The 57,671-nt window shown below is 40.9% G+C and carries 48 protein-coding genes (1 of these 48 cut by a window edge); 26 read left to right on the forward strand and 22 right to left on the reverse strand.

The window, feature by feature from the left end:
• The 7 genes from atpF to rlmE all read right to left on the reverse strand — a co-directional run.
• Positions 1-187, reverse strand: partial view of a F0F1 ATP synthase subunit B gene (gene atpF / locus RHO15_00510; protein ID WVD64029.1) — the 5' end (the start) only. The gene continues 284 nt to the left of window position 1, outside the view; only the first 187 of its 471 coding nucleotides appear in the window; it begins with the start codon at positions 185-187; its stop codon lies beyond the left edge, outside the window.
• A gap of 73 nt (positions 188-260) precedes the next feature.
• Positions 261-497, reverse strand: a complete 237-nt coding sequence (gene atpE / locus RHO15_00515; protein ID WVD64030.1) for a F0F1 ATP synthase subunit C — start codon at positions 495-497, stop codon at positions 261-263.
• A 43-nt stretch (positions 498-540) separates the two neighbouring features.
• Positions 541-1,332 (reverse strand): F0F1 ATP synthase subunit A, encoded by a 792-nt coding sequence (atpB, locus tag RHO15_00520; protein WVD64031.1) that lies wholly within the window; start codon positions 1,330-1,332, stop codon positions 541-543.
• 360 nt (positions 1,333-1,692) lie between these two features.
• Complete coding sequence (glmM, locus tag RHO15_00525; GenBank protein ID WVD64032.1) at positions 1,693-3,030, reverse strand: phosphoglucosamine mutase; 1,338 nt, start codon at positions 3,028-3,030, stop codon at positions 1,693-1,695.
• Positions 3,031-3,318: 288 nt separating this feature from the next.
• Positions 3,319-4,155, reverse strand: a complete 837-nt coding sequence (folP, locus tag RHO15_00530) for a dihydropteroate synthase (protein WVD64033.1) — start codon at positions 4,153-4,155, stop codon at positions 3,319-3,321.
• A 137-nt stretch (positions 4,156-4,292) separates the two neighbouring features.
• Positions 4,293-6,191 carry an ATP-dependent zinc metalloprotease FtsH gene (ftsH, locus tag RHO15_00535; protein ID WVD64950.1) on the reverse strand — a complete coding sequence of 633 codons (1,899 nt, stop codon included), beginning with the start codon at positions 6,189-6,191 and terminating at the stop codon, positions 4,293-4,295.
• 88 nt (positions 6,192-6,279) lie between these two features.
• Positions 6,280-6,906 carry a 23S rRNA (uridine(2552)-2'-O)-methyltransferase RlmE gene (gene rlmE, locus RHO15_00540; GenBank protein ID WVD64034.1) on the reverse strand — a complete coding sequence of 209 codons (627 nt, stop codon included), beginning with the start codon at positions 6,904-6,906 and terminating at the stop codon, positions 6,280-6,282.
• A gap of 102 nt (positions 6,907-7,008) precedes the next feature.
• Here rlmE and yhbY point away from each other — a divergent pair, with 102 nt between their 5' ends.
• Entirely contained in the window at positions 7,009-7,302 is a 294-nt protein-coding gene (gene yhbY / locus RHO15_00545) for a ribosome assembly RNA-binding protein YhbY (protein ID WVD64035.1), read from the forward strand.
• An 84-nt stretch (positions 7,303-7,386) separates the two neighbouring features.
• Here the strand turns inward: yhbY and greA are convergent, their stop codons facing one another.
• Complete coding sequence (gene greA, locus RHO15_00550) at positions 7,387-7,863, reverse strand: transcription elongation factor GreA (GenBank protein ID WVD64036.1); 477 nt, start codon at positions 7,861-7,863, stop codon at positions 7,387-7,389.
• A 230-nt stretch (positions 7,864-8,093) separates the two neighbouring features.
• On the opposite strand from greA, the gene RHO15_00555 reads away from it, so the two are divergent.
• From RHO15_00555 to RHO15_00580, 6 genes are all read left to right on the forward strand, one after another.
• Entirely contained in the window at positions 8,094-9,767 is a 1,674-nt protein-coding gene (locus tag RHO15_00555; GenBank protein WVD64037.1) for a hypothetical protein, read from the forward strand.
• Positions 9,768-9,906: 139 nt separating this feature from the next.
• Positions 9,907-10,950 (forward strand): methylated-DNA--[protein]-cysteine S-methyltransferase, encoded by a 1,044-nt coding sequence (locus tag RHO15_00560; protein ID WVD64038.1) that lies wholly within the window; start codon positions 9,907-9,909, stop codon positions 10,948-10,950.
• 140 nt (positions 10,951-11,090) lie between these two features.
• Positions 11,091-14,570 (forward strand): DNA polymerase III subunit alpha, encoded by a 3,480-nt coding sequence (gene dnaE, locus RHO15_00565; protein ID WVD64039.1) that lies wholly within the window; start codon positions 11,091-11,093, stop codon positions 14,568-14,570.
• A gap of 227 nt (positions 14,571-14,797) precedes the next feature.
• Positions 14,798-15,757 carry an acetyl-CoA carboxylase carboxyl transferase subunit alpha gene (accA, locus tag RHO15_00570; protein ID WVD64040.1) on the forward strand — a complete coding sequence of 320 codons (960 nt, stop codon included), beginning with the start codon at positions 14,798-14,800 and terminating at the stop codon, positions 15,755-15,757.
• 345 nt (positions 15,758-16,102) lie between these two features.
• Entirely contained in the window at positions 16,103-18,238 is a 2,136-nt protein-coding gene (locus tag RHO15_00575; protein ID WVD64041.1) for a YgiQ family radical SAM protein, read from the forward strand.
• Between the two features lie 77 nt (positions 18,239-18,315).
• Positions 18,316-18,687, forward strand: coding sequence for a diacylglycerol kinase (locus RHO15_00580; protein ID WVD64042.1), 372 nt, complete (start codon positions 18,316-18,318; stop codon positions 18,685-18,687).
• Between the two features lie 167 nt (positions 18,688-18,854).
• Here RHO15_00580 and qseC read toward each other — a convergent pair whose 3' ends face one another.
• The 5 genes from qseC to syd form a co-directional block, all read right to left on the reverse strand.
• The gene (gene qseC, locus RHO15_00585; GenBank protein ID WVD64043.1) at positions 18,855-20,240 is read right to left on the reverse strand and encodes a quorum sensing histidine kinase QseC; all 1,386 of its coding nucleotides are present in this window, start codon (positions 20,238-20,240) and stop codon (positions 18,855-18,857) included.
• Positions 20,237-20,899 carry a winged helix-turn-helix domain-containing protein gene (locus tag RHO15_00590; protein ID WVD64044.1) on the reverse strand — a complete coding sequence of 221 codons (663 nt, stop codon included), beginning with the start codon at positions 20,897-20,899 and terminating at the stop codon, positions 20,237-20,239. Before RHO15_00590 ends, qseC begins: the two co-directional genes overlap by 4 nt.
• 196 nt (positions 20,900-21,095) lie before the next feature.
• Complete coding sequence (locus tag RHO15_00595; GenBank protein WVD64045.1) at positions 21,096-22,445, reverse strand: MATE family efflux transporter; 1,350 nt, start codon at positions 22,443-22,445, stop codon at positions 21,096-21,098.
• A 157-nt stretch (positions 22,446-22,602) separates the two neighbouring features.
• Positions 22,603-23,793: an amino acid aminotransferase gene (locus tag RHO15_00600; protein WVD64046.1), complete on the reverse strand. Its 1,191-nt coding sequence runs from the start codon at positions 23,791-23,793 to the stop codon at positions 22,603-22,605.
• Positions 23,794-23,937: 144 nt separating this feature from the next.
• Complete coding sequence (syd, locus tag RHO15_00605) at positions 23,938-24,510, reverse strand: SecY-interacting protein (protein ID WVD64047.1); 573 nt, start codon at positions 24,508-24,510, stop codon at positions 23,938-23,940.
• Between the two features lie 5 nt (positions 24,511-24,515).
• On the opposite strand from syd, the gene ppnN reads away from it, so the two are divergent.
• The 3 genes from ppnN (at position 24,516) to aqpZ (ending at position 27,947) form a co-directional block, all read left to right on the forward strand.
• Positions 24,516-25,970 (forward strand): nucleotide 5'-monophosphate nucleosidase PpnN, encoded by a 1,455-nt coding sequence (gene ppnN / locus RHO15_00610; protein WVD64048.1) that lies wholly within the window; start codon positions 24,516-24,518, stop codon positions 25,968-25,970.
• Between the two features lie 219 nt (positions 25,971-26,189).
• The gene (locus tag RHO15_00615; protein WVD64049.1) at positions 26,190-26,813 is read left to right on the forward strand and encodes a Fe-Mn family superoxide dismutase; all 624 of its coding nucleotides are present in this window, start codon (positions 26,190-26,192) and stop codon (positions 26,811-26,813) included.
• 444 nt (positions 26,814-27,257) lie between these two features.
• Positions 27,258-27,947 carry an aquaporin Z gene (aqpZ, locus tag RHO15_00620; protein WVD64050.1) on the forward strand — a complete coding sequence of 230 codons (690 nt, stop codon included), beginning with the start codon at positions 27,258-27,260 and terminating at the stop codon, positions 27,945-27,947.
• A 68-nt stretch (positions 27,948-28,015) separates the two neighbouring features.
• Here the strand turns inward: aqpZ and RHO15_00625 are convergent, their stop codons facing one another.
• Positions 28,016-30,031 carry an LTA synthase family protein gene (locus tag RHO15_00625; protein ID WVD64051.1) on the reverse strand — a complete coding sequence of 672 codons (2,016 nt, stop codon included), beginning with the start codon at positions 30,029-30,031 and terminating at the stop codon, positions 28,016-28,018.
• 310 nt (positions 30,032-30,341) lie between these two features.
• Between RHO15_00625 and prfB the strand changes: the two genes are divergently transcribed.
• Together prfB and lysS are read left to right on the forward strand one after the other, a co-directional pair.
• Entirely contained in the window at positions 30,342-31,388 is a 1,047-nt protein-coding gene (gene prfB, locus RHO15_00630) for a peptide chain release factor 2 (protein WVD64951.1), read from the forward strand.
• Positions 31,389-31,408: 20 nt separating this feature from the next.
• Entirely contained in the window at positions 31,409-32,932 is a 1,524-nt protein-coding gene (gene lysS, locus RHO15_00635; protein ID WVD64052.1) for a lysine--tRNA ligase, read from the forward strand.
• An 82-nt stretch (positions 32,933-33,014) separates the two neighbouring features.
• Here lysS and pnuC read toward each other — a convergent pair whose 3' ends face one another.
• On the reverse strand, positions 33,015-33,743 hold the full coding sequence (gene pnuC, locus RHO15_00640; protein WVD64053.1) for a nicotinamide riboside transporter PnuC: 729 nt from the start codon (positions 33,741-33,743) through the stop codon (positions 33,015-33,017).
• A gap of 352 nt (positions 33,744-34,095) precedes the next feature.
• On the opposite strand from pnuC, the gene nirB reads away from it, so the two are divergent.
• The 3 genes from nirB (at position 34,096) to cysG (ending at position 38,624) form a co-directional block, all read left to right on the forward strand.
• Positions 34,096-36,621: a nitrite reductase large subunit NirB gene (nirB, locus tag RHO15_00645; GenBank protein WVD64054.1), complete on the forward strand. Its 2,526-nt coding sequence runs from the start codon at positions 34,096-34,098 to the stop codon at positions 36,619-36,621.
• 9 nt (positions 36,622-36,630) lie between these two features.
• Positions 36,631-36,957, forward strand: a complete 327-nt coding sequence (gene nirD, locus RHO15_00650) for a nitrite reductase small subunit NirD (protein ID WVD64055.1) — start codon at positions 36,631-36,633, stop codon at positions 36,955-36,957.
• A gap of 293 nt (positions 36,958-37,250) precedes the next feature.
• Positions 37,251-38,624: a siroheme synthase CysG gene (cysG, locus tag RHO15_00655; protein WVD64056.1), complete on the forward strand. Its 1,374-nt coding sequence runs from the start codon at positions 37,251-37,253 to the stop codon at positions 38,622-38,624.
• Positions 38,625-38,716: 92 nt separating this feature from the next.
• Here the strand turns inward: cysG and narL are convergent, their stop codons facing one another.
• Together narL and RHO15_00665 are read right to left on the reverse strand one after the other, a co-directional pair.
• Entirely contained in the window at positions 38,717-39,364 is a 648-nt protein-coding gene (gene narL / locus RHO15_00660; GenBank protein ID WVD64057.1) for a two-component system response regulator NarL, read from the reverse strand.
• A 47-nt stretch (positions 39,365-39,411) separates the two neighbouring features.
• Complete coding sequence (locus RHO15_00665) at positions 39,412-41,154, reverse strand: histidine kinase (GenBank protein WVD64058.1); 1,743 nt, start codon at positions 41,152-41,154, stop codon at positions 39,412-39,414.
• A gap of 343 nt (positions 41,155-41,497) precedes the next feature.
• On the opposite strand from RHO15_00665, the gene rplU reads away from it, so the two are divergent.
• The 3 genes from rplU (at position 41,498) to cgtA (ending at position 43,661) form a co-directional block, all read left to right on the forward strand.
• On the forward strand, positions 41,498-41,806 hold the full coding sequence (gene rplU, locus RHO15_00670; GenBank protein WVD64059.1) for a 50S ribosomal protein L21: 309 nt from the start codon (positions 41,498-41,500) through the stop codon (positions 41,804-41,806).
• Positions 41,807-41,821: 15 nt separating this feature from the next.
• Complete coding sequence (rpmA, locus tag RHO15_00675; GenBank protein WVD64060.1) at positions 41,822-42,079, forward strand: 50S ribosomal protein L27; 258 nt, start codon at positions 41,822-41,824, stop codon at positions 42,077-42,079.
• A 412-nt stretch (positions 42,080-42,491) separates the two neighbouring features.
• Positions 42,492-43,661, forward strand: a complete 1,170-nt coding sequence (cgtA, locus tag RHO15_00680; protein ID WVD64061.1) for an Obg family GTPase CgtA — start codon at positions 42,492-42,494, stop codon at positions 43,659-43,661.
• Positions 43,662-43,726: 65 nt separating this feature from the next.
• On the opposite strand, the gene RHO15_00685 is transcribed toward cgtA, so the two are convergent.
• Positions 43,727-44,614: a hypothetical protein gene (locus RHO15_00685; protein WVD64062.1), complete on the reverse strand. Its 888-nt coding sequence runs from the start codon at positions 44,612-44,614 to the stop codon at positions 43,727-43,729.
• 626 nt (positions 44,615-45,240) lie between these two features.
• Here RHO15_00685 and rppH point away from each other — a divergent pair.
• From rppH to thyA, 3 genes are read left to right on the forward strand one after another with little or no spacing between them, the layout of a single operon-like run.
• Positions 45,241-45,846, forward strand: coding sequence for an RNA pyrophosphohydrolase (gene rppH / locus RHO15_00690; GenBank protein WVD64063.1), 606 nt, complete (start codon positions 45,241-45,243; stop codon positions 45,844-45,846).
• A gap of 38 nt (positions 45,847-45,884) precedes the next feature.
• Positions 45,885-46,748 (forward strand): prolipoprotein diacylglyceryl transferase, encoded by an 864-nt coding sequence (lgt, locus tag RHO15_00695; GenBank protein WVD64064.1) that lies wholly within the window; start codon positions 45,885-45,887, stop codon positions 46,746-46,748.
• A 14-nt stretch (positions 46,749-46,762) separates the two neighbouring features.
• Positions 46,763-47,557, forward strand: coding sequence for a thymidylate synthase (gene thyA, locus RHO15_00700; GenBank protein ID WVD64065.1), 795 nt, complete (start codon positions 46,763-46,765; stop codon positions 47,555-47,557).
• 105 nt (positions 47,558-47,662) lie between these two features.
• Here the strand turns inward: thyA and RHO15_00705 are convergent, their stop codons facing one another.
• The 3 genes from RHO15_00705 to xthA all read right to left on the reverse strand — a co-directional run bounded on the left by RHO15_00705 (position 47,663) and on the right by xthA (position 50,968).
• The gene (locus RHO15_00705; protein WVD64066.1) at positions 47,663-48,646 is read right to left on the reverse strand and encodes an NADPH:quinone reductase; all 984 of its coding nucleotides are present in this window, start codon (positions 48,644-48,646) and stop codon (positions 47,663-47,665) included.
• A 166-nt stretch (positions 48,647-48,812) separates the two neighbouring features.
• Positions 48,813-50,150, reverse strand: a complete 1,338-nt coding sequence (gene xseA, locus RHO15_00710) for an exodeoxyribonuclease VII large subunit (GenBank protein ID WVD64067.1) — start codon at positions 50,148-50,150, stop codon at positions 48,813-48,815.
• Positions 50,151-50,161: 11 nt separating this feature from the next.
• Positions 50,162-50,968 carry an exodeoxyribonuclease III gene (gene xthA, locus RHO15_00715; protein WVD64068.1) on the reverse strand — a complete coding sequence of 269 codons (807 nt, stop codon included), beginning with the start codon at positions 50,966-50,968 and terminating at the stop codon, positions 50,162-50,164.
• Positions 50,969-51,174: 206 nt separating this feature from the next.
• Here xthA and RHO15_00720 point away from each other — a divergent pair, with 206 nt between their 5' ends.
• The 5 genes from RHO15_00720 to RHO15_00740 all read left to right on the forward strand — a co-directional run bounded on the left by RHO15_00720 (position 51,175) and on the right by RHO15_00740 (position 56,247).
• Positions 51,175-51,546 carry a rhodanese-like domain-containing protein gene (locus tag RHO15_00720; GenBank protein WVD64069.1) on the forward strand — a complete coding sequence of 124 codons (372 nt, stop codon included), beginning with the start codon at positions 51,175-51,177 and terminating at the stop codon, positions 51,544-51,546.
• Between the two features lie 251 nt (positions 51,547-51,797).
• On the forward strand, positions 51,798-52,427 hold the full coding sequence (locus tag RHO15_00725) for a YchE family NAAT transporter (protein WVD64070.1): 630 nt from the start codon (positions 51,798-51,800) through the stop codon (positions 52,425-52,427).
• A gap of 40 nt (positions 52,428-52,467) precedes the next feature.
• Complete coding sequence (gene tyrA / locus RHO15_00730) at positions 52,468-53,589, forward strand: bifunctional chorismate mutase/prephenate dehydrogenase (GenBank protein WVD64071.1); 1,122 nt, start codon at positions 52,468-52,470, stop codon at positions 53,587-53,589.
• Positions 53,590-53,827: 238 nt separating this feature from the next.
• Positions 53,828-54,970 (forward strand): N-acetylglucosamine-6-phosphate deacetylase, encoded by a 1,143-nt coding sequence (nagA, locus tag RHO15_00735; GenBank protein ID WVD64072.1) that lies wholly within the window; start codon positions 53,828-53,830, stop codon positions 54,968-54,970.
• Positions 54,971-55,017: 47 nt separating this feature from the next.
• A complete protein-coding gene (locus RHO15_00740) occupies positions 55,018-56,247 on the forward strand; it encodes an ROK family protein (GenBank protein WVD64073.1) in 1,230 nt (409 codons plus the stop codon).
• A 120-nt stretch (positions 56,248-56,367) separates the two neighbouring features.
• Here the strand turns inward: RHO15_00740 and asd are convergent, their stop codons facing one another.
• Entirely contained in the window at positions 56,368-57,471 is a 1,104-nt protein-coding gene (asd, locus tag RHO15_00745) for an aspartate-semialdehyde dehydrogenase (protein WVD64074.1), read from the reverse strand.
• Positions 57,472-57,671: the final 200 nt, after the last annotated feature.

Here is a 57,671-nt window from a genome sequence, read left to right on the forward strand (position 1 = left end):
CTGAAGTATTGGCTTTCGCTAACTCCAAATCTTTTTTGGCTGATTCAGCAGAAGCAAGGCTATCGGCAATTTCTTTCTGGCGTTTTTCAATCGCACCGATAATTGGCGGCCAAACAAACTTCATACAGAACCAAACAAACAGAATAAATGCGATCGCTTGGCCGAGGATTGTTGCATTCATATTCATGTGACAATTCCTCTTAAATTAATGTTTATATACCAGTGCAAAATTCTGCATTGACTATAACAATCCACACGAACTAAGCTGCAACAGCAAACGTGATATACAGTGCAATACCCACACAAATCATCGGAATCGCATCAACTAGGCCCATAACGATAAAGAATTGCGTACGTAACATAGGCATTAATTCAGGCTGGCGTGCAGAACCTTCTAAGAATTTACCGCCGAGTAAACCGATACCAATTGCCGCACCGATTGCAGCTAAACCCATCATAATTGCTGCAGCCACATACAACATACTTACATTATCCATCTTATACTCCAATAAATATTGATATTAAAAAACTTAAAGATAATTAATGATCTTCATCCGTTGCTGATGCCATCGATAAATAAACGATAGTTAACACCATAAAAATGAAGGCCTGTAACGTAATAATTAAAATATGGAAAATTGCCCACGGCAATGAAAGCACCCATTGAGACCACCAAGGTAATAAACCCGCGATCAAAATAAAGATTAATTCACCCGCATACATATTTCCAAACAGACGCAAACCTAAAGACAATGGTTTTGCTATTAAAGTCACGAGTTCTAAAACCAAGTTAATTGGAATAAAGATCCAGTGATTAAAAGGATGTAATGTATATTCCTTAATAAAACCGATACCACCTTTAAATTTAAAGGTGTAGATAATAATCAGGAAGAAGACACCAATTGCCATCGACATCGTTACACTTACGTCAGCAGATGGAACGACTCGTAGATGAGACACACCCATTTGTTGTGCAGCATAAGGTAAGAAATCAACAGGAATAAGATCCATTAGATTCATCAGAAATACCCAAACAAAAATCGTCAGCGCTAAAGGTGCAATTAAGCGACTTTTACCACTAAAAATTTCGCGGACATTACTATCAACAAAACTAATCACTAACTCAACAAAACATTGAAGCTTTCCAGGAACACCGCTTGTCGCTTTTTTGGCAACAAAGCCAAAAATACACAAAAACACAATCCCTAATAGGACAGAAAAGAATAATGAGTCGATATTTAACGACCAAAATCCATCACCGACCTGGAGATTCTGTAAATGGTGTTTGATGTACGCTTGGGTTGTTAAACCCTCTGGAGAAGAGACTGACATAATACCTCTTACCCTTAATCAAAAATAAAAAAAACCACTCATACAACGGTATGAGCAATCACTTTAATAATGTGTGTCTATTATTTGTAACCGTTTGCCCGATAATAGTCAATATCAGAATACCAAAATAACACAATAAATCACATTGCCATTAAACCTAATTCTGATAGAGGCCTGATTCTCAAAGTAAAAGATCAATTGTTTTTAATCAAACAGTTAATAAAAAACAGATAATCAAGTTTAACATATAATTAACAAATAAATGACACTTAATATACTAAAAGTAAATCAATCAATAACTACAACTGGTTGCTTTTCACTCACGCTAAATCAAGGTGAAAAATAACCAGTGCTGGATTATCAGTCGATATTTTTTATCACCGCGACGAGTTGTTCAGCAAATGCCTGCACCTCATCGATATTTTCACCTTCAACCATAACCCGAATTAAAGGCTCTGTACCTGATTTACGCAGTAATACCCGGCCTCGCCCGGCTAAGGCTTGTTCAATGTCAGCTGTCACTTGTTTGACTGCTGGATGCTCAAGCGGATCAGCCGTATGATTAAAACGGAGATTAATCAGAGTTTGTGGAAATAATTTCATACCACTGCACAGATCCACCAAAGACATGTTATTTCGAATCATGGCACAGAGGATCTGTAATCCAGCAATAATGCCATCTCCAGTTGTCGTTTTATCTAACAATAATACATGTCCGGAATTTTCAGCGCCTAATTTCCACTCTTTCTCAACAAGCATTTCAAGCACATAGCGATCGCCGACTTTCGCGCGACCGAACGGAATACCTAATTGCTTTAAGGCGACTTCAAGCCCCATATTGCTCATTAAAGTCCCCACCACACCACCTTTAAGCTGTCCTTGTCGTAATGCTTCTCGGGCAATAATATAGATAATTTGGTCACCATCGACTTTATTCCCCAGATGATCGATCATAATAATACGATCTCCATCGCCATCCAGTGCAAAACCAATATCGGCTGACTCGGCAAGTACACGCGCTTTTAAGGCATCCGTTTCTGTTGCTCCACAATCTTTATTGATATTCATACCATCGGGTTCGCAGCCAATTTTAATGACGTTTGCGCCAAGCTCACGTAGTACCTTTGGCGCGATGTGATAAGTTGCCCCATTCGCGCAATCAACGACAATCTTCAAACCAGCAAGACTCAAGTCATGATCAAAGGTCCCTTTACAAAACTCAATATAGCGTCCTGCAGCATCCGTAATACGACTAGCGCGACCTAATTTATCAGATGTCACACATTCCAGCGATTTGTCTAATTCTGCTTCAATCGCCAGTTCAATCTCATCAGGTAATTTCTTTCCTTCAGTTGAGAAAAATTTAATCCCGTTATCATAAAACGGATTGTGTGATGCAGAGATCACAATGCCAGCATCAGCGCGGAAAGTTCGCGTCAAATAAGCAATTGCCGGCGTCGGCATAGGACCTGTAAATGCAGCAGCTACGCCAGCTGAGGCCAGTCCAGCCTCTAGAGCAGATTCGAGCATGTAACCTGAAATTCGGGTATCTTTACCTATCAGCACGCGACCAACGCCCTCTTTCGCCAGAACACGACCTGCCGCCCACCCTAGCTTAAGGACAAAATCAGGGGTAATAGGATAATCACCAACACGTCCCCGAATCCCATCAGTCCCAAAATATTTTTGTTTGGACATTTATACATGCTCCTTATTGTTATAACCGACTTAACTTACTGATTGATTCACTAAAATATAGTGGTATTCTACTTTAATCACACGATATTATTCCAATCAAAATAAATAACATCATAAAAAATCGAAATAAGCTTATTTTTATTACGCCTAATATTACTATAATTATTGAAAAATATCCTTGTCGTTATTCAATCTACATCCTCTCATGCGGTCATATATTCAGATAGACAATCATGTTAGCAAGTATTCACCTATCAGATTAGATTATGCTTAAATATCGATGATTGATTAGTCTCTTTCAGCTAAAGTTGCCTGTACAATACGAAGCGCATCAAAGGTCTCTTTAACATCATGTACACGAAGGATCTGTGCACCTTGCATGGCCGCAATCACCGCACAAGAGACACTGCCTATCAGTCTTTCAGCTGGCGGCACATTTAAAATCTGGCCAATCATAGATTTACGTGACATGCCCACTAACAGAGGTAAGCCAAAGTGATGAAAATCACCCAGTTTAGCGAGCAGACGGTAGTTATGCTGTAAATTCTTACCAAAACCAAATCCAGGATCTAAGATAATTTTCTCTCTGGCGATCCCAGCAGCGATGCAGCGTTCAATCTGAGTTTCAAAGAAATGATCAACCTCAGTGAAGACGTCTTGTTGATAGATTGGTGCTTGCTGCATAGTAGTAGGTTCTCCCTGCATATGCATCAAACAAACAGGCAACTGAGTTTTTATCGCCGCTTCTAGCGCACCGGGTAGTGCCAATGCTCTCACATCATTAATTAAATGTGCACCGGCTTTTGCTGCTTCGGTGATGACTTCAGGTTTAGAGGTATCAACAGAAATCCAGACCTCAAAATATTGGGCTATTTTTTCAACTACAGGAATAACCCGAGATAACTCTTCGTCAACCGAGACCTCTGCTGCACCTGGCCGGGTCGATTCACCACCGATATCAATAAACGTCGCACCGGCCTGTAGCATGGTATCGACGTGGCGAAGTGCGGCATCTAACTGGCGATAGTGACCGCCATCAGAAAACGAGTCAGGTGTGACATTCAGTATCCCCATAATCTGCGGATAGGTCAAATCTATCACGGTGTCATTAAATCGAATATCCATACTACAAAACCCATTATTATGTAAACCAATATAGAAAAAGATCGTGCTATCATATTAGCGGCTTCACTACCGCAATGCACTGAAATAATTTATCACGCTATATGAAAAACGCGCCCTAAGGCGCGTTTTACTTTTAATTAACTTTGTTGGTTATCGTCTGGTGCAACATCACCACTATCGTCGGTTTTCACATTACTCCCAGAAACCGGTTGCTCATTAACCGCTTTTTCATCTTTATCAGTCCAGCCAGCAGGTGGCTGAACCGGTCGACGAGCCATTAAATCTGCCACTTGTGTTGCATCAATCGTTTCATACTTCATTAATGCATCTTTCATTGCGTGTAAGATATCAATATTATCAGATAAGGTCGTTTTCGCACGTTCATAGTTACGTGTAATAATTGCTCTGACTTCCTCATCAACGATTCTGGCAGTTTCATCAGAAATATCGCGAGTTTTACCCAAACCACTCTCTTCTGACTCATAAAACAGCGGGCCTAACCGTTCAGAGAATCCCCACTGCGTTACCATTGCACGCGCATACTGAGTGGCCACTTTAATATCACTTGAAGCGCCCGTTGAGATATTCTCTTCACCGTAAATTAATCCTTCGGCAATTCGTCCACCATAAATGGTTGCAATATCACCCTCGAGTTTGAGTTTACTCTCACTAACACGATCACCTTCAGGTAAAAAGAAGGTCACACCCAATGCACGGCCACGTGGAATAATAGTGACTTTATGAATAGGATCATGTTCAGGCATTAAACAACCGATAATGGCATGCCCAGCTTCATGATAAGCCGTCGAAATCAACTGCTCAGGTGTCATAGTCAATGAGCGACGTTCTGTTCCCATATTGATTTTGTCTTTTGCTTCCTCAAAATCATTCATCGAAACAACACGTTTATTTCTTCTGGCGGCAAATAGTGCAGCCTCATTCACTAAATTAGCTAAATCAGCACCAGAATAGCCTGGCGTACCGCGGGCTAATACATTGATATTCACATCTGACGCTAGAGGCACTTTACGAATATGTACGGCTAAAATTTGTTCACGACCTTTCATATCAGGTAAACTCACATTCACCTGACGGTCAAATCGACCTGGACGCAATAAAGCCGGATCAAGCACATCAACACGGTTCGTTGCTGCGATAATAATAATACCGCTATTAGGTTCAAAGCCATCCATTTCAACCAACATCTGGTTTAATGTCTGTTCGCGTTCATCATGACCACCAGCAAAACCGGCACCACGTTTACGTCCTACCGCATCGATCTCATCAATAAAAATAATACAAGGTGCATGTTTACGTGCTTGTTCAAACATATCTCTTACACGAGAAGCACCAACACCGACAAACATTTCGACAAAGTCAGAACCAGAAATAGTAAAGAAAGGTACATGAGCTTCACCGGCAATTGCTTTTGCAAGCAAGGTTTTACCAGTGCCTGGAGGACCGACCATCAAAATACCTTTCGGAATCCGCCCACCCAATTTCTGGTATTTACTTGGATCGCGTAAGAAATCAACGACCTCAACAACCTCTTGTTTCGCTTCATCATTACCAGCTACATCAGCAAAGGAGACTTTGATCTGATCAGGCGTCAGCATTTTAGCTTTACTTTTGCCCACCGCCATCGGTCCGCCTTTACCACCGCCTTGCATTTGGCGCATGATAAAAAGCCAAAAACCAATCAACAATAAAATAGGGAACCAGGAAATAAGAATAGTACTGAATAATCCAGGTTTATCATCTGGTGAACCATACACAGGCACGCGATTAGCCACTAAGTCATTGACTAACTGATCATCAATATAGGGAATATAGGTTGTATAATTATCATCGCTCTTGGTTTTAGCAACAATCTCTCGACCATTAATACGTACTTCTTTGAGCTTACCATTGGTAATATCAGAATTAAACGTAGTATAGTCTACTTGAGGACCTGTAGCTGACATTGAACCAAAATGATTAAACACAGCAATCAGTAGAACCGCAATTACGCCCCAAATAAGCAAATTTTTTACCATGTCGTTCAAAACATTAAACCTCTTAAAGAAAATATAACTACGACTTAATTCAAAACCGGATAATCATACTATAGATTTGTAACTGTGGCTACTTTAGCCCCATAGCAACAATGTAAACCTCACGCGACCTTGCACGGGAGGCTTCTGGTTTTCTAATTTTAACGATTTTAAACATATCACGAACTGTTTTCAGATACGCTTCAAAACCCACGCCCTGGAACACTTTTACAATAAAATTACCGTTAGGCGCCAAGACATCACGACACATATCCAAAGCAAGCTCGACTAAATACATGGCTCTGGGAATATCAACGGCCGGCTGACCACTCATATTAGGTGCCATATCAGACATGACGACTTGAACTTTACCCTCGCCGACACGCGCCATTAAAGCCGCCAATACCGCTTCATCGCGAAAGTCACCTTGCAGAAAATCGACACCGACAATCGGATCCATCGGTAATAGATCACAAGCGATAATCCGACCTTTCTGACCAATCACCGACGCAACATATTGTGACCAACCACCTGGCGCAGCACCTAAATCAACTACGGTAATGCCGGGTTTAAATAATTTATCCGATTGCTGAATCTCTTCAAGCTTAAACCAAGCTCTCGACCGTAAACCTTTTTTTTGTGCTTGTTGAACAAATTTATCTTTAAAATGTTCATCAAGCCAGCGACTAGAGCTCGCTGTACGCTTTTTTTTACTCATTTGTTTTCCAAAAAAAATCTGAACGGCACATTTCTTGATTGCCGTTTTAGTATATATGGCGTTAGAATAGCAGAATTACAACCCCTAATTAATAGTAATTTTATGAATTTAACAAATAAACAGAAACAGCATTTAAAAAGTTTGGCCCATCCCCTCAAACCGATCGTGATGATTGGTAGCAATGGGTTAACCGAAGGCGTCATCGCTGAAATTGAGCTAGCTTTAAACCACCATGAACTGATCAAAGTTAAAGTCTCGACAGAAGAGCGTGAGACTAAACAGTTAATCGCTTCAGCTATCGTGCGAGAAACGCAAGCGATTGAGGTGCAAATGATCGGTTCTATACTGGTGCTTTATCGTCAAACTACAGATAAAAAAATCTCACTGCCAAAATAGCAAAAAGGCATTCATTAATGCCTTTCAAATATTCAGATGTCGATGTATTAGCCTCTTAAATCAAGAGGCTTTCTTTATACTGCCTTAAATATACTCAACTTTAATAATATCAAACTCAACTTCGCCACCAGGTGTTGAAATCCGTACAGAATCATCCATCTCTTTACCAATCAAGCCTCGGGCTATCGGGGAGTTAACTGAGATCAGATTTTGTTTAAAGTCAGCTTCATCATCACCAACAATACGATAGGTGATCTCTTCATCGGTATCTACATTTATGACTGTCACTGTGGTACCAAATATCACTCGGCCATTATTTGCCATTTTGGTGATATCAATCACCTGCACATTAGCCAGTTTACCTTCAATTTCTTGAATACGACCTTCACAAAAACCTTGCTGCTCACGTGCAGCATGATATTCTGCATTCTCTTTCAAATCGCCATGAGCGCGGGCCTCCGCTATTGCAGCGATAATTTTTGGACGCTGGACTGTTTTCAACATTTCCAGCTCTTCACGCAATAACTCAACACCTCTAACTGTCATTGGGATCTGTTTCATTATTTTTGCTCTCTCCATCAAAAATTGGAATCACTTAATTTAACAAATAAACATATGACCACCTTTCCCAAGAAAGGAAGCTAATCATATTGGAACCATAAATAAATTTCGCTAAAACGCAAGTACTTAGCTTTTCAAATGAAATGTGCTATGCTTGCAGCTCACAAGCAGCAAATATTTTTATATAATTTACCGAATAAATAATAATAAGCAACAACAAAATAACGAATATGCTAATACGCCAACTTAAGCTCACTCTGATTCTACTAGTTACCCTCATTTGGTTTATTTTTATAATACCTTATTTTGTGGTGCAGACTGATTTTGGCGCTAACTTGGTATCCCGTTACCTATCTCAGCAAAGTCGCTATTCATTTAACATCGGCCATATCTCTCACTCACTGGCTTCACCAACTGAAATCACACTCAGCGATGTCTCGATTATCGATAAAACAACTGGCGTAATAACACTAAAAACTGAAAAAATGACTCTGGGAATAACGCCTGATACGCTGTGGCACAATGCTATTTTAGATTATCTGGTCATACAAAACGGTCAGATCAATCTGACTGAAAAACAGGCTATACCGGATTTACCGATACAACGTTTACAACTTAATAATATGTCTGGACAATTTGCCTATAACGATACAATGGTCGAGATAACGCATTTATCCGGTGGTTTAAAATCGGCGACCAAAGCCGCCTTAACCGATCCCCAACAAGCTGTTGAATTTGAATTTACTGCAGAAAAAGTAAAGATTGCCGATATTGATATTCAATCGTTTATTATCAGCGGGCTCAACAAAGATGATACGTTATTTTATAATAACTTAGGCGGTTCTGTTCAAGATGGCTTTTTTATTAGTAAAGGAAAAAGACGTCTCAATCAACCATGGCAAATTGATGAATTACAGATAAATCACCTTCATTTTCAAGAAGATATTAGCGTTGAACAACTGGCTAGCAAACTGAAAATGCAGATACCTTTTACGATAAATCATTTTAGTCTAACCGATAGTAGTGTGGCGCTGGCTGATTTCAACATTGAAAACGCCAATATAGAACTGAATAATGTCAGCTATGATCAGCAGTTTATCTGGCAAGATACCGAGCTTAAGCTTAATGCAACCAGCCTTATCTGGCACAATGAACTGTTTTTCGATCCGATGTTACAGATACAGCTCAACCCAAATCAGATCAGTATTCAAAAAGCGATGACTAAATGGCGTGAGGGTTTTATCTCTTTTGCGGGTAACTGGCACAATAACCAACTCACACTTACTCAATTATCACTGTTGGGCCTTAACACTGGCTTACCTGAAGACTGGCTTAATGATGTTATCACACGCAAATTACCCGATTATCTTAGCAATATCAACATTAAGCATCTTTCATTGGCGCCCAGTATTATTGTCGATACACAGGCCGTATTCCCGTCGCAATTTACCTATCTTGAGGCTGAAGGTCATGATCTAGTGATAGCACAGAGCCAACGATTAGATTTGTGGCAGGGAGATTTGACGATCAAGGCTAATCACGCCACCATTAATACCGTTACATTGCGCTACTTAGATATTGCTATCAAGGCGGATACCGAAAATAATCAGCGCCAGTTAAAGATGTCCTTAAATGCGCTCACCGACAGTGGAATGATTGATGCAGCCTTAACCGCCACTCCTGAAAATCAACAAATAACCAATCTAACAATACAGGGTGATGGCGTTGATCCGCAGCTTTTAAAGTTATGGCATGTCATTGAAAATCCCAATGAGCAGCACAATTTTACGCTCTCACTTAGCGGTCGTTACGCGCCTTTAAACCTTCATGGCCAGTTAACCAATAAAGCACTTAATCAACTCACCGATTATCCGGTCAAAGATAATCTTATCCTGTTAAACTAGCGATTTAACCATCTCGTCACCACCAGCCGATTAATCAAACATAAAGCAATATCACAAATAAAAATAGTTGTTAATTTTTCGGTTGTCATGATGACGGAAAATAAGCTAAAGTCATTTTAAAAATAGATGGAGGCAGGAAATGGAACTCAACAATCAGATTATGTATCAAGCATTTCTGGCAAAAGATAGTCAATTTGAAGGGCTATTTTTTGCCGGTATCAAAACAACTGGCATCTTTTGTCGACCGACTTGTCATGCCAGAAAACCCAAACCGGAAAACATTGAATATTTTCCAACATATCAAGCAGCGATCGAACAAGGTTATCGCCCTTGTAAACTCTGTAAACCACACTATTTACCGGATCAAACACCCGATGACATCATCCAGTTGCTAGAGGTGCTGGACAAACATCCTGATCAAAAAATTAAAGACAGCGATTTACAGATAATGGGACTTGAACCCAGTACTATTCGACGCTGGTTTATAAAGCATCACGGCATGACATTTCATACTTATCAGCGCACTATCCGGGTAAACTCTGCATTTAATAAAATTCAAGCTGGAGAGAGTATTCTCAATAGTGCTTATGAAAATGGCTTTGAATCACTTAGCGGTTTTAGTACTTCATTTAAGACTATCTTTGGCACCTCACCGTCACAGGTTAAAACGGATCAACGCATTTTACTCCATCGCATAGAAACACCGATTGGCGCAATGTTCACTGCCGCAACTGAAAAAGGGATCTGTTTACTCGAATTTCTCGATCAAAAACAGTTAGAAAGTGAACTGAAAACGATCAGCCTACAATTTAAAGCCGTTATTGTGCCGGGTGAAAATAGCCATATTATGCAGCTAAAACAAGAGTTAGCTGAATATTTCCAAGGCCATCGAATTCATTTTGATGTTGCACTGGATACCGCAGGCACCCCATTCCAACAGTTAGTTTGGCAAACATTACAGCAAATACCTTATGGCGAGACCTGTAGTTATCAGCAAGAAGCCAATCAGATGGATAAACCCACCGCGGTAAGGGCTGTCGCCAATGCCAATGGTAAAAATCGTATCAGTATCGTTATCCCTTGTCATCGCGTTATTGGCACTGATGGAACATTAACCGGTTATGCCGGCGGGGTCTGGCGAAAGCGTTGGCTGCTCGCATTAGAACAACAATATAAACCATAACACACGCAATCTTCGCTAAGATCAAATATCACTATTTGATCTTATTTGCCTATTTTGAGATCTGATTTCTGCAGGAAAAGCTGCTATAATTAAGGCTGTTTTTTAAATCTACTTTTAACCCAATATCTTTTACCCTAAATATGACTGAACCTAAATTTATACACTTACATGTGCACAGTGATTACTCGATGATCGATGGTGTCGCTAAAACCGATGTTTTAGTGAAACATGCCGCCAGTTTACAGATGCCGGCGATGGCGATTACCGATTTCACCAATTTATGTGGGTTAGTCAAATTTTATGGTTCATCTCTAGCTAAAGGGATTAAACCGATTATTGGTGCTGATCTGCGGATTTGTAGCCCCGACTTCGGTGATGAGCACTATTTATTGACAGTGTTAGCCGCCAATAATACTGGTTATCATAATTTAACTTTGCTGATATCTCAAGCTTACCAGAGAGGTTATGCCGGCGATGGGCCGATTGTTGATCTCGACTGGCTTATTACCTATCGTGAAGGCTTAATTATCTTAGCCGGCCGTCAAAGTGATATCGGTTTAGCCATCATTCGCAACAATCCGACCATCCTCGACAATAGTTTAGCATTCTATCAAACCCATTTTGCTGATCATTTCTATTTTGAACTGGTCAGGACAGGGCGACCTAACGAAGATCTCTATATCAAGCAAGCTGTCAACCTTGCTGAGCAGCATCAGTTACCTGTCGTCGCGACCAATGATGTCTGTTTTTTGCAGAGTAGCGATTTTGAAGCACACGAAATTCGGGTAGCCATCCATGATGGCAATACCCTCGATGATCCGAAAAGACCTCGTAACTATTCAGCTGAACAATATTTTCGTTCAGAAGCAGAAATGTGTGAACTATTCTCCGATATTCCGGAAGCCTTAGAAAACAGTATCGAGATTGCCAAAAGATGTAATGTTACCATTCGTCTGGGTGAATACTTTCTTCCACAATTTCCGACCGGCAATATGTCAACTGAAGAGTATTTAGTCCATCAGTCCCGTAAAGGATTAGAAGACAGACTGGTCATGCTTTTTCCGGATCCAGAGGTCAGAGCCAATAAACGCGCACCTTATGATGAACGTCTAGAAATAGAGTTGACGGTTATCAATCAGATGGGTTTCCCTGGTTACTTTTTAATCGTGATGGAGTTTATCCAATGGTCAAAAGATAATAATGTCCCGGTTGGACCAGGCCGTGGCTCCGGTGCCGGTTCATTAGTTGCTTATGCTTTAAGTATTACCGATCTCGATCCGCTCGAATTTGACTTACTATTTGAACGTTTTCTTAATCCAGAACGTGTTTCAATGCCTGACTTTGACGTTGACTTCTGTATGGAAAAACGCGATCAAGTTATCGATCATGTCGCCGATATGTATGGTCGAGATGCCGTTTCACAGATCATTACCTTTGGTACTATGGCGGCAAAAGCGGTTATCCGAGATGTCGGACGGGTACTGGGACACCCTTATGGGTTTGTTGATCGGATTTCCAAGTTGATCCCACTTGATCCAGGTATGACACTGGCCAAAGCATTTGAAGCTGAACCTCAGTTACAGATACTCTATGACAGTAATGAAGAAGTGAAAGCCTTAATCGATCTGGCCAGACAGCTAGAAGGTGTGACCCGTAATGCCGGCAAACATGCTGGTGGCGTCGTTATCTCACCAACTAAGATTACCGATTTTGCGCCAATTTACTGTGATGCCGAAGGACATAATCCGGTGACGCAATTTGATAAAAATGATGTTGAATACGCCGGTTTAGTCAAATTTGACTTTCTGGGATTAAGAACTCTCACCATCATCGATTGGGCATTAAAAATGATTAATGCCAGACGCGAAAAAGAGCATCAAGCCCCTATCGATATTGCTACGATTCCTTTAAACGATGAAACCTCATTCGAGTTATTACTTAAAGCTGAAACAACTGCCGTTTTCCAGTTAGAGTCGCGCGGCATGAAAGATTTAATTCGGCGCTTAAAGCCCGACTGCTTTGAAGATATGATCGCCTTAGTTGCGCTTTTCCGGCCAGGACCTTTGCAATCTGGGATGGTCGATAACTTTATCGATAGAAAACATGGCCGAGAAGAGGTTTCCTACCCAGATAAACAGTATCAACATGAGTCACTCAAATCGATACTCGAACCCACTTATGGCATCATTTTATATCAAGAACAGGTGATGCAAATCGCCCAAACCCTATCTGGTTATACGTTAGGGGGCGCTGACTTATTACGCCGCGCCATGGGTAAAAAGAAACCTGAAGAGATGGCCAAGCAGCGTTCAGTATTTAAAGAAGGGGCTGAGAGTCAGGGCGTTGATGGTGAACTTTCAATGAAGATCTTTGATCTGGTAGAGAAATTTGCCGGTTATGGTTTTAATAAATCACACTCTGCCGCTTATGCGCTCGTCTCTTATCAGACACTCTGGCTAAAAGCCCATTACCCCGCTGAATTTATGGCGGCGGTAATGACTGCCGATATGGATAATACCGATAAGATCGTCGGACTGGTCGATGAATGTCTACGGATGGGACTTAAAATTAATCCACCCGATATTAATAGTGGCCTCTATCATTTTCATGTTAACGAACGTGGTGAAATCGTTTACGGTATTGGTGCCATTAAAGGTGTAGGTGAAGGACCAATTGAGGCGATCGTTGAGGCTCGAAATGAAGGCGGCTACTTCAAAGATATCTTTGAACTCTGTGCGCGCACCGATATGAAAAAGATCAATCGCCGGGTATTAGAAAAACTAACCATGTCAGGTGCTTTCGATCGTTTAGGTCCACACCGTGCAGCAATCTTAAATACCATTAATGATGCTATGCAAGCCGCTGATCAGCATGCGAAAGCCGAAGAGATTGGTCAAACAGATATGTTTGGTGTACTCGCCGCACAGCCAGAACAAGTTGAACACGCTTATGCCAATGTGCCACAATTACCAGAACAAGTGTTATTAGAAGGTGAGCGAGAAGCGCTTGGTCTGTATCTTTCCGGTCATCCCATTACACAATATTTGAAAGAACTTGATCGCTATACCACGGGTGCACGCTTAAGTGAAGTGACACCGACGGATTGGGGAAAAATGGCTACCGTTGCCGGTTTAGTCATTAGTGCCCGTATACGACTGACGAAACGCGGTTCACGTATTGGTCTTTGCACCATCGATGATCGCTCTGGTCGACTTGATTTAATCCTGTTTGGTGAAACACTCGAAAAATATGAGCATTTGTTAGTTCAGGATAAAATTTTAATTGCGACAGGGCAGATCAGTGTCGATGACTTTAATGGCGGTTTCCGCATGTCGGTACGGGAACTGATGGAACTCAGCGAAGCGCGTGAAAAATATGTGCGTGGTCTGGCCATTTCGATTGAAGATAATCAAATTGATCGACCATTTTTACAACGGTTACAGCAATTATTTGAACCGCATAAAAATGGCAGTGTCCCCGTACATCTCTACTATCAGCGCAGTGATGCGCGTACTCGGCTCCGCTTTGGTACGCAATGGCGCGTGATCCCTAATGATAACCTCATTATCGATTTAAAAACACTATTAGGTAATGAACAAGTTGAGTTAGAGTTCGATTAGTACATGACGATTGAAAATAAAGTGACCTATTTTTATCGGGCTGGATTAAATAATCAGATCATAGGATAACGGGCTCTCAGCGAGCTCTGTTGTACTTAACTACAAAATATGATTTAATTTGTGGCGATCAATAACCATTACGTAGTAAAATCTACCGAATAAACTAAAAAACCTAATTCGCCAAGCTGTCGAATAAACGATGGCAAAAGCAATAATAGAGTATATATATGAATAATTTTCTTGATTTTGAAAAACCTATCGCAGAGCTTGAAGCAAAAATTGGTGCTCTACGTGATGTAGATTCACAAAACGTTCAGCTCGATGTGAATCTCGATGAAGAAATCAAACAACTGAATAAAAAAAGCGAAGAATTAACGAAGAAAATCTTTTCTAACTTAACCGCATGGCAAGTTGCCCAGTTGGCACGTCATCCAAATCGTCCTTATACGCTTGATTATATTCGCGAGGTATTTACTGATTTTGATGAGCTGGCAGGTGATCGTGCGTTTGCCGATGATAAGGCGATTGTTGGCGGTATTGCACGCATTAATGATCGTCCAGTTATGGTCATTGGTCATCAAAAAGGTCGCGAAACTAAAGAGAAAGTGCGTCGTAATTTTGGTATGCCGGCACCAGAAGGTTACCGGAAAGCACTGCGCTTAATGGAAATGGCCGAACGTTTCCATTTACCCATTATTACCTTTGTTGATACACCAGGTGCCTATCCCGGTATTGGTGCGGAAGAACGTGGCCAAGCAGAAGCGATTGCTCGCAATTTACGTGAAATGTCTCGCCTTAAAGTGCCGACTATTTGTACGGTCATTGGTGAAGGTGGTTCAGGTGGTGCTTTAGCCATCAGCGTGGGTGATAAAGTTAATATGTTACAATACAGTACTTATTCAGTGATCTCGCCAGAGGGCTGTGCCTCTATTTTATGGAAAAGTGCAGATAAAGCCTCAGTAGCCGCAGAAGCGATGAATATGACTGCGGACCGATTGAAGAAGCTAGGCCTTATTGATTCCATCGTGCCAGAACCACTAGGCGGTGCTCATCGTAACATTAAGAAAGTGGCTCAATCGCTCAAAAAACAGCTGCTATCAGATTTAGATGAGTTAACTGATCTCGATACCGAATCACTGCTTGAACGTCGTTATCAACGTTTAATGAATTATGGATATGTTCGATAAGCACTGCGAACAGAACGAAAACCGGCTTTAATGCCGGTTTTTTTATCATTACAATCACCAAGTATCTCTAACCTTATGATGATAAAAATTTCTGCTCTTTTTCCCTTACCATTATTCTCATCAGATTCTAATAATTAAAGTTCGCTGAGGATTAATTATCATCGATTTAACCCACCTTAAATGAAGCCTCAAGATACAATGAGCGTCTGAGTTGAGTAAATACCACGCTTGCAATATTCGCTCAATTCAACAAATAATCGAAAAAACATCATGTTATGATCTCTGCTAGGCTTTATGTTTGACGCGAGCTATAATGAGCGCTGCATTTTTACAGTTGGACAATTTATGAGCAATAATCGATTAGCACCGGAAACCGAACTCTTCTCCTATAAACCTTACTGGGCGGAATGTTTCGGTACTGCACCTTTTTTACCCATGTCTCGCGAAGAGATGGATAATTTAGGCTGGGATAGCTGTGACATCATCTTAGTCAATGGTGACGCTTACGTTGATCACCCAAGCTTTGGCACCGGTATTGTCGGTCGTTTTCTCGAAGCCCAAGGATTTCGCGTCGGTATTATTGCTCAACCAGATTGGCGTAACAAAGATGACTTTATGAAGTTAGGTAAGCCTAATCTCTTTTTTGGGGTTAGCGCCGGCAATATGGATTCAATGATTAATCGGTACACAGCCGATCGCCGTTTACGGCACGATGACGCTTATACACCAGATAATGAAGGCGGTAAAAGACCTGACCGAGCAACCTTGGTTTACTCTCAACGCTGTAAAGAGGCCTATAAAGATGTGCCCGTCGTACTGGGAGGTATCGAGGCCAGTTTAAGACGCATTGCCCATTATGATTACTGGTCAGACAATATTCGTCGCTCAGCCATCATTGATGCAAAAGCTGATATGCTCATTTACGGTAACGGTGAAAGACCACTGGTTGAGCTCGCCCACAGAATGGCCAACGGTGAAGATATTCACCATATAACCGATATCCGCAATACCGCCATCATTGTCAAACAGGCTCTACCTGGCTGGTCCGGTGTGGATTCAAGACTAATTGATAAACCGAGTAAAATTGATCCGATTATCAATCCTTATGGCGACTGTCATCAAGACAATGTGCCGGACCATACTCAAACGACGAAAATTACCATTCAACCGCCGAAACCTAAACCCTGGGAAAAACAGTACGTTCTGCTCCCATCCTATGAGCAGGTGAAACAAGATAAGGTGCTTTATGCCCATGCTTCACGTATTTTGCATCATGAAACCAATCCAGGATGTGCGCGCGCCTTACTACAGCAGCACGGTGATCAATATGTTTGGATCAATCCGCCCGCGATTCCACTTACCACCCAAGAGATGGATAGTGTTTTTGCGCTCCCTTTTCAGCGTGTCCCTCATCCAGCTTATGCCGGTAAACGCATCCCAGCTTATGAGATGATTCGTTTTTCAGTCAATATTATGCGTGGCTGTTATGGCGGCTGCTCTTTTTGTTCCATTACTGAGCACGAAGGTCGTATTATTCAAAGTCGTTCACAAGAATCAATTATCAACGAAATTGAAGAAATCCGCGACAAAGTACCCGGATTTACCGGTATAATCTCCGATCTTGGTGGACCCACTGCTAATATGTATATGCTACGCTGTAAAGATCCGAAAGCAGAAAAGACCTGCCGACGCGCATCGTGTCTCTATCCGGATGTTTGTGTCAATATGGACACTAATCATGAGCCGACGATTCAGTTATATCAACAAGCAAGGCGCCTACAAGGGATCAAAAAAATATTGATCGCTTCAGGCGTGCGCTATGATTTAGCCGTGCATGATCCTCGCTATATTAAAGAGCTGGCAACACACCATGTTGGTGGATACTTAAAAATTGCCCCAGAACACACTGAATCAGGCCCATTATCGAAGATGATGAAACCGGGTATGAGTACTTATTATCGCTTCAAGGAGCTGTTTGACCTCTACTCAAAACAAGCCAATAAAGAGCAGTATCTGATTCCCTATTTTATTTCGGCTCATCCAGGTACAACCGATATGGATATGATTAATTTAGCCTTGTGGCTAAAGAAAAATCGTTTTCGGTTAGATCAAGTGCAAAATTTCTATCCATCCCCCCTAGCCAATGCAACGACCATGTATTATTCGGGTAAAAATCCGCTCAATAAAGTAGGCTTCGACAGTGAAAATGTCTATATCGCCAAAGGCGATAAGCAGCGCCGGCTGCAGAAAGCGATTTTACGCTATCATGATCCAGAAAACTGGCCAGTTATCCGTCAAGTATTAACCGAAATGGGATTAACTGATTTAATTGGCAGCAAAAAAACTTGTCTGGTGCCAGCTGAATCATTTAAAGAGAAACAGCAGTCACGCCGAATGAGCCAAAACACGCGTCCCGCGCTGACTAAACATACAACACTCACACCGACTAAATCGGTAAACTATAAAAAAAGAGCAAAATAACCTATAATCTGGGGTATTTATTTTTTACCAAAATGGTATCATGCAGCAAGCTAAGGTTTTAAGATAAAAAATTGATTATGAGCAAAACAACCGGTTTTAACAGAATTATTAACGCCACCAAATACTCGTATTTGGGACTTAAAGCAGCCTTCAAACATGAAGCCGCCTTCAGACAAGAAATCGTGGCGCTGATTGCATCATGTATTATCGTGATGCTGATTGATTTTACGATCTATGAACGTATTATTCTTGTCGGTTCAGTGGGCTTTGTGATGATTATCGAACTCATCAACAGCGCTATAGAAGCGGTCGTCGATCGCATCAGTGAAGAGCAACATGAACTGTCTGGTCGTGCCAAGGACTTGGGTTCAGCCGCCGTATTTTTGTCAATTCTATTAGTCATCACGCTGTGGATTTATATCTTTGCCTGTCATTTTTTCCCAGGATAATATTGATATTTCATCATTTTTAGCTAAATAGGACGTTATCGTCCTATTTTTTTGCCCTTTTTTCAAATACTGCTCAGCCCTGTTAACAACAGGGATTAAAAACTATCAATCGAGCAAAATATCGGCAGAGTAAAGCGAAATCAAGCAAGCTTATCAGCTGAGTTTGCTTATCTCTTTTGGGCGGGTAAAATCCAATTCAGTTTAACGCAAAAACCATGTGCCGGCTGAACTTTATTCGCGAAGCTGACCGACAAATCATGCAACACGGCAATCTGTTTGACAATCGATAAACCCAGCCCGCTGCCATCAACTTTCTGTCCTGGTGGTCGGTAGAATCGTTCGCCAAGCCGCTGTATATAATCAGGCGATACACCTAAGCCATTATCTTCGACCACTAAACCATCACGATTTAATGTAATCGTAATTTGGCTGTGTGCAGGGATATAGCGAATCGCATTATTAATAATATTACGCATTAGCACACCCAACAGTAATCGATTACCCAGAATAGCAGGATTCGCATGACGTTCAAACCGAATCACAATATGCTTCTTGTCTGCTAATAATTGTAAATCTTCAATGACCTGTTCAATCAATTCAGCCCAGACAATGCTGGCAACATCGTCACTTAATAACAAAAAATCGAGTCGAGATAAGATTAAAAGCTGATCGACTAAGTGGGTCGTGCGATCAATACCTTTCAATAAATTATCTAACGCATGCTGCCTTGCCTTCGGATCATCATCAGATAATTGTGCAACCTCTGTCTGTACTTTTAAGGCAGCTAGCGGCGTACGTAGCTCATGGGCGGCATCAGAGGTGAATTGACGCTCATGCTGAATCATCTGAGTAATACGCGAAAATAACATATTCAGCGCGACGATAATCGGCTGCACCTCTTTCGGGGTATTTTTCAAATTAATCGGCGTATCTTCATCAGGCAATCTGGTGGAAATCTGCTTAGTTAACTGTTTCAATGACGCAAACTCTCGGCCGATGACTAAAATTAGAATACCGATAAGAATGACAAAGGTGATGAGCCAAGGCTTCATCTGTTCAAGCATCAACTCTTCTAATAACTCTTGCTGATATTTTAGTTCTTGCCCTACCGCAATAATAGAGTGGCGATCCAGACTGATTAACCAGACGATCCGCCATTTATCGTTTTCAGTAATAGCGAAGGGTCTGCCATTTTTAAAAATGGCTGGATTATAACGAAATTTTTCGCCATTTTCGCCATCATTGAGCAGCATCTCACCACGTCGGTTAAAGATAGCAAATGCCAGGGCATCATCATCATATTCCAGTTGCTTGATGATAGGCAGCTTGACATCCGGCAGCTCCGGGGTTAAATAAGGCCCCATTGGCCTAGCCAAACCGCGATTATTCATCACAGACAAACGTTTGGCAAAAAGCAGCTGCTGACTATCAAAGATCTCTCGCAATGAAGACTTCAACTCAAAGTACGTTAAACTCGAGGCAATACACCAGGCAACAAACAGTGCCGCACTGACGAGTAAGGTAATTCGGGCTCTTAAACTCAGTTTCTTCACTCAACTTTTCCTAACATATAACCACTACCATAAACGGTTTTGATAAACTGATTGCCCAATTTTTTACGTAAGTTGTGAATATACACCTCAACGGTATTACTACTCACATCGTCAGACCAGCTATAGAGTTTCTCTTGAATAAATTCGCGACTCAAAACACGATTTTCATTGAGCATAAATAGCTCTAACAATCGGGTCTCTTTGGTTGTGAGTATCACGCGTTCCCCTGCTTTAGTCACTTCATGGGAATGTGGATTCAAGGTCACATTATGATAGTGCAGTTCAGGCGTCACTTGTTGATGATTACGACGAATTAAAGCTTGTAATCTTGCGGCTAATTCACTGAGTGCAAACGGTTTACAGACGTAGTCATCAGCCCCAGATTGTAATCCGGTTACGCGCTCAGAAATCGCATCTCGTGCGGTCAGAATCAATACTGGGGTCATTAGTCCTGCTTTACGCCAGTCATTGAGAATAGCTAAACCATCTTTATTGGGCAATGAGAGATCTAACACTACCGCATCATAAGGTGCTAATGACAGGGCATTTTGTCCTTGATTACCGTCAGTAAACCAATCTAATGAAAAACCAAATTTCTTTAATCCCGCACAGATGCCATCACCAATTAAGGTATCATCTTCGATCAGTAGTATTCGCATATTAAGGCTCCCTGCATAGCTTGATAACTTGACTATAATGGCATTTATTTAAACAAGAAAAGATTAAGTAATTATTAATCTCATGAGCGATGCCCTAAAATAGCGCTTTTTATTCAGCATAACGAATCGGTAATACCTCGGTAAACAACGCATAGAAATCGACTTTTTCAGTCAAGTCGGTTTATCAGTTATCTACTCATGACTCAATATCCAGTCGTTTTGATTCCCAGCGACGTGAATACCACCGCGCGGCATTAATCAAACCTCGAATCCATTCATCGCAAGCAAAACCGATCCAGATACCCAGCAGTCCCATCCCCATTTTGATACCTAAAAAATAACCTACCGGTATCGCAAGACCCCACATAAAAATCAGTGCGGTATAAAAAGGAAATCTGGCATCACCCGTCGCACGTAGGGCGTTAACCATAATAATATTTAAGGTTCGACCCGGCTCGAGGAAAATGGATAATAGAAAGATCGGCAGTAAGATATTTAACACTTCCGGGTCAGTGGTAAAAGAGGTAAGTAATGGTTTACGCATTAAATAGAAACCAATCACCACCAAACCAGTCACAATTATGCTGATACCTAAACTATGGAAAGTTCGTTTATAGGCTTCATCAAAACGTTTGGCACCAACCAGATGACCAACGATAATCTCATTACCAATCCCTAATGCGATAGAAAAAAGCATCATAAAATAGGATAGTTGAAAATAGATTGAATGTGCAGCAAGTGATAACTGTCCCATAAGACCAATAAATGCGGTCATCACTAACGTTTGACCTGACCAGGATAGATTCTCTCCCGCCGAAGGTAGACCTATCTTAAAGATTTTTTTCAATAAGGTTTTTTGCCAATGGAAAAATAGCGACATTTCTAGCTTAATTCGTAACCCAAAAATCACTAAACATGATAATAAAATAATCCCCACAACTCGGCCTACCACCGTCGACCAGGCAACCCCGACCAGTCCCATCTGAGGCAGACCAAACAGACCATATAAGACCATAATATTGCCTAAGACCGTGACGATATTCATGATTAATGAAACATACATCGCCGCTTGCGAACGACCAAATACCCGTAAGCAGGAAGCCAAAATAATGGTTATCGCTTCAAACACTAAGCAAATACCTAGAATGTGAAAATAGTCATAACTTAATGGGAGAATTTCCGGCGGCGTATTCATCAAAATTAACGCACGGTAACCAAATAACGAGATAAACAGAAAACAAAACAGACCTAAAAGAAAATTAAATGCCACAGCAAGATGAATCACTCGACGCGCTTGTTCACGCTGACCAGCGCCGAGATATTGCGCGATAACCACACTACAGCCGATGCTAATAAAATTAAAAATAGGAATAAAAATATCAAAAAACTGATTGCCGACGGTGGTCGCTGCCACCATTGACATTGATACATGACTGATCATATAGGTATTGATCATTAATGTTGCCATGTGCAAAAAGATATCAATAAAAATTGGCCAACTTAATGAAAATAGTGACCGTTCAATCACTGAATCATGACTATGCATAACTTTCCCTGAAAATTTTTTAAATATGTTTGACGTTAATACAATCAATCCCCGTAATAGATAACACTATCAAGGGGATCAATCGGGGTGCTTGTCGATGGAAATAGCAAAATAAATCATGAGCCTTTAGGATGGCTCTAGTTCACGCTCGCTATGTCTAAAGCACTTTAATGATGGACTCACACAATAATGACATATTGTCCAGTGTCATACCGGCAACATTAATACGACCTGAATTAACAATATAAATACCAAAGTCGTTTCTGAGCATGGAGACTTGCTGCAGATTTAAGCCACTAAATGAGAACATCCCATTTTGCTGAGTAATAAAACTAAAATCTTGCTGTGCGCCTTTATCTTGCAGCGTTTTCACAAATAACTGACGCATACGATGGATACGTTGTCGCATATGGGTTAACTCACTCACCCACTCCTCTTTCAACTCTTCATCATTCAGGATATGGGCAACCACTATACCGCCATGAGCTGGTGGGTTGGAATAGTTTGCCCGAATGATGGTTTTTACCTGACTAAAAGCGCGTTCGGCAGTATCGGCGTCTTTGGCAACCAAACTAAATGCACCGACACGTTCATTATACAAACCGAAGTTTTTCGAGTATGAACTCGCCACAAGCACTTCCGGTAACTGGTTGGTAAAAATACGTAGGCCTTGCACATCCTCGTCGAGACCTTGACCAAAACCTTGATAAGCCAAATCAAATATCGGTAACCAACCTTGTTTCAAGGCCAATTCAGCCAGCGTTTGCCACTGTTCGGCCGTCGGGTCGATACCTGTTGGGTTATGACAACATCCGTGAAAGAGTACCGCATCCCCCGCTGGCACACTTTTCAAACAATCAATCATCGCCTCAAAATTAAGGTGATGTTTATCTGACGCATAGTAGGGATATTCACGCACTTCCAGACCTGAAGCCTGAAAAACACTGCGATGATTTGGCCAGGTAGGATCACTCACCCATATCCGTTTGACTTTAGTGCGACGCGCTAAAAAATCACCGGCAATACGCAATGCACCGGTTCCGCCAGGCGTCTGGGCAGTCTTGACCCGAAGTTCTGCCATCAACATACTATCAGCACCAAATAATAATGCTTGTGTTGCTTGTGCAAATGAAGGTAAGCCATCAATACTTAAATAAGTTTTGGTTTTCTCATGCTGTAACAAAAACTCTTCCGCTTTTTTAACACTATTTAAAATCGGCGTTAATCCAGTTTCATCTTTATAAACGCCAATACCTAAATTAATTTTATTGGTTCGTTCATCTGCCTTAAATAAATCAGCTAAACCTAAAATGGGGTCGGCAGGAGCGGCAGTTAAATCTTCAAACATAGATCACCTATTTATATTAAAAGTCACAAGAAGAATCCGAGGAGACATTACGCTATTATACGCCGAATACTTTTGAGGGTAAAATATCTCATTGAGTTTATATGATAATGCTATAAAAACCAAATCAATACGTCATGATTCTGCCTATTTATCCAGCGCCTTACTATCCGCTAAAACATCCGGTATTAACGCAGCTAAAAACTGATTCAGGCTCGAGGCTAAGATTTTCTGTTCACCAGAAATGAGATCTTCATAAACAACCGCACCACTCACATTATTCACTGATATTAGCGCATCATTATTCGTGACACTGGCGATAAACAACGTCGGCTGACGTTTTAACTTCTTTTGCATTTGCAAATGGGCAATTTGATTTTTTTCTAATCGCTGAAAATCTGCTTCGTTCCAAACTTGAATTAAACATACCGGCATATCATCGAATGTGGCTCGCATATCCGCGGCAAATTGTGAACCAAATAGCTGATGAATTTCGGGACGAATCACGATGCCAATTAGCGATTCAGCTATATATAAAGTTAAAGCGGGTTCAATCGGTACCGGTTGCCAGTAAACTGTCATATCGATAGTTTTAACAATACAAGGCGAGGGTATCGCATGGTACTGCGTCGAGATGGGACCATGCTCAAATGTGGTTTGCCATAATTGTGTATAACGCTGGGTAAATTGCTGCAAAGCTTGAACGGTATTATTATTCATTATCAGTGCCGATTTATCTTGTAAATTTGTTGGTTAATTTGCATGATATAATAACCAACAATTTGCTATTCGACTATAAAAAGGAGTGTATCTTGATTACTCAGGTTAATCCATTAGGATCAATGGAAATGTTGTCGCAGATAGAAGTGAATATGTTAAAACAATCTGCAAATAGTGAGTTATATCAACTTTTTCGTAACTGTTCACTGGCAACGCTCAATGCAGGCAGTAAAACAGATGATACCAAGGCATTATTGGAAAAGAACAAAAATTTTGATATCAATGTGGTCACACGTGAACGCGGCGTCAAGCTTGAACTGATCAATCCACCGGAAACCGCCTTTGTCGATGGTAAATTAATTACCGCTATTCAAGCCAATCTCTTTGCCGTATTGCGTGATATTCTGTTTGTTAATATACAAATTGCTGCGATGACCGGAATTAAAAATATTCATCCGGAAGGTTCCAGCAATATTACCAATCTGGTTTTCTCTATTCTCCGCAATGCGAATGCATTACATGTTGGTGAAGAACCCAATTTAATTGTTTGTTGGGGTGGCCACTCAATTAATGATACCGAATATTACTATGCCAGACAGGTTGGTACTCAGCTAGGTCTACGTAAACTGAACATTTGTACCGGTTGTGGTCCAGGTGTGATGGAAGCGCCGATGAAAGGTGCCGCGGTAGGTCATGCGCAGCAACGTTATAAAGAGAGCCGTTTCATCGGTATGACAGAGCCGTCTATTATCGCCGCAGAGCCACCCAATGCACTCGTCAATGAATTGATTATCATGCCAGATATCGAGAAACGACTTGAAGGGTTTGTCCGTATGGCGCATGGCATTATTATCTTCCCGGGTGGACCAGGCACAGCTGAAGAGTTGCTTTATATACTCGGTATTATGCTGAATCCTGAAAATAGAAAACAAGTGTTGCCACTGGTGCTCACTGGCCCCAAAGAGAGCCGTGAATACTTTAACGCACTGGATAACTTTATACGTAACACTTTGGGCGAACAGGCCTGTGATCTATATCAAATCATTATTGATGATCCGCAAGAAGTTGCCCGCGTGGTTGCCAAAGGCGTCAATACGGTAAAAGCCTGTCGTTTGGCCACCAGCGATTCCTATGGCTTTAACTGGCTATTAAAAATCAATCCAGCGTTACAACATCCTTTTAATCCGACTCATCAAAATATGGCTAGCCTCGACTTACATAAAGAGCAGCCCGTTGAATCACTGGCTGCAGCGCTACGTCAGGCATTCTCCGGCATTGTTGCGGGTAACGTCAAAGAAGCGGGTATGAGGGCAATTGAAAAACATGGCCGTTATAAATTAAAGGGCGATCCGAATATCATGAAACAGTTAGATGATTTATTACGAAGCTTTGTTGAACAAGATCGGATGAAATTACCGGGCGGCACGGCATATCAGCCTTGTTATGAGATTCATTACTGATTTTCGATTATTTTTCAAACAGGTCAGTGGGCAATTAATAATATGGCTCACCCCTTTTTAGTGCACTATTTAAACGATTTTAATGGTCTGAATTGGATAAGTAATAGCCTGAATCAATCTGATCGATAGCTTGAGAATCGTTTTTAGCACGCTTATACTGAACAAAATATCCACATCAATTTATGGATGATTATTATTCTAAAATAAAGGAGCAACGTCATGGCTTATACCCTTCCGGCATTACCTTATGCATACGATTCTTTAGAGCCTTACATGGATGTTGAAACAATGCATATCCATCATGATAAGCATCATCAAACCTATGTTAATAATGCCAACGCCGCGGTTGAAGGACTGCCAGCTGAACTACAAGCATTATCCGCTGAAGAACTATTAATGAATTTAGATAAAGTACCCGCAGAAAAATTGACTGCAGTAAAAAATAATGTTGGTGGTCATGTTAACCACAATTTTTTCTGGACGCTCTTAAAAGTCGGTACAGAATTAAAAGGTTCATTGAAAGCCGCAATCGAAAAAGATTTCGGTTCAGTGAATGTATTTAAAGAAGAATTTGCTAAAGCCGCAGCAGGACGTTTTGGTTCGGGCTGGGCATGGCTTATTAGTAAAAATGGTAAGTTATCTATCGTCTCCACCGCCAATCAAGATTCACCTATTATGGGAGAAAAATTTGCCGGTGTTGCCGGTAAACCACTCTTAACGATTGATGTTTGGGAACACGCTTATTATTTAAAATATCAAAATCGTCGCCCAGAGTTTATCACTAACTTCTGGAACATCGTTAACTGGGATAAAGTTGCCGAACTCTTTGAAGCAGCAAAATAATCTTGCATTAAAGAGATGATTTAATCTTTAAAAGACACGTTAAATTCAATCATTAACGTGTCTTTTTTATGTTGAGACTATTTTGTTAGAGCCGCTGTTTTACCTCAAATTGATTATCCAAGCCTAAGTAGTCGATAAGTACATCAATCTTTGAATAAGCTGGAATCAGACTATTTTCAATCAATTGCCTCGCCTTTCAAATTCGAGTAAGCTGAATATCAGCACTCTCATCATCACCTAGGTGATACAAATACAGTCGATCCTAGTCATGCGCAGAGAGGCTATTTTAATCTGCCGAAATTGACTAATATTCATAACCATGCCTATAATAATTTACACTTAATTTTCATAATTAACGTTTAGATTAAGATTGCTTTACATTAAGTGATTTTATTCTCCATTTCAGATTAACAATTATAATTATTATAAAGATAAGGGTTTATTATGTTTTCGCTAAAAACAAGATGTCTGGCTGAAACCTTCGGGACTTTTTGGCTAGTTTTGGGTGGATGTGGTAGTGCAGTTTTCGCAGCACCACATATTGGTATTCTTGGTGTTGCACTGGCATTTGGATTAACGGTTTTAACTATGGCCTATGCAATTGGTCATATTTCAGGCTGTCATCTTAATCCCGCAGTGACGATTGGTCTATTTGTCGGAAGACGTTTTCCAGCCAAAGAAGTGGTACCTTATATTATTGCCCAGCTCATTGGTGCAATTATTGCTGCTGCGGTCATTTATTTAATTGCTTCGGGTAAAGCAGGTTTTTCATTAGCGGATGGTTTCGCCGCTAATGGTGTTGGTGAGCATTCACCAGATAAATACTCAATGCTGTCAGGTTTTGTTTCTGAAGTCGTGATGACATTTGCATTTTTAATGATCATTATGGGTTCAACACACGGTAAAGCGCCAGTGGGCTTTGCACCTATCGCGATTGGTTTAGGCTTAACCCTGATCCATTTAATTAGCATTCCTATCACGAATACTTCAGTCAATCCTGCCCGTGCAACAAGCCAAGCACTATTTGTACAAGGCTGGGCACTTGATCAATTATGGATTTTCTGGGTCGCACCGATTATTGGTGCGGTATTAGCGGGTCTTATTTATCCGTTATTATGTAAGAATAAAGCGTAATTAATAGCTAATTATTTCAAGTTATCCTCAAGTATATAAAAAGGACGCTGATAGCGTCCTTTTTTATCTTACTCTGGTTGTTTGATCTGTTTAATCAGCTGCCAGTTTAATAATTTTGTCCACGCTTGCCACTTCTCCAGCGTTTGTTGTTGCACTGGCGTGATACTATCTGTGACTTTAACTCTTAAGCCATGCTCATCTTGCCATGACATAAACGTATTATTATTTAAATCGTAGGCACCTTGATCATCAATCACCACGTTCGGATTATAACCCACATTACACCATAATGAGGTCATTTGCTCAGCGACTAAATTACAGCCTGTTTGATAATAAGGCGTATCAGATAACGCTAATCCATACAGGGTTGGAAAGATATCTTTGTGGCTACCAATCCGATTTTTATCATAAACTGTATGGTATTGATAAGCAGTGGGTACATAAAGATAAAAAGGCACCGAATGGCTGAGTACTATCTCCTCAGGATTTGGATAGCCTATACCTCGCAAATTATGATCGCCTGTAGCCGCAACCAACGTGTGTTGACCTAGGGGCTGCGACTTAATCCAACTCATAAAATTACCGAGCTGGTCATTACTATATCGGAAAGTATTAAACATGCGCCGCACCTCATCTTCTGAGTCCATATTTTTTAATCTTACCAGCTCAGCAGGCGTAAAGGTATAACCAAAAACAGGATGATTTTTCGGTGGATGATAAGGCGGATGATTAGTAATTGACATCATCATGATCATCACATGCTCACCCGCCTTGTCGGCCTGTGCTAAACGTTTTTCAGCATATTTGAACATATACTCATCAGGTACACCCCAAGTGCCCACTTCCGCCTCGGGAAACTCGTGTAATAAGGTATTTTGCTCAATAAACTCGTCTACACCTAATTGAGGTAAAAACTGATTTAAATTACGCCATGCACCATTTCCAGCTGTAATATAGATAATCTTATAGCCTTTTGCTTTAAACGGTTTAAACATATTACTGATAAACAGCGCATCTTGTGCCGAAGATTGACTAATCTTATCGACAGGGCTACGGACAAAAAAGCGATTAAGCGAATCAATGGTTCCATCACCTTCAGAGACAAAACGTGAAAATAGCCAATCTTGTTGCCAGTGTTGACGTAGTGATCCCAGTAAATCACGATCTGGATTATCAAACTCAAACAGATGACTCCCCATACTTTCCATCACCGCAAGAACAACATGCGGAGGCTTAACTTCAGCCACGGGATTATCGGCTGTTTTACTCATAAAAATATTGACTGAATCCGGTTTGTTTTCACCAAAAAAGGTCTTTATCGCTTGCTGGCTTTGTGCGACAGGGATGAGGGTAAATTGATTATCCATCTGATAACCAGAATAAGCCCACTGCATCGCCATCAATCCATTCGGTACAAACATGTTGAGAACCGGATAACGTGAAATTTGTGCATCAGACTCTCTTAAAGGAAAAGTGCCTAATCCACCACGGCAACCAACAAAAATCAAGCCCAAAACCACCAGCGCCGCTATCAAACCAAGCCAAGTGGGTTGCTGACGATGAGGAAGTTTGAGAACAAACCGACACCACCAACGTGTTATTTTAGCAAACAGATAAGCACAAAGCATGAAGCCAATCAGCCCCCAAATAACCGGATAATCAGACCAGATAGTCTTAATAATCGCCGTGGTATCATCGTCAATCAGTCCAAAAATAAATACATCGATATGACGATCATAAGTGATGTAATAAAAGATATTCACCACCGTAAAAATCGTGATAATCATCAGCATAATGACGATTAAGACAGGAAGTAACTGCTGCCAACAGCGCGTTAACTTCCTTGAAAATAACGTGAATAAGGTCAAGACAAGTAATGAACCCAATGCGATACTGGTAGTACGAATATCAAAACGTAATCCTGTCAATAACAGGTCAATGATATCCCCTTTATACTGGGTCATTTTTTCGCTATTTACGTAAGAAAAAAGTAAAAATAGTCGTCCTGCTGACTGAATAATCACAGCCAATAGCCATGGCATAAACAGCATGGCGACAGCTTGTTTAAATCGAATAAACCACATAATTAACCCTTTTTGATCTTAATGATATTGGGATTTTTCCTATACAGATCTATATTCTGTTGTATAAATCCGTTAAAATACGCTGTTATTGTAAATAAAATTTGATAAATTGCACGATTATTAGTATTCGCAAGGCGTAACTTAAAGCGGGTAAATCATACCACTGCAAATGTTCATTTATTCAACAATTCAGTTTGTTACTTGTCTGATAGCAAGTAAAATGATTGTAGTGCAAAGTAAAGGGTAATCAAAATTAATATGTTTGAAATTAATCCAGTGAAAAATAAAATTACCGAACTGACAGAGCGAACTGCGGTTATTCGGAGGTATCTTTGACTATGATGGCAAGCGAGAGCGGCTCGAAGAAGTTAACGGTGAATTAGAACAACCCGATGTCTGGTCTCAGCCAGAAAAAGCACAAGCACTCGGTAAAGAACGCGTCGAGCTTGAAGCGATCATTTCGACAATCAATAACCTGTTACAAGGCCTTGATGATGTTGAAGGTTTACTGGAACTGGCCATCGAGGCCGAAGATCAAGATACTTTTAATGAAACAAATAACGAGTTACAGCAGTTAGAAGAAAAATTAGCCAAACTAGAATTTCGACGTATGTTCTCAGGCAATTATGATAGTGCTGATTGCTATTTAGACATACAAGCCGGATCAGGCGGTACTGAAGCGCAAGATTGGGCTGAAATGCTGCTAAGAATGTATCTTCGCTGGGCAGAAGCCAAAGGCTTTAAAACAGAGATTATTGAAGTCTCCGATGGCGATGTTGCTGGGATTAAGTCTGTCACGGTTAAAATCATTGGCGAATATGCGTTTGGCTGGCTAAGAACCGAAACCGGTGTGCATCGATTGGTACGCAAAAGCCCATTTGACTCAGGCAATCGTCGACATACCTCGTTTAGTTCCGCCTTTGTCTATCCGGAAGTAGACGATGATATTGATATCGAGATTAATCCAGCTGATTTACGCATCGATGTTTATCGTGCTTCTGGTGCTGGCGGTCAGCATGTGAATAAAACCGAATCTGCGGTTCGTATCACCCATATACCAACAGGGGTTGTGACACAGTGTCAAAATAATCGCTCTCAGCATAGCAATAAAGATCAAGCGATGAAACAGCTAAAAGCGAAATTATACGAACTGGAAATGCAGAAAAAAAATGCCGATAAGCAGCAGATGGAAGAGAACAAATCCGATATCGGCTGGGGAAGTCAAATTCGCTCATATGTACTAGATGACTCCCGCATTAAAGATTTACGTACAGGTGTCGAAACTCGCAATACGCAAGCCGTACTGGATGGTAGTTTAGACCAGTTCATTGTAGAAAGTTTAAAAGCAGGATTATAAACAGGTAATAAGGTAAAACCATGTCAACAGAAACTCAAGATCAAACCCAAAACAGCTTAGAAGAGTTAAATAATGAATTAAAAGCTCGTCGTGAAAAGCTGGCTCAGATCCGTGAACAAGGCATTGCATTTCCTAACGATTTTCGTCGTGATGCTATCTCAAACCAGCTTCACGCGAAATATGGTCATAAGACCAATGAAGAATTAGTGGAAAATAAGATCACTGTTGCTGTTGCTGGCCGTATGATGATGCGTCGTATCATGGGAAAAGCCTCATTTGTTTCACTGCAAGATGTCGGCGGGACGATTCAACTCTACGTGACCCGTGATGAATTACCTGAAGGTTTTTATAACGAACAATTTAAAAAATGGGACCTTGGCGATATCATTGCCGCTAAAGGTTATCTGTTTAAAACCAAAACTGGCGAACTGTCACTACATTGTGAAGAAGTACGTCTATTAACTAAAGCACTGCGCCCATTACCGGATAAATTCCATGGTCTGTCTGATCAGGAAACGCGTTATCGGCAGCGTTATCTTGATTTAATCACCAATGAAACGTCACGCAATACGTTTATTGCCCGTTCGACGATTGTCGCTGAAATTCGTCAATTTATGACGGAATTAAGCTTCATGGAAGTGGAAACACCGATGATGCAAGTGATTCCTGGCGGCGCCTCAGCCAAACCGTTTGTGACACATCATAATGCACTCGATCTGAATATGTTTTTACGTATTGCGCCAGAGCTCTATTTAAAACGTTTAGTCGTCGGTGGATTTGAGCGTGTTTATGAGATTAACCGAAATTTCCGTAATGAAGGGATCTCTCCACGTCACAATCCAGAATTCACCATGATGGAACTCTATATGGCCTATGCTGATTATCGAGATCTGATCGTGTTGACCGAGTCACTATTTAGACGTTTAGCCATTAAAGTTACCGGTAGTCCGGTCGTTGAGTATGGCGAACACACTTTTGACTTTGGTAAACCATTTATCAAAATGACCATGAAAGAAGCGATTGGCCACTACCGACCAGAAACCAACCTCAGTGATCTCGATGATTTCGCCAAAGCCAGTGCGATTGCAAAATCAGTGGGTATTGAGATTGAAAAAGGTTGGGGACTTGGGCGTATCGTCACGGAGATATTTGAGGAAGTGGCCGAAGCTAACTTAATTCAGCCAACCTTTATCACTGAATATCCAGCCGAGGTATCACCACTTGCTCGTCGTAACGATGACAATCCATCAGTGACCGATCGCTTCGAATTCTTTATTGGTGGCCGTGAAATTGGTAATGGCTTCTCCGAGCTTAATGACGCCGAAGATCAAGCCGAACGCTTTGCTGATCAAGTTCGTCAAAAAGATGCCGGTGATGATGAAGCGATGTTCTATGATGAAGACTATGTGACTGCACTTGAACATGGCTTGCCACCAACTGCGGGTTTAGGTATTGGCATCGATCGTACGGTGATGTTATTTACCAACAGTCATACAATTCGTGATGTTATCCTGTTTCCCGCACTGCGCCCTTCTGCTAAATAAGAAGATCTTCGTTTTTATCACGATAAAAAGCCGCTCTCATCAAGCGGCTTTTTTATCAAAACGCAGCCTCAACAAGCTTAAACTAATCTGCTGACAGCGGTTTTGAATGATTCTCGCGCGCTGATATCGACCAAAATCTTACGCCATTGAATGCAATAAAGGTTAAAATCACGTACTCAATCGCCATAGCATAGACGCCTTGTAATGAAAAAATCACAATCGAGATTAAATTAATCACTATCCATAAAATCCAGTTCTCCGCATATTTACGGGTCATTAAAATTTGTGCAACAATCGACAATACGGTCATGCTCGCATCCCAAAACGGGTAAGCATCGGGTTCTAATAGCGGCATATTGAGCTGAAAACCTAACGCATTAAATAACGTCACCACAATCTCAGCTAAAAAACCAAACACGGGATCAATATAAACAGTCAGCAACAAAATGGCCACAATACAGACGGCTAACCAACCAAAAACGTTCTTTCTCGGCATCCAACGGATTTGTAATTCAGCCTCTTGTGAATCAGACTTCAGCCGCGTCCAGGCATACCAACCATAAATATTCGCCACAAAGAAAAAGAGTTGTAGTAATAAGCTAGCATAAAGATTAATCTGGAAAAAAATGATAGCAAACAGACTGACATTTAGTAGACCAAATAGATAATTAATGGTTTTTTCAATACTGGCCAAATAGATACATAATAACCCACAAAGGGTACCGATCGCTTCAATATAGGAAAGCGCATAGCCATCAGCGCCAATAGGAATATAAACCAGCAGATTATCGATACTCAAAAAATCTATCATATGACGACCCTTTTAAATTAATAACTTGATTAAATGATATTTTAATCATCAGATAAAACCACGTTCAGTACATATCAAGTTTCGTTCACATCATCGTATTGATGATCTAATTACCGCTTAACTACACACATTTACTCACTATTTTGGCAGATTATTTTATCACAATATCTCAACTCACTGTGGTGGTTATTATCAGTAAATCGGCTATCGCCGATCTGGCACTCAACAATAATTTCTTTACATACCCCCTAAGTAGTAACCCTAAAGGATAATTATATTCTTGAATAGTTTCAATACAATGATAGGTAATGAATTAGAATAGCAAAATTTAAAATTAAAATTAGGAAAATTTATGAGCAAAATCAAACTGGTTATCATTGGTAACGGGATGGTTGGGCATCGTTTTGTTGAAGAATTGATCGATAAAGCGCCACCAGAACAATTTGATATAACGATTTTTTGTGCCGAAGCGCATAAAGCTTACGACCGCGTTCACCTATCATCGTACTTTTCTGGCCATACTGCCGAAGATCTGTCATTGGTGCGTGCTGGTTTTTATGAAACACATAACATCAATATCTTGATGAATGAATCGGCGATGTTTATTGATCGTCAAAATAAAACCGTACACTCACATACTGGTCGGGTCGTCAGTTATGATAAATTAATTTTAGCCACCGGTTCATATCCCTGGATCCCACCTATCAAAGGCGCTGAGGGAAGTGACTGTTATGTCTATCGTACACTCGAAGATCTCGATGCTATTGCCGCCTGTGCACAACACAGTAAGAAAGGCGCCGTCATTGGCGGTGGTTTACTCGGTTTAGAAGCGGCTGGCGCACTCAAAAACCTCGGTATTGAAGCACATGTAGTCGAATTTGCGCCGGTTTTGATGGCGGAACAATTAGATGCCATGGGTGGCGAGCAGCTGCGTAAAAAAATAGAAGATATGGGGGTTATCGTACATACCAGTAAAAATACCCAAGAAATCCTGCACCATGCACACGGCAAGACAATGGCCTTTGCGGATGGTTCTCAATTAGATATTGATTTTATTGTATTCTCAACCGGTATTCGCGCTCAGGATAAATTAGGTCGAGACAGCCAGCTGGCGATTGGCCCACGCGGTGGCATCGTGATTAATGATTACTGCCAAACCGACGATCCGGATATTTACGCGATCGGTGAGTGTGCCTGCTGGGGCGATCGTGTTTATGGACTGGTTGCACCGGGTTACAAAATGGCACAAGTCGCCGTCAGCCATTTGCTCAGTGCACCACAAACCTTTACTGGCGCAGATATGAGTGCGAAACTTAAACTGCTCGGGGTTGATGTAGGCAGTATTGGCGATGCGCGCGGACGTACGCCTGGCGCACGTAGCTATCTCTATCTGGATGAGAATAAAGCGATCTATAAACGCCTAATCGTCAGTCAGGATAATACCAAATTACTGGGCGCGGTATTAGTCGGTGATACCTCCGATTATGGTAATTTACTCCAGTTAATGCTCAACGCGATTGATCTACCCGAAAATCCAGATGCTTTAATCTTACCTGCCCATGCGGGAAATAAGCCGATGTTGGGCGTTGAATCATTGCCTGATTCTGCTCAGATCTGTTCATGTTATGATGTAACCAAAGGCCAAATTATCGCAGCAGTCGATGCTGGCTGTCATACTATTGCCGAAATTAAAGCCACCACCAAGGCCGGTACCGGCTGTGGCGGCTGTATTCCACTGGTGACCCAGGTCCTTAACGCTGAGCTCAGTAAAAAAGGCATTGAGGTCAACAACCATCTTTGTGAGCATTTCGCATTTTCACGTCAGGAGCTCTATCATCTGATCCGTGTTGAAGGGATTAAATCTTTCCAGCAATTGATCGCGAAGCACGGACAAGGTTATGGCTGTGAGATTTGCAAACCAACCGTCGCGTCATTGATGGCGTCATGTTGGAATGATTATGTATTAACCACCACGCTGGCACCACTTCAAGAGACTAATGATGCCTTTTTGGGCAATATTCAAAAAGATGGTACTTATTCCATCATTCCCCGTTCCGCTGGAGGTGAAATTACGCCTGAAGGCTTAATTGCCGTTGGTCAGGTCGCGCAAAAATATCATCTGTACTCAAAAATTACTGGCTCACAACGTATCGGTTTATTTGGTGCACATAAAGATGATTTACCCGCAATCTGGCAAGAGCTGATTGAAGCCGGCTTTGAAACTGGCCATGCGTATGCTAAAGCACTCCGTATGGCAAAAACTTGTGTGGGAAGTACCTGGTGTCGTTATGGTGTTGGCGATAGTGTTGGCTTTGGTGTAGAGATTGAACATCGTTATAAAGGTATTCGTTCACCGCATAAAATGAAAATTGGTGTATCTGGCTGTACCCGTGAATGCGCCGAAGCCCAAGGTAAAGATATTGGTTTGATTGCAACTGAAAAAGGCTGGAATATTTATGTCTGTGGTAATGGTGGTATGACGCCGCGTCATGGCGATCTATTAGCCAGCGATCTCGATCGTGAAATCGCGCTTAAATATTTAGATCGCTTTATGATGTTCTATATTCGCACCGCCGATAAATTACAGCGAACCTCACTCTGGTTAGAAAGTATGGAAGGCGGTATTGATTACCTGCAGCAGGTTATTATTCATGACAAATTAGGGATTAATAGTGAATTAGAAAATGAGATGACCCGTTTACGTAAATTAGTGGTGTGTGAGTGGAAAGAAACGGTCGAAAATCCAGCGTACCAAACACGCTTTAAGCAGTTCATTAACAGTGATGCGCGAGATAATTTGGTCCAAATGGTCCCGGAACGCGCTCAGCATCGACCGGCTAAGCCAGAAGAACGTACAACCACTCAGACGATGAAATAGGAGCCTCACATGAGTCAATGGATAACGATTTGCCAGATCGATGATATCTTGCCAGCAACCGGGGTTTGTGCGCTGGTTAATGAAGAGCATGTCGCGATATTTAGGCCTTCAAGCGATAAACAAGTTTATGCTATCAGCAATATTGATCCTTTTGCGCAAGCTAGCGTGTTATGCCGTGGATTAATTGCTGAGCATCAAGGCGATTTATGGGTTGCCAGTCCACTCAAAAAACAGCGTTTTCGCTTAAAAGACGGTCACTGTTTAGAAGATCCGCAGTTTAGTGTCAAATTTTACGCGGTCCGCATTGAAAATGACCAGATTCAGGTACAAGGCTAAACGTTTTTAGCACACCATTCCGATAATCTCTGATATCATTTTATTTTAATGTCGATTAGAATAAAATGATATTTTAATTTGAGCATGCAACTGAGCCTATCACCTATCAGATAGGCTATTGCACTATATTTTTTCCGCGATTAAATATCATCACTTAAATAAAATGGCATACAGATGAATAGGTCTTATCACTAAATCAAATGATAGGATCCTATTTTTGACACCTATCTATTGCTCACCATAGATGACAAATATGCTATACCTAAAATTAAATAAGTAACAGGAACGTCGTCATGGATTATTTACCTATTTTCTGCCAGCTCAAAAACAGAGCCTGCTTGCTGGTTGGTGGCGGTGAGGTTGCCGAACGAAAAGCACGCTTATTATTACAAGCAGGTGCCAATCTAACCGTAAGTGCGAAAACCTTCACTGAACCTTTTAAACACTGGCAACAATCGATGCAAGTGACGCTGGTGGAAGGTGAGTTTAACGAAACATTGCTTGATGAACAATGGTTAGTGATTGCCGCAACCAATGATCATCAGCTGAATCAGCAGATCAATCAAGCCTGTGAAAAACGCCAGCTATTTTGTAATGTTGTGGACTCACCAGCATGCGCGAGCTTTATTATGCCATCGATTATTGATAGATCGCCCTTGATTGTTGCTGTATCTTCTGGCGGCAGAGCCCCGGTACTTTCACGATTATTACGTGAAAAATTAGAAGCGATATTACCCCAGCATTTAGGTAAGCTAGCGACTTATGCGGGCTATTTAAGAGCGCGTGTAAAACAGTTTTATCACAGCATGACAGAAAGACGACGATTTTGGGAAAAATTATTTGTTCATGACCGATTAGCACAAGCATTAGCCAATAATGATGCAGAACAAGTGGACAAACTCACGCAAGATCTCTTTGCTGAACCAACCGACAAACGCGGTGAAGTTGTTTTAGTCGGCGCCGGTCCTGGTGACCCTAGCCTACTCACTTTAAAGGGCCTACAACAGATTCAACAAGCTGATATTGTGGTTTACGATCGCTTAGTTTCATCAGAGATTATGGCGCTAGTACGACGCGATGCGGAGCTGATTTTTGTCGGTAAGCAACCGGGATATCACTGCGTTCCACAAGCGCAGATCAATCAGATATTACTGGAACAAGCGCAAAAAGGTAAACGTGTAGTGCGTTTAAAAGGCGGCGATCCCTTTATCTTTGGCCGAGGAGGTGAAGAATTGGAAACCCTCCATCATGCCAATATTCCGTTCTCGGTTGTGCCAGGTATTACTTCGGCTTCCGGCTGCTCAGCCTATAGCGGTATTCCACTTAGCCATCGTGATTATGCCAATAGTATTCGTTTAATTACCGGCCATCTAAAAAATGGTAATGAGCTAAATTGGCAAAGCATCGCCTCAGAACAACAGACTCTGGTCTTTTATATGGGATTATCACAAGCAGAAAATATCCAAAAACAGCTTATGGCGCATGGTATGGATAAAAATATGCCAGTAGCCATCATTCAGCAAGGTACGTCAACCAAACAAAAAGTGTTTACCGGCACATTACAAGAACTGACTGAACTGGCCAAACTCGCCCATAGTCCAAGTTTAATGATTATTGGCGAAGTCGTACAATTACGCGATAAGCTTAATTGGTTTACGGGTATTTAAACTCAGCTTTAGACACAGACTCAGCGGCGACAATGGCCGCAGAGTCTGATCCTAGTGAAATTAGTGAGTCTCTGAGTAGCCAGAGATTCTGTTTAACGAGAATTGAGATACCAAACCGCAATTTCCATGCGTGATTTGAAATTCATTTTTTTAAAAATATTTTTAACGTGGACTTTGACTGTACTATCGACAATATTTAATTCGCGCGCAATCCGTTTATTCGACAATCCCTGGACCAATAAATTAAATATCTCTAATTCCCGAGGTGTAAGCAAACTCACATCATGAATAGCATCTTGCGATAATCCCGCTCCACTGAGATGTTCAAGCACAATTCGGGAAACCGTACTATCCATCTTAATTTTGCCTGCCGCCGCCTCTTGTAAGGCAAAAATCAAGTCTTCTGGCTCCATATCTTTCAATAAGTAACCATCAGCACCGTTTTTTAAGGCGGTGATAATATCTTGCCTGTCATCAGACACCGTAAACATAATAATTCGGCTAGACACGCCCGATTCCCGTAGCTGGCCTAAAATGGATAAACCACTGACATCACGTAAGTTGATATCGAGTAAAATAATATCGGGTTCATGCTCCTTTGCAATTGCCAGTCCGGTAACACCATCACCGGCTTCACCAGTGACTTGAAAAAGTGGTGAGGCATTGATTAATTGCTTAATTCCACTGCGTAGCATTGGGTGATCATCGATCAATAAAACGGATGTCTTAGCATGTTCCATAGCGATACTTCTAATGATTTTAAATGAATGTTCTCGGCAGTAAAGTGTTACTTTTCTGCCTGAATTTTATAGGTCACTGTTATTTTAGTACCCTGCCTGAATTGACTACTCACATTGAAATATCCCTGTAGTAAATCAACGCGATCTTGCATAATGATTAAACCATAATGCTCATCTTTTTTCCAGTTATCCGGTAAACCAATACCATTATCCTCAATGACCAGATTAACAATATTATCTGGTTGCAAAATAAGAGAGACATTGACCACACTGGCTTTGGCATGCTTATAGATATTATTGAGCGCTTCACGAATAATCTGTAACAGATGAATGGCATGCTGACTATCAATGATTTGTAGCGGCAAATGATAATTTAAATGAATCATAAAGCCCAATTTTTGATTAAATTCTTTAATTAACTCGAGCAAGCTAGCATAAAACCCGGTGCGATCGACTTTCAGCCTAAAGGTGGTAATCAGCTCTCGTAGCTGTGAATAAGCAATATTAATATCACGCCGCATGGTTTTAAGCAGTAACTCACTTTCCGGTGTGACAAAGTCGGTTTGCATCTGCAAACAACTAACATGAATTTTCAAACAGGACAATGACTGAGCAATTGAATCGTGTAACTCTCTGGCAATAGCCGATCGCTCCTTCATCAACAAGTAAGATTTTTGGTAATCGAGTTTTCTGGTTAATTCAACCGTCACTGTCATCTGCTCAATTAAGGTCGCTAATAATGCTTCTTGCTCTTGTGTCAGTACCGCCGGTTTGACGATATTGGCTGAAATAGCGCCATATTGATGTTCACCATTTTCTAATGGCCAGTATCGGCGAGTCTCCGGTTCATGCCCGATCTTTTGTTGCATGATGGCAAGCGGCCTATCTGCAAGCGGTTCTAACTCATCAGATTCATATAAATCAATCCGAAAATCACGTAATGGTACTAAAGTCTCAATCTCACTTAACACGATCGAAAAACGATCCAATAGGGGTAAAGTGGTATTGAGCACTTTTATCGCATGATAAAGAAAAGTCATCAGATCATTTTTGTACTGTAACAGCGCCGTTTTCTCGTTGACGCGCAGCTCCAGTAATTGATACTGAGATTCAATCTTGTCTGACATCTGATTAAAGGCTTCACCCAGTAACATAAACTCACTCGATCTCGCTTGTTTAGACTGAAAACGTTGTCCGAAATGATTTTGCGTAATAGCCTGAGCTAATAAAACAAGCTGCTTCCAGGGCTTTAAAATATAATGCCTTAAATAGCAAAACTGAATGACTAAAAAAAATAAAATCAGAATAATAAAAAAGATCTGAATATGGGTGATCTTTTGGATCTGTTGCTCGGTTTTTTGATCAATATGATTAACGAGTGCATTAATTTTTTCGACATATACAGCCACTGCCTCATTCACCTGATTGATGTGCTGAGCTTGCTTAAGTTGTACAAAAATATCATTCTGCCACTGCTGTTGTAATGCTAACAAATCATCCAATAAACCATAACGTGAAAGTATGGCTTGATTCTCTGGCGTCAAAAGCGGCTGACTAAAAGACTTCGCCTGATCAAGACTTGATACCGATAAAGGTACCTGACTCAGTAATTGATAGCTTTTCATCCGCAATAAACCGAGCTGATTAATACTATATGCACTACCTTGGGTATCCTGTGCAACGCGCATCGATAAAGAGAGGGCGAATAAGGCAATCACACCAAGACATGACATCCAAAATGTCAGCCAGTGAATAATCGATGTACGCGCAGTAACGCTATTTTTTATCATAATTAAACGCTCAATTACCAACCAGTATCAACACAAACTCTGCATATTCTATAATAGATATTGGCGATACAGAAATAAGTTTTACCGTGATAAGCTAGGAAGGGCCAACAGTACAATATGCGCTTTTATATCCCACCCTATAAAATTTTATAACTGACATAAATTAACGATGGATCAAGCCTTTAAATGATGATACTGCATATCAATCAAACATTAAGACTAATTAATTTTGATCTTTTTATAATGACCGCTTGCAAGTCATTTGATTTTTGCGTAAAATTCACGCCCTATATGATTAATCTATGCAGACATTAAGATCTGCTTATATATTGCGGAGTTTAGTATGTACGCAGTTTTTCAAAGTGGTGGTAAACAACACCGAGTTAGCGAAGGACAAATCGTTCGCTTGGAAAAACTAGAAGTCGAAACCGGTTCTCAAATCGTTTTTGATAAAGTTTTAATGGTAGCAAATGGTGAAGACATCAAAGTTGGTGCTCCGTTTGTTGATGGTGCAACAATTAAAGCAGAAATTGTTGAACACGGTCGTGGTGACAAAATTAAGATTGTTAAATTCCGTCGCCGTAAACATTACCGTAAACAGCAAGGTCACCGTCAGTGGTTTACTGATGTGAAGATCACTGCAATTGCTTAATAGGAGTAACTAAAAATGGCTCATAAGAAAGCTGGTGGTTCGTCACGTAACGGTCGTGATTCCCAAAGTAAACGTTTAGGTGTTAAACGTTTTGGTGGTCAAGAAATTCTTGCAGGAAATATCCTAGTACGTCAGCGTGGAACTCAGTTCCATGCAGGTGAAAATGTTGGTTGTGGTCGTGACCATACCCTATTCGCCCTAATTGATGGTCAGGTTAAATTCGAAGTTAAAGGACCTAAAAATCGTCGTTATATTAGCGTTGTTGCTAGTTAATTACTGATTGATACTGTCTATAAGCCTCGCAATATCTATTGCGGGGCTTTTTATATTTAGGTATACAGATAAAATAAAAGGTTATCGTTACTGTCACGACCAATATGATTCTTTCTGTCTCATCAATGTTTAAATCAATAATGAATGATTTATCAGCCAACTGACTTAAATCAGTCAATCTTTTACAAAATGGGCCATTAAGCACAAAGCCGCTAACCATTTAGTTTAGTCAGAAAACGCGCTTTTTCGTCCGAAATTTTCTGTTATACTGACACAATCTGACAATATTTGAGTTGGATGCAATTAACCTATCATACGCATACGATCAGGATTTATGGTTGGTACCATGATATATCAATCCAATATTGCATCTAAAAAATTTACTTATCAAATCACAAGATGGAGATAAGCGATGAAGTTCGTTGATGAAGCGTCAATTCGCGTTGAAGCGGGTGACGGAGGCAATGGCTGTTTAGGCTTTCGCCGTGAAAAATATATCCCTAAAGGAGGACCTGATGGGGGTGATGGCGGCGATGGTGGCGATGTCTATTTTATTGCCGATGAGAACCTTAACACACTGATTGACTTTCGCTTTGAAAAAGCCTACCGGGCAGAGCGTGGCCAAAATGGCCGAGGGTCTGATTGTACTGGCCGAAGAGGTGCCGATGCAACAGTAAGAGTACCGGTTGGTACACGTATTACCGATCAATATACAGGCGAAATCGTTGGTGACTTAACCACGCATGACCAGAAGATTCTGGTGGCTAAAGGTGGCTTCCATGGACTGGGTAATGCACGTTTCAAATCATCAATCAATCGAGCGCCACGTCAAACAACCAATGGTACACCCGGAGAAAAACGCGATTTACTGCTAGAATTATTATTACTTGCTGATGTCGGTATGCTGGGTCTACCGAATGCTGGCAAATCAACCTTTATCCGCGCAGTTTCAGCGGCAAAGCCTAAAGTTGCCGATTATCCATTCACCACCTTAGTCCCGAGTCTTGGTGTCGTACGTATGGATAATGAACAAAGTTTTGTAGTGGCTGATATTCCTGGCTTAATCGAAGGCGCATCGGAAGGGGCCGGCCTGGGTATTCGTTTCCTTAAACATCTTGAACGTTGCCGTATATTGGTTCATCTGATCGATATCGCACCGATTGATGATTCAGATCCGATTGAAAATGCAAAAGTCATCTGGCAAGAGTTAGAACAGTACAGTGAAAAACTGGCTAAAAAACCACGTTGGTTAGTCTTTAATAAAATGGATGTTTTAGGTCAGGAAGCGTCAGAACAACGAGCGAAAGAAATTGCCCAAGCGCTGGGTTGGACTGATACGCATTATGTCATTTCTGCCGCCAATCGTGAAGGCACGAAAGCACTATGTTGGGATCTGATGCACTTTATTAATGAGCATCCTCGTGAATTAGAAGAGATCGATGAACCGGAAAAAATCGAATTCATGTGGGATGATTACCATCAAAAAGCTCTTGAAGAGATACCGGTCGAGGATGACGATGATGATTTTGATGACTGGGATGAAGCAGACGAAGAAGGCATCGAATTTATCTACAAAAAGTAATATTGATTGAGCAATAGCAAATCAAAAAAAGAGGCGTGAATATCACGCCTTTTTTTATGGATAGATTAACGATAAGTAATCGTGCGAGTCATCACATCATCACCATTTTCAGAAGTGAGTTTGATCCAATCACCGCGTTGATTAATATCGACGCGTGTAAAAGACTCATCAATTTTTTTATCCGCCTCAGTTAAGGCGGAATCGTTCATCGAATAAAGCTCAGTGGCCTGAAAACCCATTAATTGGCCCTGTGCATTATAATCGTAATTGGCATCAGCTTGTGCTTCTAATGTGGGTAAAATGATACGTTCATGTTGAATATGGCCTTGCGTATCATACTGGTATAAACTTTGTAGTTCTAAACCATTTAAGATGTAATACATACTGATTAACTGATAGGCTGAATTATACGCAAAGGGACTTTTGAAAAAGTCTTGGTTAATATCAATATTGCTATCAGACAACGTACAACTGGTAATCAAATGGTGCTGATCAGTGTTATAAATGATGGTCATTTGGATATTATTGGTCACGTTATGAATATCTTCTTGCCAGTGATCATCTTGATACTTAATCTCACCGGTTAAGTAAGCTTGTCCCTTATTTGAGTAAGTATACAGATAGCTAGTAATTAAACCTTCATTATTATAGCTGATTGTTTTCTCAATTTTATTATCACCTTTAGTCTTAATAATTACCTGTTTTGTCATCGGATTGGGGCTATAGGCCTCAACGGTACGGGTCAAAATTAATTGATTATTGATCATAATCTGGTTGATTGGCATCGCGGTTACATCCTGCGGTTTGTTCTCAACTAATCCTTCATCTTCTGTCGATATATTTTGCCCAGATACACTATTTTGTTCCGTTGTTGCCTCATGCTTTTGACCAGAATCACATCCGGATAAGATCAATGCGGCGGCAATCATCGGCATAAGAAAATGTTGTTTCATATTTTTTCCTTATCGTTGAAACTGAAATAAAAAGCTATTCACTGAACGTGATATTATGTTGCCAGATTAATCATATGCTAAAAAATCTATTTCTGCCTCTCCTTTTCACTCAATAAAAAAATAAGCTGAGATTAGCGTAAAAACATCGAGACAAAGCATACATGCTCTATTTAGCAGTCATTCTTAGGTAAATTATTGATAGTTTATCCGGTTCTATTTTAGAAAAACATCAGTATTTTTTCTCAAAATACTATCCGCATAACCTCAAGTTTTTAGTGAACAGTACTTGACACCGCAAATGATAACAATTATCATTTGCATGTGTCTTATAGAGATCATCTCTCGTTCTTTTAAGGCATGACATTGCTCACATTGCTTCCAATGTTTCGCCAGATTGTGATAACACAATCTGGCTTTTTTATTAAGCCTCATTCAATATCCTCCGATTATCATCGTAAAATTCGCTTTAAATTATCGGACAAAACATGATTGTTAACAGCGCTATCGTCATTAAAATAGCCTCATCGTAGAGATAATTTTAGATTTTTTCACGATATGCTGTTTACCAAACAACAGTTGTATGAAACAATCTAGCCAAGAAAATTTTAGCTTTTTTGAGGTAGTCAGTGATCGATAATGATGGCTACCGTCCAAATGTAGGAATAATAATTTGTAATCGATATGGTCAGGTTCTCTGGGCTCGGCGTTTTGGGCAGAATTCCTGGCAGTTTCCTCAGGGCGGAATAAAACAAAATGAAACGCCTGAACAGGCAATGTTTCGTGAATTAAATGAAGAAGTGGGTTTAACTGCAAAAGATGTCAAAATTCTTGCCGTCACAAATGGTTGGTTACGCTATAAACTCCCTAAACGGATGATTCGTTGGGAAAATACCCCTGTCTGCATTGGTCAAAAACAGAAATGGTTCTTATTAGAGTTAATCACTAATGAGAAAAATATCAATCTGAACGTCTGTCCTGCACCAGAATTTGATAACTGGTGTTGGGTGAGCTATTGGTATCCTATTCGTCAGGTCATTGCTTTTAAGCGTGACGTTTACCGTAAAGCGATGAAAGAGTTTGCCGTGCACGTCTTTTCGATTGAAAAAGAGAGTGGCATAAAAACAGAGCCAGCTCAACCGCCAGTGGTGAAAGAGAGTGCGGAGAAGAAATCGAAGCACAATAAACGACGCTTCGGTTTTCTTAATCGCAAAAGACAGCATAAACGACATTAATGCACTAATGTACTAAATTTAAATTGGATAATAAAAATATGACACAATGCTTAATTGCTCCCCAATTTGATCCTATTGCTTTTAGTATTGGCCCGATCTCATTACACTGGTATGGTGTCATGTATCTACTGGGCGTACTTTTTGCTTTGTGGCTGGGAAATAGACGTATCAAACGCCATGAAGTCAGTATCAAAAAATCAGAATTTGAAAATTTACTCTTTTTTGGTTTTATTGGTATCTTTATTTGCGGCCGACTTGGCTACGTGATGTTCTATAATTTTGCCGAATTTATGGCCAATCCACTCAGCCTCTTTTATGTTTGGCAGGGGGGCATGTCGTTCCATGGTGGTCTGGTCGGTTCGTTAATTGTTATGCTCATTTTTGCTAAAAAGACCCATCGTAATTTCTTTGTCGTCGCCGATTTTGTAGCCCCTTTAATTCCGGTTGGCTTAGGTGCAGGACGCTTAGGCAACTTCATTAATGGTGAATTATGGGGACGCGTAACTGACTCGGCGGTGGGGATGATCTTCCCACATGCTAAAATGGCTGATGCCATGATAGTCAATGCCAACCCCAGCTTAGTTGAGACATTCAATCTCTGTCATGAAGCACTCCCCCGTCATCCGTCACAGCTCTATGAGCTAGCACTGGAGGGGATTGTTTTATTTATTATCTTAAATCTGTTTATTCGCAAACCAAGACCGATGGGGAGTGTATCTGGACTATTCTTACTCTTTTATGGCCTGTTCCGCTTTATTATCGAGTTCTTTAGAGAACCCGACCAACAGCTCGGCTTATTCGGTCAGTTTATCAGTATGGGACAAATTCTTTCTTTGCCAATGATTATCGCCGGCCTTGCTATCGTGATCTGGGCTTATAAAGCGAATAAAGTAAATATTTAAAGGAACGCCTTAACATGAAACAATATCTCGACTTAATGCAAAAAATACTCGATGGGGGTACACCAAAATCGGATCGTACCGGCACGGGTACCTTATCTATTTTTGGCCATCAAATGCGTTTTAATTTGCAAGCAGGCTTTCCGTTAGTCACTACCAAAAAATGTCATTTGCGTTCAATCATTCATGAACTACTATGGTTTCTTAAAGGTGACACCAATGTCGCTTATTTACATGATAATAAAGTCACGATTTGGGATGAATGGGCAGACGAAAATGGCGATCTCGGCCCGGTATATGGTAAACAGTGGCGTAGCTGGGGCACAGCAGATGGTCGGCACATTGATCAAATTAGTGAAGTAATTGAACAGATAAAACACAATCCAGACTCTCGTCGTATGATTGTTTCAGCCTGGAATGTTGGCGAACTTGACCAAATGGCGCTGGCACCTTGCCATGCTTTTTTCCAATTCTATGTGGCTGATGATAAACTCTCTTGCCAGCTTTACCAGCGCTCATGTGATGTATTTTTAGGTTTACCTTTTAATATTGCGAGCTATTCGCTGTTTGTCCATATGATTGCGCAGCAGTGTGATTTAGCTGTCGGTGATTTTGTCTGGACTGGGGGAGATACTCATCTGTATTCAAATCATATGGAACAAACCCATCTACAGCTAACGCGTACACCACGTCCGTTACCGAAATTAATCATTAAGCGTAAACCGCCGACAATTTTTGATTACTGTTTTGAAGATTTTGAAATTGAGGGCTATGATCCTTATCCTGGCATCAAAGCCCCTGTTGCTATCTAAGCAAATTCAGACCTAATCATCTTCCGTCAGAAACTAAAAAGGCAGCTTAAGCTGCCTTTTTAGTTGCCGGTATTTCGGTATTAAGCTAAATTTAACCTCATACGATTAAGGAATTAATAAGCTTGAGCCGGTTGTTTTACGTGACTCGATAGTTTTATGCGCTTGCTGTGCATCTTTTAATGCAAAGATCTGATTGGGATTAACCTCCACTTTGATGGCACCAGAAGCCACCATACTAAAGAGTTTATTACCCGCTTCTTGTAACTCTTCAAGTGTTGTTACATAGCCAGCGAGTGAAGGACGCGTCACAAATAAGCTGCCTTTTTTATTTAAGATACCCAGATCAACACCCGTGACTGGACCAGATGCATTACCAAAGCTCACCATAAGTCCGCGACGCTTTAAACAATCCAATGAGGTTAACCACATATCTTTACCAATCGAGTCATAAACCACATTCACTTTTTGATGATTGGTTAATTCAAGAACTTTCTGCACAATATCAGTTTTATTATGATTAATCACTTCCCAAGCTCCGGCTTGTTTAGCAATCGCAATCTTTTCATCAGAACCCACTGTACCGATCAGTTTGGCACCGATGGCTTTTGCCCATTGGCAAGCAATTTGGCCAACGCCCCCTGCCGCCGCATGAAATAAAATAATTTCATCACGTTTCACCTGATAAGTCAGATTCAATAAATAATAAGCCGTTAAACCTTTTAACATGACTGCGGCAGCTTGTTCAAAGCTGACATTATCAGGCAATACAATGACTCTTTCAGCCGAAACTACATGATACTGCGAATAAGCACCCAACGGTGATTGGCAATAAGCCACACGATCACCGACTTTTAAATGTTTAACCTTGGCTCCAACTGCTTCAACCAACCCTGCAGCTTCGGTACCGAGACTAGAAGGTAATTGCGCAGCAGGATATAAACCACTGCGAACATAAGTATCAATATAGTTAATCCCAATCGCTTTATTGGCGATTAGCACTTCATTATCCGCAGGCTGACGTGGTGTAAAATCGGCGTAGGCTAATACGCTTGCGTCGCCATACTGATTAAATTCAATACGCTTTGCCATAAATTTCTCCTTCATAATTAACAATATCGATATCTGTAAATATTTAACAGACTGTTTTTAATGCTATTTCTTTATTTTATTCAATTTTCCGTACAATGATGGACAGAACATCATCATCGGTATTTTCAGTTTTCAGACCCTATTGATACAGATTTATCCGCTAAACTTATATGGACTCGGCTATCTCTGTCACATGACTGATAATTTTACCTTTTTGCAGCTGAGTGACGATAGTATCCCCTACCTTGACCTGTTCATCGCACGTAATCACCTCGTGCTGGTCTCTGGTTGTGACAGAATAACCCCGTGATAGTGTCTGCAAAGGGCTCATACTATGCAGTTTTTCAGCCAGTAATTCAATACGATGGCGTATTTGGTTGATTTGCGTTTGTGCTGAATAATTTAAGCGTTCTTGCAGACCCTTAAAATAGACCTGATGCTGATTTAAGCGTTTTTGCGGCGAATAATACGATAAGCGAGTGGTGTCGCGATGTAATCGCTGCTGGGATGCGACGATTTTTTGTTGCATGAACTCGCTCGCCCGATTTTGTAATTGGATAAATAGGGTTTGTTGACGCGCTAAACGTAATTGCGGATGCTGCTGGGAGAGCCGATGAAATAACTTACTGGCATATTCTCGTTTTTGCAAAATCAGATAGTCCATCACCATCAATAAATGTTGTTGAACATTTTGTAAACGATTTAAACGTTCTTGTTTATCTTTACTCACCAATTCAGCGGCAGCTGAAGGGGTTGCCGCACGTAAATCAGCCACAAAATCGGCAATAGTAAAATCGACCTCATGCCCCACGGCACTAATGATGGGTAACTGACTGGCAAAAATCGCTCTGGCCACGACCTCTTCATTAAACGGCCAAAGATCCTCAAGGCTGCCACCGCCACGGCCGACAATTAATATATCGCACTCATTGCGTTGATTTGCTATCGCAATCATTTTGGCGATTTGAGGTGCCGCCTCATTTCCCTGAACTAAGGTTGGATAAATAATCACCTGCAAGCTCGGATCTCGCCGCTTTAAAATCTGACAGATATCATGTAAAGCTGCACCTGTAGAGGAGGTGATAACACCCACCACACGCACGGTATCGGGCAGTGTTTTTTTATGGCTACTTTCAAATAAGCCTTCATCTTGTAGCTGCTTTTTCAGTTGCTCAAATTTTTGCTGTAACAGCCCATTACCGGCCACCTGCAATTTATCGATGACGAGTTGATATTCACCACGCGCCTCATACAGTGTCACCGTCGCCCGAACCAGTATCTGCTGGCCATTTTGCGGAATAAAGCCCGTACGAAAATTACAATTACGGAACATCGCACAACGCACCTGCGCGACATCATCTTTCAGGGTAAAATACCAATGACCAGAGGCGGGTTTTGAAAAGTTAGAAATTTCACCCAACAGCCAGACTTGGCCAACGGCATCAGTTAAGAGATCTTTTACCATCTGATTAAGATCTTTGACTGACATGACATTATTTTGCATTGAAAGCATCATCAGAGTTTAAACTCGGCCCAAATCGGTGCATGATCGGAAGGTTTTTCCATCGCTCTTATTTCATAATCAATTCCCGTATTGTCACACAATGCCGCAAGCTTATTACTGGCTAAAATCAAATCAATACGTAAACCGGTATTCGAATCAAAGCCATGCGAACGATAATCAAACCAAGAGTATTGACCGGTGGTCGTCGGATTCATTGCTCTAAATGTATCGACGTAGCCAAGCGCAAAAAGAGCGTCCATCCACACGCGCTCTTCCGGTAAAAAAGAGGTTTTCCCCGTGCGCAACCAACGCTTTTGACTATCGGCAGAGAGGCCAATATCCAGATCAGTTGGGGCAATATTCATATCGCCCATGACTAGAACCAAATCGTTATCACTATTGGACTGCACTAAAACCGTCTGCAAATCTTGATAAAATTTGCGTTTCATCGGATATTTTGTTGGATGATCCTGACTTTCCCCTTGCGGAAAATAGCCATTGATAACCGTCAATTTCCCCTTTTCAGTTGGTAATTCGGCCATCACTAAACGACATTGCGCCCCCTCTTCATCACAAACAAAGCCTTTTTGGCTTGATAATGGTTTGGCTTTTGTCATCAGCGCAACACCATAATGTGATTTCTGCCCATGATAAATTAAGTGGTAACCAAACTGCTCAAGCTCAGCTAAGGGAAACTGCTCATCATGTACTTTGGTTTCTTGTAGACCAATCACATCGGGTTGATGTTTGTCAATAATGGCGCTCAGCTGATGAGGTCTGGCGCGTAATCCATTAATATTAAAAGAGATAAATTTCATGTTGTCATATTCTGTGCGGAATTTATCATTATCCTATCAGAGATAACCAAACTTGTTAAGTTTATCCCAGCTATCACTTCCATTAGCCTGGCAATATCGCCAGTCAAAACTACCAATATTTACCACGCTAGACTATCGCAGAGCAGAAGTAAAAATGGTAATATGCATAATAATATTCTCCTCGTTATGATTAAAAGGTTATCACTATGCAACATAATCCAGGTTTTGAAAACCTATGTTCTACCGCACGTCAGCAGGTCACAGAAACAACAGTTGATGCAGTGAAATCACACATGGATAATGACGAGCTGCCACTATTGATTGATGTGAGAGAAGACAGCGAATGGTTTACTGACCACTTACCACAGGCGATCCATCTTGGTCGTGGCATTATTGAGCGAGATATTGAAACCCAAGTACCCAATAAAAATACAAAGATGATCCTATATTGTGGTGGTGGTTTTCGCTCTGTACTGGCGGCAGAAAGCTTGCAGAAAATGGGGTACACCAACGTTATCTCAATGGATGGCGGTTATCGCTTATGGAAAGAAAAAGGCTATCCGTTAGTGAATCATTAATTGTTATCCTCTTTTTATCTGCATCAGTCAAGATAAAAGATGAGCAGCGTTTTTGCCTCGTGGTTAAACTGACGCATGCCTGAATGATAAGTGTCTGAATCTCATGATAATATCCTGAGATTCATCTTAAATTACGATAGTCTGTGATTTTCACACCAAATGGCCGCCATTTAAGATTTAATTTATTCCTCATCATCTTATATGCTATGATGATAAACTATCTCTTTGATGTTTTAGGTCTATCATAAGTTATGGATATTCAGCTATATCTAAAATTCTTTATTGGTCTGTTTGCCTTAGTCAATCCGATCGGTATTTTGCCCGTTTACATCAGTATGACCGATGGGCAAGATAAAATTCAAAAACAAAAAACCAATCACATGGCTAATATCTCAGTCGCCATCATTCTGATTATCTCACTATTAATTGGTAACTCAATTCTCTATTTTCTCGATATTTCCATCAACTCATTTAGAATTGCTGGCGGTATTTTGGTGATTTTTATCGCCATGAGTATGATTAATGGTAAGTTGGGAGAACATAAGCAAACTAAACAAGAGCTGACCGAATCGATTATACGAGAAAATATTGCTGTTGTACCTTTAGCGTTACCTTTAATGGCCGGACCTGGTGCTATCAGTTCAATGATCGTTTGGAGTTCTCGTTATCCTGACTGGTTTCATACACTCGGTTTTATTTTGGCGATTATTATTTTTAGTGGCTGCTGTTGGTTATTATTTAAATCGGCGCCACTGATTATCCGCGTTTTTCGACAGACCGGCATTAATGTTGTGACCCGAATTATGGGATTGTTATTAATGGCATTAGGGGTTGAATTTGTGATTACAGGACTTCGTGGCGTATTTCCGGGTTGGTTATAACCATTTTACCTATAATGATAAATGGATAAGGTGAATCTTCATGACGACAGATTTAAATACACTTCGCGAACAGATCGATGAGCTTGATCACTCATTATTATCGCTGCTTGAAAAACGCTTAAATCTAGTCAATCAGGTCGGCGTAATTAAAGATCAACTTGGCTTACCGCTTTATTCGCCGGAACGCGAATCCTTGATGATAAAAGATCGTCGCGATTATGCTAAAAAGCATGGCTTATCGCCGGAACTGGCTGAAGATATTTTGCGTCGTATTTTTCGTGAGGCTTATAATCGTGAAAATAATGAAGGTTTCAAGAAAACGTTTAGTGGTAAAGGTAAAATTGTTATCTTTGGTGGTAACGGTCTCATGGGGCGGCTCTTTACGCGCCTGTTTAGTTTATCCGGTTATCAAGTAAAAGCATTAGGCTCTAAAACTTGGCATGAAGCACCTGACGCGGTTGCTGATGCAGATGTGGTGATTGTTTCCGTACCGATTAATAAGACCCTTGAAATCATAGCTCAGTTACCGCCACTCCCCAAAGAGTGTATTTTGACTGATTTCACCTCGATTAAACAACAACCCTTATCGGCAATGCTAGATAAGCATGATGGCCCGGTTGTCGGTCTACACCCGATGTTTGGTCCCGATGTGCCTAATCTCACCAAACAAGTGGTCGTTGCCTGTGATGGCCGCTATCCGGAAAAATATCAGTGGTTATTGTCACAAATGCAGGTTTGGGGAGCACATCTTTATAAAATTGCAGCGCTTGATCATGACCGCAGTATGTCTTTTATTCAGGCATTACGCCATTTTAGCTCGTTCTCTTATGGGGTTAATTTACAACAAGAGCAAGCCAATTTAGATCAGCTGGTGGCACTGTCTTCGCCTATTTATCGCTTAGAACTGATGATGGTCGGCCGGTTATTTGCACAAGATCCGCAACTTTATGCTGATATTATCATGTCATCGACACAAAATATTTCGTTGATTAAACGTTATTATGAACGTCTCGGTGAGCTGATTAAATTACTCGAAAGCGGCGATAAAACCACCTTTATTAAAAACTTTAATGAAGTATCAGCTTGGTTTGGTGAATATGCTCAGCGCTTTATGAATGAGAGTCGAACATTACTTAAGCTGGCGAATGATAACCGCATATAACAGTGACGTGGTTAAAATGAGCGATATGGCCTCTTAATCGTATATAGATTTGAACCGATCATATTGGCCAGTTTACCCCTCAATACATATCGACTGATAATCTACATAAGTGAATACCTGATTAATATTAATCATATCCATCACCAGATAAAATGCGCAAATGAATCGAGGTTTAGTGATCAAGATGAATCGTTTTGCAGATGACAGGATAACCGAATGATTGGAGAAAAAGCAGCAGATGTATGCATTAAAAAACGCGCAAATTTATACAGGTAAGGATGTACTGCAGCAACATGCTATCATCATTGATGATCAGCATATCGTCGATATCTGTGCTGACCATCATATCGCTGACAATATCACGACTTATGATTTACAGGGCAATCTGATTGCTGCCGGTTTCATTGATCTGCAGCTCAATGGATGCGGCGGCGTACAATTTAACGAAAGCCTTGATGCCCTTAGCGTTGAAACACTCGAAACCATGCAGCAGATCAACTTACAATCGGGTTGTACCAGTTTTCTGCCCACATTAATTACCTCAGCGGATGCATTGATTTTTAAAGCCGTTGAAACTATGCGTCAGTATTTGAGTAAGCATACCAATCAGGCGCTGGGCTTGCATCTTGAAGGACCGTTTATTAATCCGGAAAAAAAGGGCATTCATAACGCCAGTCATGTCCGCCAACCAACGGCCGAAATGATTGATTTTCTGTGTCATAATGCCGATGTCATTAAAGTGATCACCTTAGCACCAGAGTGCGTAAATTCAGCCTACATTCAGCAGCTTGCCGCTGCGGGTATTCATGTCGCAATCGGCCATTCAAATGCCACTTATCAAACCTGTCGTCAAAGTTTTGATGATGGTATTACGCTCGCAACACATCTGTTTAATGCCATGTCCCCAATTTCAGGCAGAGCACCTAGCGTTGTCGGCGCAATTTATGATACACCGGCAGTCTATAGCACCATTATCGCGGATGGTTTACATGTTGACTGGGCTAACATACGTAATAGCTATCGTATAAAACAGGATAAATTAATTTTAGTCACGGATGCGATATTATTAGCCGCATCTACGCTGACCTCAGCTATTTTTGCCGGAAAAACAATTTATAATCAAGCTGGTAAATGTGTTGATGAAGCGGGAACCTTAGGTGGCTCTAGCTTAACGATGATGCAAGCTGTAGCCAATATTGTTCATCATACCGATATTCCACTGGCTGAAGCATTAAGAATGGCCTCACTGTATCCAGCCAGAGCAATTGGCTTGGATCATCAGCTAGGCAGTATTGAGAAAGGAAAAATAGCCAATCTGGTGGTATTTGATCGCCATTTTGTCACTTATCAAACCATTATCAATGGTAAACTGAATCGTTAGCATAAATATAATACAGCGGCATATGATGCCAATAAAATGGATAAAGAATGGCTCTCAATTACTTAAATGTAGTCGGCAATACTGAACTGGTCAAACAGCTTAATTATGCAATGATCTATCGATTAATTGCCCAGCACAGTCCAATCTCTCGTATTCAACTTGCCGAGATCAGTCATCTGGCCCCAGCAAGTATCACAAAAATCACTAAACAGTTATTAAAAAATAATCTTATCAAAGAAGTGGATGCCCAGCAGTCAACGGGCGGTCGACCCGCTGTCTCAATTATTGTTCAAACCTCGTTATTTCAAACTATTGCGATACAGTTTAGTCGCACTGATATCACGATTGAACTTTATGATTTGGATGGTAAGTCATCAATTTCGGAGACCTATCCACTGAGTGATTTCACTCAGCGCTTAGCCGAAAATTATTTACTGACCATCATCGATAATTTTATTCAACATCATCAAACAAAGATTAAAAAGCTGATTGCGATTGCGATTGTCATGCCTGGATTAATTGATGCAGAAAAAGGCGTGATTAAATATACGCCACATATTAAAGTCAATGACTGGCAAATCAGCCAGTCCATCAATAAAAAATTTGCCACACCCTGTTTTATTGGTAATGATGTACAAAGTTTAGCGCTGGCTGAAAGCTATTTTGGTTCAACACAAGATACCAATGATTCAATTCTGATCCGCGTACATCACGGGATAGGCTCCGGCGTGATTATTAATCAGCAGCTGTTTGTTAACTATAATCAAAGCATGGGAGAGATTGGCCATATTCATGTTGATCCGCTCGGCGAGCGTTGTCATTGTGGTAATTTTGGTTGTCTGGAAAATAGCGTCATCAATTGCTCGATTGAGTCTCGCGCCAAACGCCTCATCGAACAAGGCTATAATACGCTATTAACGCTGGAGCAGTGCCATATTAAACATATTTGCCAATTTGCTCAACAAGGCGATAAATTATGTACCGATCTCATTCGTCAGGCTGGTAAAGATTTAGGCTATGCGGTGGCGATGTTAATTAACCTGTTTAATCCACAAAAAATCGTGATTGCGGGTGAGATATCAAAATCAGATCAGATTCTCTTCCCGGCGATTCAAAGTGTGCTCGATTCACAAGCATTAAAAGTATTTAGAGATAGTGTCAAACTCAGCAGTTCAACCTTGAATGACTGTTCGGCGATCGGTGCCTTCGCGTTAGTTCAGCAAGCGATGTTTAGTGGCAGATTGCTGATGGACTTACTGTCAGATCATACCGAATAAGAGACTGATGTTCAGGTATTGGTAAAATTCTCGCCTGATTCGTAATATGAAAATATTGAAATAAAGACGATTGAATGGCGGAATAATCTCCGCCATCTCTCACACTATATAAGACAAGACTTAGAGTAGAATACGTAGCATACGGCGTAACGGTTCTGCCGCACCCCATAGCAGTTGATCGCCCACATTAAAAGCAGACAAATACTCTTTACCCATATTGAGTTTACGTAAACGGCCCACAGGGGTTGATAACGTACCAGTGACGGCTGCTGGTGTTAACCCTTTCATCGATAATTCTCGGTCATTAGGGATCACTTTAACCCACTCATTATGATGTGCTAATATTTGTTCAATGTCAGGAATTGATACATCTTGTTTCAGCTTAATCGTAAATGACTGACTATGACAGCGCAGCGCACCAACACGTACACATAAACCATCAACAGGAATGATCGTGCTCGTGTTTAAAATCTTATTGGTTTCCGCCTGGCCTTTCCACTCTTCTCGGCTTTGACCATTTTCCAGTTGTTTATCAATCCATGGAATCAAACTGCCAGCCAGTGGCACACCAAAATTATCAGTTGGTAAAGTACCATCGCGCATTCTTGCGGTGACCTTACGTTCAATATCTAAAATGGAGGCAGCTGGATTTTCTAAATCTTTAGCGACCTGAGCGTGTAACATCCCCATTTGTGTCAGCAGCTCACGCATATGACGAGCACCACCACCAGAAGCCGCCTGATAAGTAGCAACTGAAACCCAATCGACCAGATTATGGGCAAATAGGCCACCTAGTGACATTAACATTAAGCTTACCGTACAGTTTCCACCAATGAATGCCTTAATACCTTTATCCAGCGCTTGATCAATATGCGCGCGGTTCACTGGATCAAGAATAATCAGCGCCTCTTTGTGCATTCTTAACGTTGACGCGGCATCAATCCAAAATCCCTGCCAGCCAGCTGCACGTAGTTTAGGATAAATTTCAGCAGTATAATCACCACCTTGACAACTGATAATAATATCGAGTGCCGCAAGTGCCTCAATATCATTAGCATCTTGCAATACACCGGTTTTACCATTATAGGCAGGGGCAGTCTGACCCATTTGAGAGGTTGAGAAAAAAATCGGATTAATTAAATCAAAATCACGCTCCTCAACCATTCGCTGCATCAGTACAGAACCCACCATACCCCGCCAACCAACAAACCCTACATTTTTCATATTTATCATTCCATGTTATTTATTCATGCCACAGGATATACTGATTACACCTTGCGCGTACAAGCATCATCGTTTAAGCGCTATCAACAATATCGACTCATTTTGATTCATCTCACTGAGATACGTCAATCGTTAAGCAAATCCGTCATTGAGAGATAATCATGCCGCTCATTGCTGGTTTCTTTTTATCAAGATTTGCC

The organism is Orbaceae bacterium lpD01 (assembly GCA_036251705.1).
In the GTDB taxonomy this organism is placed as follows: Bacteria; Pseudomonadota; Gammaproteobacteria; order Enterobacterales; family Orbaceae; genus Utexia; species Utexia brackfieldae.

Coding starts and splice junctions, on each gene's coding strand:
- atpE (WVD64030.1), bottom strand. CDS start 497: ATGGATAATGTAAGTATGTTGTATGTGGCTGCAGCAATTATGATGGGT.
- atpB (WVD64031.1), bottom strand. CDS start 1,332: ATGTCAGTCTCTTCTCCAGAGGGTTTAACAACCCAAGCGTACATCAAA.
- glmM (WVD64032.1), bottom strand. CDS start 3,030: ATGTCCAAACAAAAATATTTTGGGACTGATGGGATTCGGGGACGTGTT.
- folP (WVD64033.1), bottom strand. CDS start 4,155: ATGGATATTCGATTTAATGACACCGTGATAGATTTGACCTATCCGCAG.
- ftsH (WVD64950.1), bottom strand. CDS start 6,191: ATGGTAAAAAATTTGCTTATTTGGGGCGTAATTGCGGTTCTACTGATT.
- rlmE (WVD64034.1), bottom strand. CDS start 6,906: ATGAGTAAAAAAAAGCGTACAGCGAGCTCTAGTCGCTGGCTTGATGAA.
- yhbY (WVD64035.1), top strand. CDS start 7,009: ATGAATTTAACAAATAAACAGAAACAGCATTTAAAAAGTTTGGCCCAT.
- greA (WVD64036.1), bottom strand. CDS start 7,863: ATGAAACAGATCCCAATGACAGTTAGAGGTGTTGAGTTATTGCGTGAA.
- RHO15_00555 (WVD64037.1), top strand. CDS start 8,094: ATGCTAATACGCCAACTTAAGCTCACTCTGATTCTACTAGTTACCCTC.
- RHO15_00560 (WVD64038.1), top strand. CDS start 9,907: ATGGAACTCAACAATCAGATTATGTATCAAGCATTTCTGGCAAAAGAT.
- dnaE (WVD64039.1), top strand. CDS start 11,091: ATGACTGAACCTAAATTTATACACTTACATGTGCACAGTGATTACTCG.
- accA (WVD64040.1), top strand. CDS start 14,798: ATGAATAATTTTCTTGATTTTGAAAAACCTATCGCAGAGCTTGAAGCA.
- RHO15_00575 (WVD64041.1), top strand. CDS start 16,103: ATGAGCAATAATCGATTAGCACCGGAAACCGAACTCTTCTCCTATAAA.
- RHO15_00580 (WVD64042.1), top strand. CDS start 18,316: ATGAGCAAAACAACCGGTTTTAACAGAATTATTAACGCCACCAAATAC.
- RHO15_00590 (WVD64044.1), bottom strand. CDS start 20,899: ATGCGAATACTACTGATCGAAGATGATACCTTAATTGGTGATGGCATC.
- RHO15_00595 (WVD64045.1), bottom strand. CDS start 22,445: ATGCATAGTCATGATTCAGTGATTGAACGGTCACTATTTTCATTAAGT.
- RHO15_00600 (WVD64046.1), bottom strand. CDS start 23,793: ATGTTTGAAGATTTAACTGCCGCTCCTGCCGACCCCATTTTAGGTTTA.
- syd (WVD64047.1), bottom strand. CDS start 24,510: ATGAATAATAATACCGTTCAAGCTTTGCAGCAATTTACCCAGCGTTAT.
- RHO15_00615 (WVD64049.1), top strand. CDS start 26,190: ATGGCTTATACCCTTCCGGCATTACCTTATGCATACGATTCTTTAGAG.
- aqpZ (WVD64050.1), top strand. CDS start 27,258: ATGTTTTCGCTAAAAACAAGATGTCTGGCTGAAACCTTCGGGACTTTT.
- RHO15_00625 (WVD64051.1), bottom strand. CDS start 30,031: ATGTGGTTTATTCGATTTAAACAAGCTGTCGCCATGCTGTTTATGCCA.
- lysS (WVD64052.1), top strand. CDS start 31,409: ATGTCAACAGAAACTCAAGATCAAACCCAAAACAGCTTAGAAGAGTTA.
- pnuC (WVD64053.1), bottom strand. CDS start 33,743: ATGATAGATTTTTTGAGTATCGATAATCTGCTGGTTTATATTCCTATT.
- nirB (WVD64054.1), top strand. CDS start 34,096: ATGAGCAAAATCAAACTGGTTATCATTGGTAACGGGATGGTTGGGCAT.
- nirD (WVD64055.1), top strand. CDS start 36,631: ATGAGTCAATGGATAACGATTTGCCAGATCGATGATATCTTGCCAGCA.
- cysG (WVD64056.1), top strand. CDS start 37,251: ATGGATTATTTACCTATTTTCTGCCAGCTCAAAAACAGAGCCTGCTTG.
- narL (WVD64057.1), bottom strand. CDS start 39,364: ATGGAACATGCTAAGACATCCGTTTTATTGATCGATGATCACCCAATG.
- RHO15_00665 (WVD64058.1), bottom strand. CDS start 41,154: ATGATAAAAAATAGCGTTACTGCGCGTACATCGATTATTCACTGGCTG.
- rplU (WVD64059.1), top strand. CDS start 41,498: ATGTACGCAGTTTTTCAAAGTGGTGGTAAACAACACCGAGTTAGCGAA.
- rpmA (WVD64060.1), top strand. CDS start 41,822: ATGGCTCATAAGAAAGCTGGTGGTTCGTCACGTAACGGTCGTGATTCC.
- cgtA (WVD64061.1), top strand. CDS start 42,492: ATGAAGTTCGTTGATGAAGCGTCAATTCGCGTTGAAGCGGGTGACGGA.
- RHO15_00685 (WVD64062.1), bottom strand. CDS start 44,614: ATGAAACAACATTTTCTTATGCCGATGATTGCCGCCGCATTGATCTTA.
- lgt (WVD64064.1), top strand. CDS start 45,885: ATGACACAATGCTTAATTGCTCCCCAATTTGATCCTATTGCTTTTAGT.
- thyA (WVD64065.1), top strand. CDS start 46,763: ATGAAACAATATCTCGACTTAATGCAAAAAATACTCGATGGGGGTACA.
- RHO15_00705 (WVD64066.1), bottom strand. CDS start 48,646: ATGGCAAAGCGTATTGAATTTAATCAGTATGGCGACGCAAGCGTATTA.
- xseA (WVD64067.1), bottom strand. CDS start 50,150: ATGCAAAATAATGTCATGTCAGTCAAAGATCTTAATCAGATGGTAAAA.
- xthA (WVD64068.1), bottom strand. CDS start 50,968: ATGAAATTTATCTCTTTTAATATTAATGGATTACGCGCCAGACCTCAT.
- RHO15_00720 (WVD64069.1), top strand. CDS start 51,175: ATGCAACATAATCCAGGTTTTGAAAACCTATGTTCTACCGCACGTCAG.
- RHO15_00725 (WVD64070.1), top strand. CDS start 51,798: ATGGATATTCAGCTATATCTAAAATTCTTTATTGGTCTGTTTGCCTTA.
- tyrA (WVD64071.1), top strand. CDS start 52,468: ATGACGACAGATTTAAATACACTTCGCGAACAGATCGATGAGCTTGAT.
- nagA (WVD64072.1), top strand. CDS start 53,828: ATGTATGCATTAAAAAACGCGCAAATTTATACAGGTAAGGATGTACTG.
- RHO15_00740 (WVD64073.1), top strand. CDS start 55,018: ATGGCTCTCAATTACTTAAATGTAGTCGGCAATACTGAACTGGTCAAA.
- asd (WVD64074.1), bottom strand. CDS start 57,471: ATGAAAAATGTAGGGTTTGTTGGTTGGCGGGGTATGGTGGGTTCTGTA.